Genomic DNA, 57,671 nt, shown 5'->3' on the forward strand with positions numbered 1-57,671 from the left:
GTCGGCACCTTCGATACCAAGGGCAAGGAATTGCGCTTCATGGCCGACCGGCTGAAGGCGCTGGGCCTGCCGGCGCGTACGGTCGACCTGTCGACCTCGGGAAAACCGACCAGCGCCGACGTTCCGGCCATGCAGGTCGCCGGCATGCATGTGCGCGGATCCTCCGCCGTCTTCACCAATGACCGCGGCGGTTCGGTCAGCGCCATGGCGGACGCCTTCGCACGCTGGATCGAGCGCGAGCCGCGCATCGGCGGCGTGATTTCCGCCGGCGGCTCCGGCGGCACAACGCTGGCCACCGCAGGCATGCGCGTGCTGCCCGTCGGCATTCCCAAGCTGATGGTGTCGACGGTGGCGGCCGGCGATGTCGCCAAATATGTCGGCGGCGCCGACATCATGATGTTCCATTCCGTGGCCGATGTGCAGGGGCTGAACTCGATTACCGAACAGGTGCTCTCCAATGCCGCGCACGCCATGGCCGGCATGGTCGCGCAACTGCCCGATGCCGAGGCCTGGGAAGCCAAGCGCAAGCTGGCGCGGCCGGCGGTCGGCATCACCATGTTCGGCGTCACCACGCCTGCCGTGCAGGCGGTGACCAGACGACTCGAAGCCGACTATGACTGCCTCGTCTTCCACGCCACCGGCATAGGCGGGCGGGCGATGGAAAACCTCGGCGATTCCCGGCTGCTGTCAGCCTTCATCGATCTCACCACGACCGAAGTGGCCGACATGATTGTCGGGGGCGTCTTCCCGGCGACGCAGGATCGCTTTGGCGCGGCGATCCGCACCGGACTGCCCTATGTCGGCTCGGCCGGCGCGCTCGACATGGTCAATTTCGGCCCGCGCGACAGCGTGCCGGACAAATTCCGCAGCCGCAAATTCGTCATCCACAATCCCAACGTCACACTGATGCGCACGACGCGTGACGAGAACCGCGCCTTCGGCGAATGGATCGGCGCGCGGCTCAACGCCATGAACGGCCCGGTGCGGTTCCTGCTGCCCGAGGGCGGCGTTTCCATGCTCGGTGCGCCCAGCCAGCCCTTTCATGATCCCGAGGCTGACAACGCTTTGTTCGAAGCGATCGAGAGGACCGTTCGCCAGACGCCGCAGCGCAACGTCGAGCGGGTGCCGGCCAACATCAATGACCCGGCCTTTGTCGACGCGGTGATCTCAGCGTTCCACGCCATCACGCCGAAGCTGCAGAGGCGGGCATGAAGAATTGGACTTCGCCGCCCGACGGGTGGATGTTTGAAAATACTGCCGGTCGCCTCGCGCCGACCGCATTGTCTTGGGGAGGATAGATCATGGACGCGCAGACCTTTGGCGCTTTCCTGTTGTGGCTGATCATTGCGGCGATCGTCGTCGTGATCGCCGTCTACATCTTGCGCTGGCTCTATCGCCGCTCGACCAAGGAGACGGCGTTCGTGCGCACCGGCTTCATGGGCGAGAAGGTGGTGGTGAATGGCGGCGCTTTCGTCATTCCGGTGCTGCATGAGATCACCCCGGTCAACATGAACGTGCTGCGCATCGAGGTGCGCCGCGAGGACGCGCTGGCGCTGATCACCCGCAACCGCATGCGCGTCGACCTGATCGCTGAGTTCTTCGTCCGCGTCGGCGCGCATCGCGAACTGGTGGCCGCCGCCGCGCAGACGCTCGGCCGCCGCACGCTGCAGCCCGACAGCCTGCGCGAATTGCTGGAAGGCAAATTCGCCGGCGCGCTGCGCACCGTCGCCGCCCAGATGACGCTGGAAGAAATGCATGAACTGCGCGGCGACTACGCCGCCAAGGTGCGCCGGTTGGCGGAGGAGTCGCTCGCCGCCAACGGGCTCGAGCTCGAAAGCGTCGCCATCGTCGATCTCGACCAGACCAGTCTTGAATATTTCGACCCGTCCAACGCCTTCGACGCCGAGGGCCTGACGCAACTGACCGAATCGATCGAGACCCGGCGCCGCATGCGCAACGAGATCGAGCAACGCACGCTGGTCGATATCCGCAACCAGAACCTCGACACCCAGCGCAAAGTGCTGGAGATTGACCGCGACACCGAATATGCGCGCCTCGAACAGGAGCGCGAGGTCGAGATCCGCCGCGCCGCGCAGCGTTCCGAACTCGCCATAGAGCGCGCATTGCGCGACCAGGAGTCCGAACAGGCGCAGCTTTCCTCGCGCGAGGCGGTCGAGAAATCGCGCCTCAATCAGGAGCGCAACATCACGCAGGAGCGCATCAACAGCGAGGAAGAGACGCAGCGCCGTGAGATCGCCCGCCGCCGCTCGCTCGACGAGACCGAGATGAAGATGCGCGAGCTGACCGAGCGCGAGCAGATCGCGCTCGAACTGTCGCTGGAGAAAGCCCGCATCGAACGCGAAGGCACGCAGCGCGAACTCGAAATCCAGCGCAAGAAACTGCTCGAAGTGGCCGAACTGGAGCGGCAGATCGCACTCGCCGAAAAGGCGCTCGAGGTGACGAAGGCGGAAGCTGAGAAGCGCCGCGCCGAAATTTCCGAGAACCAGGCGACCGAGACCGCGCGCATCGCGCAGGAGCGTGCGGTCGATGAGGTGCGGATCGCCAGGGAGCGGCATCTCGAAGCGCTTCAGATCGCCAAGCGGCAGGCCTTCGAGGAGGCCGAGATTTCGGCCGGCGAGGAGGTCGAACGGGCCCGCATCACCACCGAGCGCGGCATCGAGGAAGCGCGGCTGATCAAGGAACGCGACATCCGCCAGCTTGGCGTCGACCGCGACCAGAAGATCGAAATCGCCGAAATCCAGAAGGCGATCGACATCGCCAAGAAGACGCAGGAGCGTTCTTCCGCGATCGCGGCGTCCGAAGCCGTGCGCGCCAAGGCCATCCAGGCCGAGGAACAGGCCTTCACTGCCCGCGAACGCGAAATCGCCGAGCGCCGCAAGCTGACCGACCTGATCGGCGCGCAGCGCGAGGCCGAGCGCGAGGCGCTGCGCGTCACATCCGCTGCCGACGCCGAGATGAAGGCGGCCAAGAGTCTGGCGGAAGCGCAGAAGATCGCGGCGCTGGCATCGGCCGAAGCGGAGAAGATCCATGCCCTTGCCGCGGCACAGCGTTACGAAGTCGATGCCGCCGGCAACCGCCAGCTCAACGAGGCCGAGAACCTGTTGTCCAGCGAGGCACGCGCCGGCCGCCTGCGCGGCAAGCTGCTCGACCACATGGAAGGCATCATCCGCGAAAGCGTCAAGCCGATGGAGAAGATCGACGGCATCAAGATCCTGCATGTCGATGGCATCAATGGCGGGCAGGGCGGCAACCGCAACGTCACCGACGAGGTCATCGACTCCGCGCTGCGCTATCGCGTGCAGGCGCCGATGATCGACAATCTGATGAAGGAGATCGGCATCGAGGGCGGCTCGCTCGGCCGCATGACCGACGTGCTGCGCGACGCCAAGGATATTTCCAGCCTGACCCGCGACAAGAAGGGCAAGGGCAAGGCCGCCAAGGACGACGATGACGACCGCGATCATTGACGGGAACGTCTGCGCTGCCCCTCACCTGCCTGCCGGCATCCTCTCCCCGTATAGTGACGGGGAGAGGGGCGCCGTCATCGACGGTTTCGCCAGCAGCCAGCGTTGCAAGGTGGGCGCCGAGGTAGCGGCCAGCCTCTTTCTCCCCGTCACTATACGGGGAGAAATGTCCGGCAGGACAATGAGGGTCGGCGCTGACATCAACAGGGAGGGCACACCCAAGCTCGGCCTCCATCGTTCCACTCTCGGCCAGCAAGCATGACCAAGGTCTATGTCTCTTCGGTCATTCCCGCACCGGCGGCGGAGGTCTGGAAGATCGTGCGCAATTTCAACGGTCTGGCAGGCTGGGCGCCGTTCGTCGCCGAAAGCCGCATCGAACAGAATGCGCAGGCCGACCAGATCGGCTGCATCAGGAATTTCACGCTCAAGGACGGCGGTCGCATCCGTGAAAGGCTGCTGGCGCTGTCGGATTACGACCTGTCCTGCAGCTATGCGATTCTGGAAAGCCCGATGGCGGTGGAGAACTATGTCGCCACGCTATCGTTGACGCCGGTCACCGACGGCAATCTGACGCTCGCCGAATGGCAGGCGGAGTTCGACTGCGCCGACGATCGCGAGGCGGCACTCATGCAACAGATCGGCAATGGCGTGTTCCAGACCGCGTTCACCGCGTTAAAGCACCGGTTCGGGCGCTGACGCCGGCCGATGGTCAGGGTTTGCCAGAGCACGATCATCGATGCACCGATCGACGAGGTCTGGGCGATCCTGCGCGATTTCAACGGCCATGATCGCTGGCACCCGGCGATCGCCTTCAGCGAGATCGAAGGCAGCGAGCCGGTCGATGCCGTCGGCTCGGTGCGCCATTTCAGGCTGAACGACGGCGGCGAATTGCGCGAGCAATTGCTGGCGCTGTCCGACAAGGACCGGCGGCTGAGTTACTGCCTGCTCGAAGCGCCGCTGCCGCTGATGGGCTATGTCGCCTCGCTGCGGCTGAAGCCGGTGACCGACGGCGACGCCACCTTCTGGGAATGGCGCTCCGAGTTCAACCCGCCGGCGCATCGCCGCGACGAGCTGGTAAAGCTGGTCACCGAAGGCATTTATCAGGCCGGCTTCGCCGCCGTGCGCGCTCTTCTGCGGCGGCGCAACGCCGGCGCGCCGGTGGAGGCGCGATCATCGCCAGCGATCGTCGCGCCGACCTCATCCGCAAGCGTGCCGCTCGTTGCTTCAAGGGCTGCCGCCGAAACGACCCACGCGATCGTCGTCGAACGCTACGGCGGACCGGAGGAGTTGCAGCTCAGGGACATCGCCTTGCCTCCGCCCGCGCCGGGCGAGGTGCGGATCCGTCACACGGTGATTGGTGTCAATTTCATCGACGTCTACTGTCGCACCGGTTTCTTCGACCTGCTGCGGCCACCCGGCGTGCCGGGCATGGAAGCCGCCGGCATCATCGAGGCGGTTGGTCCGGCGGTATCGGGTTTCTCAATCGGCGACCGCGTCGCCTATGCCTGTCCGCCGGTCGGCGCTTACAGCGAGCGGCGCAACATGGCGCCCGAACTGCTGGTTCGTCTTTCCGACGATATTTCGGACGAGACCGCCGCCGCCGGCCTGCTCAAGGGCGTCAGCGCGAGCTTCCTTCTGCACGATGTTCATGCCGTGAAGCCGGGCGAAATCGTGCTCATCCATGCGGCGGCCGGCGGCGTCGGTCAGTTGCTGGTGCAGTGGGCGCGTCATCTCGGCGCGACGGTGATCGCTACGGTGTCGAGCGACGACAAGGCCCGCATTGTCGAGCGTCTCGGCGCGCACCATGTGATCGTCTATTCCCGCGAGAACTTCGCCGATGCCGTCATGCGGTTGACGGCGGGCAGGGGTGCCGATGTCGCCTATGACGCGGTCGGCAACGACACCTTCGCCGGCTCCCTCGCCGCCCTTGCGGTGCGCGGCCATCTCGTCAGCTTCGGCCAGGCCTCGGGGCCGGTCGGCAATTGGGATATCGGCCGCTTCGCGTCGAAGTCGCTGACCATTTCGCGGCCCAACTATGCCCATTTTACCGATACGCCGGAGAAACTCGCCTCGCATGTCGTCAGGTTCTTCCAGGCGCTCCGCCAGGGCGTGGTCAGGGTCGACGCGCCGACCCGCTACGACCTTGCCAACGCGGCCGACGCTCATCGCGATCTGGAGGCGCGCCGCACCACCGGGGCGCTGGTCCTCGTGCCGGGACCGTAGCCTGGATCAGCCGGTTGCTCTGGCGTAGACATCGAGAACGTCGGTCACGCCGGCGATCAGGAGCTCCCTGGCTTTTGGCGCCACGGATCCGCTCGCCACCCTGCCGTCGAGGCGGCCGAGATACTGGCTGATCAGCGGGGAGGGAATGTCGCGCTCGCCCAGCGCCTGCATCAGCGCGTTCACGGCCTGCCGCGCCGTCGGCACCGGCCAATAATAGCGGATGCGGTCGCTGTAGGAGAAATGGCGTTCGATGCGCTGTTCGGCCTCCGAGCCGTGATAGTAATTCTTCCAGTGGCCCGGCGCCGCCAGCATGGCGCGCTCCATCGCCGCCGGCAGGCTTTCCCGGGATGGATCGGGTGCAAGAATGTCGGCGATATGGCTCAAACCATAAAGCGCTTCGCGCAACGCGAAGGTCAGCCAGGGCCCGACTTTCAGGATGGCGAAGCCATCGTCGACTAAGGCGCTCAGCGCCGCGATAGGCTGGTAGTCGGTCGAATGCGCCTCGAATACGAATTGCGGCAGGTCCCGCGGCGTGCCGGCCAGCGCCTGGGCGCGTTCGGGCCGGTAGGTGATGACCTCGGCATTGCCGAATTCGACGCCGGGCTGGACGACGACGCCAATCGCCCGCGAGAAGGCATGGTCGAGGCCACGCTGGTGGAAGGCCTGCTGGTGGATGCGCACCGTCTCGCCAGCCGCTTCCGGTGTCGTCACAGCCAGATGGTCCATCGCTTCCAGGGCACCGCCCGGCACCGGCACTTCCGTGCCGATCACATAGACAGGCTTGGCGCCGGCTGTTCGTTCAACCGCGGCCTCCGCCACCTCGGCCAGTTCGGCGGCGCGCGCGGCGATCGTCGCGTCGGGTGGTGCGGCACCTTCGCCGGCACAGCCCATGCTGGCGTCCAGGTGGATCTTGGTGAAGCCGGCCTGGGCATAGGCGTCCACCATGCGCGCTGCCTTTTCCATCGCCTCGGGCGCCGGCAGGTGCTTCCAGGGATTGGGGCCGAGATGGTCGCCACCGAGCACAAGCCTGTCCAGGGGAAACCCGGCCTTGCCGGCGATCGTCTCGACGAAGCGGCGGAAATCGCCCGGCGTCATGCCGGTATAGCCGCCTTCGTGGTTGACCTGGTTGCAGGTGGCCTCGATCAGCACATCGGCGCCGCGCGCCTTGCCGTGGCGCAGCGCCGCTTCGATGACCAACGGATGGGCCGAGCAGATCGAGGCAATGCCGGCGCGCTCGCCGGCCGCACGACGCTTTGCTATGGCGGCCAGCCTGTCGGTCGCCTGGCTCATGCCGGTGCTCCGGTCCTGGCGGTCGCGACGAACGCCTCGACAGTGGCCAGCGAGGCGATGCCTTCCATCGGGCCCTTCTTCGTCACCGCCAGCGCGCCGCAGCCATTGGCGATCTCGAGCGCCCTCCAAGGCGCTTCTCCACGCAGCCAGAAGGAGACGAAGGCCGCCGCAAAACAGTCTCCGGCGCCAGTCGGGTCGATTTCCTCGACGACGAAGCCGGGTGAAGCGATGCGCCCCGACCGGTCGTAGTGAACGGCGCCCTGCGCGCCCTTCTTGACGACCACGGCGGAGATGCCGCGGTCCAGCATTTCGCTCGCCGCGCTCTCCTCGTCGGTTGCCTCGGTGAAGGTGAAGAGTTCCGGCCCGCTCGGCAGGAAGACATCGGTCTTGGACAGCACGAAATGCAAGGCGTCGCGCATGCCCGGCAGATCGAGCATCTCCTTGCGAATGTTGGGGTCGAAGGAGACCGTGCCGCCGCGCGTCTTGACGGCTTCGATCCCGTCGCGGACAACCTCGATCACCTCGGGCGAGAACAGCGATGTTCCCATGACGTGAAAATGGTCGGCGCCAGAGAGCAGCGCGCGCGCTTCCGCACCGATCTCGATCAGTCCGGCGGCACTCTGTTTGATGTTGTAGACGAAGTGCCGGCTGCCATCGGTCTCATAGGTGACGAAGGCGGTTCCGGTCGCGGCACCCCGATGGACGGTGATGGCCGAGATGTCGGCGCCGTCGGCGCGCAAGCGCTCTATGTTCAAATGGCCGAAATCGTCGTCGCCCACTGCCGCGATCAGCCCCGCCGGCTGACCGAGCCGCGCCGCCTGGTCGATGAAGATGGCGGGAGCGCCTGACGGAAACGGGCCGACCAGCGGGCCGGCGGCGCGAAAACTCTGGCCGATCCGCTCGGCCATGATCTCGACCAGGATCTCGCCGGCGCAAACCAGTTTCTTCATGTCCTCACCATCTGCCGGACTCTGGTTGCCGTACGCTCCCCCCATGTCCGTGCGAGTTCAAAACCTAAGTTGTTGTTTTCAGAGCGTCAATAAATAATTTGACGTGCGCAATACTTTTGCGTTGTACTGGAAACGTGGAAATTTGACTGAATAAGTTCGGTCAAGCAATGCTGCCTCATCGCGACGGTCGCAAGGCTGATTCTGGCCGGAGCGCGAAGGGCGGCTTTGAGGTAAAGGGCTAAATATAGATGGCGGAGAAGACCCACCGGACGATGGATGATTTCGCCAGGGCGTCCGGCGTGTCGCGGCCGACCCTGTCGAAGTATTTCGACGATCCGGCCAGCGTGAAGCCGGCGACACGGGCGCGCATCGAGGCCGCACTTCGTTCCTCGGACTATCAGCCGAATGTTTTTGCACGCAATCTCAACCGCAAGCGCACCCGCAATGTCGGCATCGTCGTGCCGACGATCACCGATCCGTTCTACGCCGAGATGGTCAGCCGCATCGAACTGCGCTGCCGCGACGAAGGGTTTTGGCCGATCGTCATTTCCTCGCACGGTTCGCCGAAGCTGGAGGCGGAATCGGTCAGGACGCTGATGTCGCTGAAGGTTGCCGGCGCCATCGTCGCTCCTTTGGGACGGGTCTCCGAACCTGGCGTCTTCGAGCGGATGAGCGAGGACATCCCGATCGTCTATTTCGACACTTACATCGAAGGCGACACGCCGTTCGTCGGCAATGACAACCACCAGAGCACCTCGACGATCGTCGATTATCTCTGCCGGTCCGGCGAACCGCCGGTCTATGTCGACATTCCGCATGTCAACCACAATTCGGGCGAACGTCTGCAGAGCTATGTCGACACGATGCACGCCGCAGGCCTGGAGCCCACCGTTCTCAAGGCGGCGGGCGACTACAGCTGGGACTTCGAGCGCATCGGTCACGAATGGATGGACAGGACGCTCGAGAAAGGCGGCCTGCCGGCCCGCACGCTGCTCTGCGCCAATGACCGTCTCGCCTTCGGCGTCATGTCGGCCGCCTTTTCGCGCGGGCTGAAGATCGGCCGCCGCGCCGATTGCGATTTTCGCGTCGCCGCCCACGATGATCATCCGCTGAGCCGCTACACCTGTCCCGCGCTGACCACCATGGCGCAGGACTTTGCCGCCATGGCCGGCCGCAGCGTCGAGATCCTGCTGGCGTTGCTGGACGAGGCCGATCCGCCCGGCCACGACATGGCGCGCAACGTCAAGCTCGGCGCGACCCTGGTGATGCGTCAGTCGGCCTGAGCACGCGTCTGCAGTTGAAGCCAGGCCGCCGCCTCGCTCACCGCTTGCCGCGCGGCCAGGATGTGGCGGCCCATGGAGACGAAGCCATGGATCTGGCCCGGCCAGTGCCGCAACACCAGCGGCACTCCGTCGGCGCGCAGGCGCTCGGCATAGGCCGTGCCTTCGTCGGCAAGGATGTCCTGGCCGGCGATCGCGACGAAGGCCGACGGTGCGCCGGCAAGGCTGGAGGCCAGAAGCGGCGAAACACACCAGTCCGCGATGTCGTCAGGCGTTCGCACATAGCGGTCGCGGAACCAGGCCATGGTGGCGGCGGTGAGCCCGAAGCCGTCGCCGAAACGCCGGTAGCTGTCCGCCGTCTGGCGGGCATCGGTGTTGGGATAGATCAGAATCTGGGCGGCAAGCGGCGGCGCCAGTCCGTCGCGGGCAAGCAGCGCCAGAACGGCGGCAAGGTTGCCGCCGGCACTGTCGCCGGCGACGGCAATGCGGATTGGATCGATGCCGAGGTCTCCGGCATTCCCAGCCATGAAGCGCAGCGCTGCCGCGCAGTCCTCGAGCCCGGCGGGAAACTTGTGCTCCGGCGCCAGCCGGTAGTCGGGACAGATGACGACCGCGTTGCCGAGATTGGCCAACCAACGGCAGATCTCGTCATGTGAATCGAGATTGCCGATGACCCAGCCGCCGCCATGCAGATAGAGCACGGCGCGCGCCCCCATCCGCGCCGCGCCGATACCGCGATGGATGCGGATCGTCACCGGGCCGTTCGGCCCGTCGATCTGCCGTTGCTCGGTTGCCGCGACCGGCTCGCGGTCGCCCTGCTGGGTTGGGAACGAAGCGATATAGGCGGCCCGCGCCGCCGCCACGCTGCCATTCTCGAACGGCTCGCCGCCGGCGGCCCGGCCGATTTCGAGGGCACGCTGTGCATCCGGATCAAGTGTCATCGTGATCTCCATTGGAGGTCAGGCGAGCAGGTCGCGCGCCTCGTCTTCGCCGAGCAGGGCCGGCTGGACGACGTCACCGGCAATGGCGACCGAGCTTTTCGTCTCGCCCGACCGCAGGATCGCTTCCATGATCTCCAGCACATGCAGCGCCAGATTGCCGGACGCGCGCGGCGCTGCTCCCGTCTGCAGCGAACGTGCGAGATCGGCGACGCCGAGCATGCGGTAATTGGCGCGGTCGGGCGCTGCGTAAGGCCAGTTGCGGGCGCCGTAGAGTTCGCCTTCGCTGGCGAAATCCTTCCACTCCGCGCCGCGTTCGGACAGCGAGACGGTGCCGCCGAACGTGTCCGGGTCGGGCAGGCGCAGCGAGCCTTCCGTGCCGTGCAGTTCGATCGGATGGTTGGAATGCCTGAAGACGTCCCACGATGCGCCGAAGGTGACGGTGGCGCCGGAGCGGAATTCGAGCAGCGACAGCACATTGGTCGGGGTGCCGACCTTGAACGTCGTGTTCTTGAACGGCCCTTCGGCCGATATCAAACGTTCCTCCTGGCCCTTCGTCGCCATCGCCATAACGCGCGCTACCGGACCGAGCAGGTTGACCAGCATGGTCAGGTAGTAGGGCCCCATGTCGAACACCGGGCCGCCGCCAGGCTGGTAGTAGAATTGCGGGTTGGGATGCCAGTGTTCCATGCCGCGTCCCATCATGAAGGCGGTGCCGCAGACCGGGCGGCCGATCGCGCCCTCATCCATCAGACGGCGCGCCCGGCGGCCGGCCGCACCAAGGAAGGTGTCGGGAGCCGAGCCGAGCAGCACGCCGCGCTTCGCCGCCTCCGCCACCAGGCGGCGCCCGTCATTGGCCGACGTCGCCAGCGGCTTTTCGGTGAAGACATGCTTTCCCGCCGACAGGGCTGAAATCGAAATGTCGAAATGCGCCGCCGGAATGGTCAGGTTGAGGACGAGGTCGATCTCGGGATCGGCCAGCAGCGCATCGACGCCAAGGGCACGGATGCCATATTCCTTGGCTCGCAGCGCCGCCATTTCGGCCGAGATGTCGGCGCAGGCACGAAGCTCGACCCCGCCAAACAGCGCGGAGTTGCGCAGATAGGTCATCGATATGTTGCCGCATCCGATGACGCCGATGCCGAGTTTGGCCGGTGAGCTTGCCTGCATTTCCTGTTGTACCTCCCAATGCGGTCACGGTCTGCCCGATCCGTCGCGACGCTGCCGGACCGTTTTCGAAATCGCTATACAACATTTTAAATATTGACGCGCGTAAAATTTTTATAGAACATGCGGAAATGCTGGCGGGGTCGGGAGGCTGCCGGCGCTTGGGAGGAGAAGATGACAGGCAAAAATCGGCCGGGCGCCGACCCGAATCTCGTGGGCCAGACGCGCATTGAATCCCGGCCTCGCGGCCGTGGATCGCGACGGCTTCAGGCATAGATCACCTTGGCCACGGTCCTATCGAGCTGGCTGCGTATCGGACCGGACAGGCCATCGTCGGTGATCACCACATCGACGCCCGACAGCGAAAAAGCCTTGGAGGTTCCGCTGACGCCCCATTTGCTCGAATCCGCAAGCAGAACCACGCGCCGGGCCATGCGCACCAGGTTTCGCTTCGTTCGCGCCATGTCTTCATTCACGTCGACCACATCCAGTGAGGAGTCGATCGCATGCGCTCCGACAAAGACCTGATGCGCCACCAAGCCGCCGAGAGCCGTGTCGGCATCGGTGATCAGCGTGCTCACCGTGTCTGGATAGACCCGGCCGCCGATCATGTGAACGTCGAGCCCGGGTCGATGCATCAGATGCTGCACGATATTCATCGCCGTGGCAGCGACCACGACATTGCTGAGCGGCGGTAACTGCATGGCAACCTGCATCAACGTCGAGCCGCCGTCGAAGATGACCGATTGGTTGTCCTCGAACAGTTCCACCGCCGCCCGGGCGATGCGTTTCTTTGCCTCGATGTTGGTTTGCATGCGCCGCGCGAACGCAGCCGTGGTCGAATCCGTGGTCCGGGTCACCGCGCCTCCACGGGTCTTGGTCAGCAGTCCCTTGCGATCCAGTATCTCGAGGTCGGATCGCACCGTGACTTCCGACACGCCGAAACCGTCCGACAGGTCCTTGATGCGAACCTGTCCGCTGCGTTGTACCTCGCCCAGGATCGATTGGCGTCTCTGCTCTGACAACATTGCCCCGTCCTTGCCTCCACGCGCCAGGCGATCGCCATGGCCTCGGTTCGTCACACCCAAAATACGCAAATTCGAAAGCTTTCGAAAGATTGATTTTGTGATTTCTTTCGCAAACACTGCGTTTGGGATTTTGAAATCAACCGATTGGAGAATTTTGCAGTCATGAGTCTCGGAACCAAGGTGCGCCTTGCGCGCCTCTTCTCGCATCCATCGGGGAACCTTTTTGGCGGCGCGGTCGACCACTTCGTCGGCTATGGCGACGTGCGCAAAGGCGGCCTTGCCGACCTGCCGGGCGCGCTCGCTCGCGTCATGGAAGGTAAGCCCGACTACGTCAGCATCCAGCCCGGCACCGCGCGCCATCTGTGGCCGCAATACGCGGGCAAGGCTTCCCTGGTCATCCAGGCCGGCTGCTTCACCCCGGACGATCGCATCAGCGAACTGATTGCGACGCCCGAGGACGCGGTGCGGGCTGGCGCCGACGCGCTGGCCGTTGCCATTCCGGTGCGCGGCGCGACCGAGGGCAAGTACATTCGCTGGCTGACAGATTCGGTGAACGCGGCGGCCCGTTATGGCATGCCTGTTGTGGCGCATATCTACCCTCGCGATTTCACCGACGGGGCAAAGATCGTCTTCACCCCCGACGAGATCGCCTATGCGGCGCGCATCGGCTACGAGTCCGGCGTCGACGTGATCAAGATCGGTTACACCGGCGATTTCGAGTCGTTTCGAGAGACCGTCCGGACCTGCCCGGTGCCGGTTGTCATCGCCGGCGGCCCGAAGACCGATACGCTGCTCGGCGCCCTTCAGCAGACGGCGGACGCCATCCGTGCCGGCGCGCGCGGCGCCGTGGTCGGCCGCAATCTCTGGGGGCATGGCGATCCTCAGAAGGCGGCGACCGCTTTCCGGGGCGTCATCCATGACGGGCTCTCGGCGCAGGACGCCCTGGCCAAGGCGGGTGCCTGAACCATGCCCACCGTTCCCTCAATCCTCGGCTTCGGAGCGATCTCGATCGACGACATCGTCTATGTCGATCAGCCGTTGTCGGCGGGCAAGGGGAAGGTTCTGCAAAGTGCCCGGGCTTTCGGAGGAAATGTCGCGACGGCCCTTGCCGCCGTCGCGCGGCTCGACGGAAGCGCCGGGTTCATCGGATGGCTTGGCAGTGCCGTGGACGACGCCGTGCTGTGCGATCTCGTTGCGAGCGGCGTTGAAACCGCGTTCGCGCCGCGCCACGCCGATGCGCGCCCGGTGCGCTCACGGATCACGGTCGGTTCGGATGGGGACCGGTTCATCGCCTATGACGACGAAGCGATGCTGGGCACCGCACCGGATTTTCCGGACGAGGTCCTCAGCCGCGCGACCGTCCTGATCGTCGATAGTTACGCGATCGGGTCGCTGGATGTCGTGGCGCGGGCTCAGGGTCTCGGCCTTGCGATCCTCGGCGACGTCGAATGGAACGGCGGTCCAGCCACCGAAAGGCTGATCGCGCTCTGCGACCATCTCATTCTTCCCCTCGGCTTTGCGCGCACCGCCACGGGCCGCCGATCGCCGGCCGAGATACTCGATGCATTGTGGTTGCCGTCGCGGTCCGCCGTGGTTCTGACGGATGGCGGCAGGGGCGTCTACTATCGCGGACGCGACGAAGCCGGGCTGTGGCACCTGCCTCCGCACCGGGTTGAAGTCGTCGACTCGACCGGCGCCGGCGACTGCTTTCATGGCGCCTACGCCCTTGCATTGACGCGCGGCGCCGACACCGCGGGCCGGGTCGCATTCGCGGCCGCTGCTGCGGCTCTTTCGATAACGGGGCGGGGCGGGCGTGAGGCGCTTCCGACCGACGATCAGGTCAAGGCACTCCTGGCATCGACGAACGCGCCGTCGGCAGTCGAACTGAAGCATGCGCGGCTCGATACCGCAACAGAGCCCGAACTATCCGAGGAAATATCTCGCAGGTGAACACAAGCCGAGGATAATCATAAAAATCAGTGGCTTGGACTTGTGGAGGGAGGAAGATGGCAGAAGTCGTTCTTGAGAATATCTGCAAGACCTATGGCAACAATTTTCACGCAATCGACCAGCTGAATCTGTCGGTCGAGGACGGCGAGTTCCTGATACTCGTCGGGCCGTCCGGTTGCGGCAAATCCACCGCGTTGCGGATGATCGCGGGATTGGAGGACGTCACCAGCGGCAGCCTTCGGATCGGCGGTATCGACGTCGTCGACATGCCGTCCAAGGACCGCGACATCGCGATGGTCTTCCAGAGCTACGCGCTCTACCCGCATATGACGGTGTTCGAAAACATCGCCTTTTCGATGCGGCTGGCCGGCAAGCCAAAGGCCGAGCGCAAGAAGCGCGTCGACGAGATCGCCAAAACCCTTCAGCTGACGTCTCTGCTGGACAGCAAACCCGCGAACCTTTCGGGCGGACAGCGTCAACGGGTTGCGATGGGCCGCGCCATGGTGCGCGAGCCGGCCGCCTTTCTCATGGACGAACCGCTTTCCAATCTGGACGCGAAACTGCGCGTGCAAATGCGCGCCGAAATCACCAGCCTGCAAAAGCAGCTCGGCGTAACGACCATATACGTGACCCACGATCAAACCGAAGCGATGACGATGGGGGACAGGGTCGCGGTGTTGAAAGGCGGCGTGCTGCAGCAGGTCGACACCCCCAAGAGGCTCTATGAATCGCCGGTGAACGCTTTCGTTGCGGGCTTCATCGGGTCTCCTTCGATGAACCTTTTCGAGGCGACCCTGACGGGCGACGAACTGACGTCCGGCGCCTTGGCTATCCGTTTGCAGGATGCGGCCTTCGTCCGCAGGCCGGGCTTGAAGTCCTATGCGGGGCGCAAGGTCGTGTTCGGGATCCGACCCGAGGATCTCTATGACAGCAACCTCGAATCGGGCCGCAAATATCAGACGATACCGGCAAAGGTGACCTCGATCGAAGAACTCGGATCCGAACACATCGTCCATCTCAACATCGATGCGGTCCGGGTGGACTCCGGCGACCCGGACGCGGTGCAGGATTTCGGCCTGGCGTCGAACGCGGTGGCGAGATTCGAACCGGCCAGCACGGTCCGCGCCGGCTCGGAAATCCGCTTGGCCCTGGATGACGCCAAGCTCCATTTCTTCGATCCCGAGACGCATCTGGCGATCTGAAGACCCGCGGCAAGGCCCGCAGGTGAGGGTGAGGCGCCTGCGTAAGAAGACTTCTGAATAACCAGACGGTCGTCCGCATTGTGCGGTCGATCCCCAAAGAAGGAGGAGAAAATGACGTTTCGTATTAAACCCGCGGTGCTGAAAATAGCCGCGGCCGCATGGTTGCTCGGCGCAACCGGCGCCCTGGCGGACACGACGCTGGAATTCACCCAATGGTGGGAGCCCGAATTGCCGGCTGGCTCTCTCAGGTCAATCATGGATGAGTTCGAGGCCGCAAACCCCGGCGTAAAGGTGACGCTGGTCAGCGGTCCCTACGCGACCACGCGAGACCAGATCTCGGTTGGTGCTGCGACCGGAACGCTCAGCGACGTCGTCGGTCTCGACGGTGCCTGGGTGAACAATTTGAATGCGCAGAACGCGCTCGCCGACATGAACCCGATGATGGATGCGAGCAAGTTCGACAAGAGCCAGGTCGCCGACATCATCAAGGTCGACGGCAAGGCGGTGATGTTTCCGGTCGCCTCCTTCGTCTATCCGGTCTTCGTCAATTTGGACCTCGCCGCCAAGGCCGGCGTGACCAAGCTGCCGTCGACCCGCGCGGAATTTCTCGACGCCGCCAAGAAGATGACCGACGCCAACAAGAACCAGTATGGCTGGGTGCTGCCGCTGTCGCTGCAGTCTCCCGGCGGAGTCCAGAACGATCTGATGTCGTGGGTCTGGGCTTCGGGCCAGTCGATGATGGCGGACGGCAAGCCCGCCCTCGAGGGCAAGCCGGTGGCCGATATGCTCTCCTTCGTCAAATCGCTCAATGACGCCGGCACCATCTCGCCCGGCATCGCCACCAAGACCGAGCAGGAAAAGGTCGAGGAATTCGTCAACGACCGCGTCGGGATGATGATCGACTCGCTCGCGCATGTGAACCTCATCCGCAAGCGCAATCCGAAGCTGAACTTCGACCTGATCCCGGTCCCGGTCGTGGAAAACTATACCGGCAAGCGCGGCCTTCCCTATGCGTCCTGGGGCATCGGCATCTCCGCCGCCTCGAAACACCAGGAGGAGGCCTGGAAACTCGTCCAGTACTTGATGAGCGAAAAGGTGAACGCCAAGCTGGTCTCGCTTGCAAACGCCTTCCCGGGCAACGTCAACGCCAAACCCGACTTCGTGACGTCCGACAAGGCTTTCGGCAAGGCCTTCGAGATCTTCAAGACCGGCTATCTCGCCAACGAGTTCACGGGCCTGCCGGTGGCCGAAGACCTGATGACCCAGTTCGACGTGCAAGCCCAGAAGATGCTTGCCGGCGAGCAGACACCGGAAGAGGCGGCCGCTGCCGCGCAAAAGGGCTGGATGGCGAAATTCTGATCGGCCTGTTCCCCTTTGCTATCTTCGACCGGGTGGCCCGGCTTCGGGCAGGCCACCCGGCAACAACGGATCGGCAATTTGAGATGGACCTGTTTTTGAAGCTTACCTTCTCTTGAAGGCGTATCCCAAGGTTGGCACATGACCCGGCAAAAGCGCTCCCACCACAAGCTGAAACGAGCGGTCGCACCCTACCTCTATCTGTCGCCCTCGCTGCTCATCATCGGCCTTCTGATGCTGTTGCCGATGGTGACGGTGATTGCCTATTCGTTCCAGAACAGCGCCGTGCTGCGTCGTGACCCATCCTTTGCCGGACTGAAGCACTACCAGGCGATCTTCGACGACCCGGTGTTCTGGGCGTCGCTGTGGCATACGCTTTACTTCACATGCATGAGCGTCATTTTCCATATGACCATCGGCATGATCTTCGCCCTCATGCTGAACAGCGACCGCATCAACCCGACGCTGCGCAATATTCTGCGGGTGCTCTACATACTGCCCTGGCTGTTCACCGCGGTGATCATCGCCGTGATCTGGCGCCTGCTGCTCGAGCCGAATGGCGTGGTGAACAGCATTCTCATGCAGATCGGCATCATCGGTTCCAAAGTCGAGTGGTTTTCCTCGCCGCAGACCGCGCTGCACGCCGTCACCTTCGCCAATATCTGGGCGGGCTATCCGCTGTTCATGGTCAGCCTGCTCGCAGGCCTGCAAGGCATTCCCAAGGATTTCTACGAGGCCGCCGATATCGATGGCGCGAAGGCCTACCAGAAGCTGATCTTCATCACCATCCCGCAGCTGATGCCGATCATCATCAGCATCTCGCTGCTCGATTTCATCTGGACCATGCAGGTCTTCCCGTTGATCTGGATAACCACGGGCGGCGGTCCGATCTACGCGACCGAGGTCCTCAGCACCTACACCTACAAGCTGGCGTTTTCGAGCTACAACCTGTCACAGGCGTCGGCGAGCGCCGTGGTCATCCTGCTGATCTCGCTTGGCCTGACGCTGTTCTATATCCGTTATCAGAAGGCTCGGTAGTCACCATGAGGAAACGAAACTCTGGCAAAGACAAGCTGATCACCGTCGCGCTGCATGTCGCTCTTGCGGCAGGGCTGTTCTTCGCGGCCTTCCCGATCTACTGGATGCTGAGCAGCTCGTTCAAGTCGAACACCGAAATCTTTGCCCTGCCGCCAACCATCCTGCCGAAGGCTTTCACGCTGGAAGCGTATGCCGCCATCCTTGGCGACCCGGTAAAGCTGCGCTTCTTCTTCAACAGCTACTTCGTGGCGGGAGCGGTAACCGTGCTGACGGTGCTGATCGCCTTGCTGGCGGCCTATGGGTTCAGCCGCTTCAACTTCCGCGGCAAGGGCAGCCTGAATACAATCATCATCAGCACGCAGACGATCCCGCCGATCACACTTTTGATTCCTTTCTTCGGGCTTGTCGTCTCGTACGGCATCTTCGACACCTATGTCGCGCTGATCCTGACTTACCTGGTGTTTACGCTGCCCTACGCGATCCTTTTGATGACAGGATATCTGAACACCTTGCCCCGCGATCTCGATGAAGCGGTGGCTGTCGACGGCGGTAGCAGTTGGACCGCACTCTGGCGGGTGATCGTCCCGATCTCGCTGCCCGGTATCGTGGCGACCTCGGTCTACACTTTCCTGCTGTGCTGGAACGAATTTCTCTTTGCGCTCACGCTGACCAAGTCGACCTCGATGCGCACCGTCCCGATCGGCATCCAGCTGTTGATGGGGCAGCACGCCTTCGAATGGAACCAGATGATGGCGATGAGCGTGCTCGGCTCGCTACCGCTCTTGCTCATCTACCTCGTTGCCCAGAGGTATTTCCTCGCCGGCATGACCGCGGGCTCGGTCAAATAAGATGTCGATCCCCAGGAGAACTGACCCGCGTATTGCAATCGATGATTGGACCCTGTCTGCTGGCAGGCGATATCGCCGCGGCCTCGTCCGTCATCACCGTTCCGCTACTCGTGTTGTTCTTCTAGCGCCACATCATCGCGGGGCGGCATCAAGAGTAAGCGGTATCAAGGAATGAAAGGATGAACGTGAAAGACCTCAAAGTCGGCTGCCAGACCTTCACCTGGGAAATGCTGGGAGACCGGTTTACCGGCGGTCCCGACGATCTGTTGAAGGCGATCGCCGATGGCGGCTATGCAGGCATCGAGATCACCGACACCATGATCGGCCGCTATGCCGGCAAGCCGGCCGAGTTCGCCGCTGCCCTGAAGTCGTCCGGGCTGACGCTCGTCTCCTTCGCCTTCGGCTCACGCAGCGGCTTTACGCTCAAGGATCAGATCAGCGCCGACCTCGACACCGCCAGGCGCTGGATCGATTTCGCCGCCGCCTTTCCCGGCGCGCTGGTGTCGATGGGCTCGGCGACCGTGGTGTCCGACGGACCGCGCGCCGACAAATTCGCTATTGCCGCCGAGGTATACAACAAGGCCGGCGAGCTCGGCCGCAAGGCTGGCGTCCAGGTGGCGGTGCATCCCAGTTCGCACCACAACACGCTGCTGTTCGACCGCGCCGACTACGACGCGATTTTTGCCTTGCTCGATCCCGACCTGGTCGGCTGGGTGCCGGACACCGGTCACATCCTGCGCGGCCACAAGGACATGGCCGACACGCTCACCACCTACCGTGACCGCATCCGCTACATCCACCTCAAGGACGTCGACGCCAGCGGCACCTGGGCGATGCTGGGCGAAGGCGTCTGCGACACACCTCAGGTCATCGAAATCGCCGGTACCGCGCCGCACTTCAACGGCTGGCTGGTGCTGGAAGAAGAATCCGACACGGCCGCCGCCGATCCGGCCGCGGCGGTCAAGACCAACCGCCGGACAATGCGCGGCTACGGGGCCTGAGCGATGATCATGAAACAGGACAGACGCCTCAGGATCGGGGTGCTCGGCTGCGGCCCGATCGCGCAGTTCGCGCATCTGGAATCCTGCGTCAAGGCCGGCAATGCCGACCTCTACGCTATCTGCGACGCGGCGCCCGATCTGCTCGCCCGCATGGGCGCCACCTACGAACCGCAGAAGATGTATGCCGACTATGACGCGATGCTCGCCGATCCGGAGCTGGAAGCGGTGATCGTCGCCACGTCGGATGCCTATCACGTGCCAATGTCGATCAAGGCGCTCGATGCCGGCAAGCATGTTCTCTGCGAAAAACCGATCGGCACCTCGGTGGAGGAAGGCGAGGCGCTGGCGGCGGCGGTCAGGCGCTCCGGCAAGGTGCTGCAGGTCGGCCACATGAAGCGCTTCGACCCGGCACTGGAGGCCGCGCGCGACTTCGTCCGCGACGAGATGGGCGAGGTGCTGGCGCTGAAGGCGTGGTATTGCGATTCCACCCACCGCTACACCAACACCGATGCCGTGCAGCCGCTGCCCGTCACCAGCAAGCTGGCGAAAAAGCCGGCGGGAAATCCCAAGGCCGATCTCAGGCAATATTTCATGCTGGCGCACGGATCGCATCTGGTCGACACGGCCCGCTTCCTCTGTGGCGACATCGTCGCCGTGCGCGCCCGCCTCAACGAGCGCTTCGGCGCCTATTGCTGGTTTGTCGAGACTGAATTCGCTAGCGGCGCGCTCGGCCATCTCGATCTGACCGTCGCCGTGCGTATGGATTGGCACGAGGGCTTCCAGCTCTATGGCGAGAATGGCTCGGTCATCGCCAAGACCTTCAACCCCTGGTACTTCCGCGCCAGCGAGGTGGACATCTTCCATGAGAAGGACGCGACCTCGCGCAAACCGCTCGGCGCCGACGGCCATTTCTTCCGCCGCCAGCTCGAAGGCCTTGCCGACACCGTGCTCACTGGCGCGCCGATGCGCGGCGCCAATGTCGAGGACGGCATCGCCTCGATCCGCGCAATGGTGGCCATTGCCCGCTCTGTTGAGACCGGCCAACGGGTTGAGCTCGCCTCGGTTTCGGGTGCCGTCTGATGCGCCTCGGCATCTTCGCCAAGACTTTTCCCGGCATTGACCCGGCCGCCGTGCTGGCCGCGGTGAAGAAGGCTGGATACGAGACGACGCAGTTCAACCTCGCCTGCGCCGGCCTGCCGTCGATGCCGGATACCGTGCCGGCGGATGCCGTCGCTGCCATCCGTGTCGCTGCGCGATCGTCTGCCGTTTCGTTGGCGGCGCTCTCGGGCACCTACAACATGGCGCATCCCGACAGGACGGTCCGCGACGAGGGCTTGAGGCGCTTGGGGGTGGTCATCGACACTGCCGCCGCCCTTGCCATCCGGTTGGTCACGCTCTGCACCGGCTCGCGCAATGCAGCCGACCAGTGGGCATATCATCCCGACAACGCCACACCGGCCGCCTGGTCCGACATGGCCGCCGAGATGGAAAAGGCGCTGGCGCTGGCCGAGACCGCAGGCGTGGATCTCGGCATCGAGCCTGAGCAGGCCAACATAGTCACTTCGGCGAGTGATGCGATGCGCCTGATCGCCGAGATGGGCTCGAAGCACCTGAAGATCGTGCTCGACCCGGCAAACCTGTTCGAGCACGCGACGCCGGACGAGGCGCGCACCATCGTCGCCGCCGCGATCGATGAAGCCGCCGGCCACATCGCCATGGCGCATGCCAAGGACCGGCACGGTGACGGCCGCTTTGCCACCGCAGGGCAAGGCGTTGTCGACTTCCCGGATTTCGTCGCGCGGCTGAAGGGCGTGGGTTTCGATGGCGCGCTCGTCACGCACGGCTTGTCCGCCGACGAGGCTGCCGGCGTCGCCGCCTTCCTGCGAGGGTTGCTCTGATGGGCGCGGCGCCGACGATCATGCTGTGCGACGATGCAGCGCTCCGTGTCTTCGATACGGGGCAGGGCCTTCCCATCGTCTTCCAGCACGGTCTCGGCGGCGATGCCGCGCAGGTGGCTTTGAACTTTCCCGACAGCCCTTCGCGCCGGCGGCTGACCGTCGAATGCCGCGCGCAAGGCGGCGCCAGTGCCGGCAGCAAGCGTCCGTTCTCGATCGCGATGTTCGCCGATGATGTAATGAACGCGGCCGACGCAGCCGGAATGGAGCGTTTCGTCGCGGGCGGCATCTCGATGGGAGCGGCGATTGCGTTGCACCTGGCGGCCCGCCACCCGGATCGCGTCTCTGGTCTCGTGCTGGTGCGCCCCGCCTGGACCTTCGACGTGGCCCCCCAGAATATGCAGCCTTACGTCGAAGTGGCGGAACTCATCCGGCGGCTTCCGTTGGCTGAGGCGCGCGCGGCCTTCGCCTCCTCCGCGACCGCTGCCCACTTTCGCGACGAGGCGCCGGACAATCTCGCCTCGCTGCTCAGCTTCTTCGCGCGCGAAAACGCAACCGTTTTTGCCGAGGTGATGCAGGCGATCGCCAATGATGGACCCGGCGTGACGCGGGCCGAAGCTGCCGGCCTTGCGATGCCCACGCTCGTTATCGGCAGCGGCATCGATCTCGTCCATCCCCTGGCGACCGCCCGCGAACTCGCCCAAACCATCCCGAACGCAGCCTTCGCCGAGGTGAGCCCGAAGGCCACCGACAAGGATCGCCACTTCGCCGAAATCCGTGCCGCCATCGGCGGCTTCCTCGATAGAAATTTCAACAACCAGGACCAGTCATGATCTCGAAACCTTTGTCAGGCCCGGCCGCCATCGCCGCATTGCCGCGTGACCGTCTGGTCGCCGAATTCTCGTCATGGTCGGCCAATCTGGCCAATTTCGAGAGCGACTTGAAGCGCATCGAGCCCTATGTCGATCTGCACCACATCGACGTCGCGGACGGCCATTTCGCTCCGTCCTTCCTGTTTTTCCCCGATCTCGTCGCCCGCATTGCCACGCTGACGGCCAAGCCCATCCATGTCCATCTGATGGTCGATGGGGCAATCGTCGAAGAACAGACGCGTCAGTTCATCGAGGCCGGCGCCGACATGATCAGCGTCCATGCCGAGAACGGCGAGGCGGGCCTGCGCGCGGTGCAGCTGGCGCGCGAACTCGGCGCCGAGGCCGGCGTCGTGCTGAGGCTGGAGACCCCGGTCGAGGCGGTGACGCCTTTCGTATCCGAGGTCGCTTTCGTAACGCTTCTCGGCACCGCGATCGGCGTCAAGGGCCAGGGCCTGTCGGAGAAAGCCTGTGACAGGCTGGGTGAGGCCCGCGCCATCCTGCGAAAGGCCGGCCGCGAGGCGGCGGTGGTGCTCGCCGCCGACGGCGGCATCCGCCACGAAACCGTGCCGTTGCTGCGCGCCGCCGGCGCCGAGACGGTGGTTCTGGGTTCGCTCGCTTTCGGCGACAAGGATCTCGCCGGCCGCATCGGCTGGCTGCATGGTTTGAAGGTCGCGGCATGAACATCGAAGCCGCCCTCGCGATCGATCTTGGCGGCACGGAGCTTCGTGCCGCTTTGGTCGACCGTGACGGCAAGATCCTGGCCTTCGCGGCGGTGCCGACGCAGGCGCAGGCCGGCCCCGACGTGGTGATCGGCCAGATCGAGGCGCTGGCCGCGACCATCCATGCCGAGGCGCCGGCACTGTCGATCCTCGGCGTCGGCGTCGGCGCGCCGGGTCCGCTCGATCCGCTGGCCGGCATCGCGGTCGGACCGCCGACGCTGGCCGGCTGGCAGGACGTGCCGCTGGCCGACATACTCGAGCGCCGGCTCGGCCTGCCGGTACGGCTGGAGAACGACGCCAATGCGGCAGCGCTCGGCGAATGGCGTTTCGGCGCCGGCCACGGCGCTCGCTCGCTGGTCTTCGTCACCGTCTCGACCGGGATCGGCGGCGGTGTCGTTGCCGACGGCCGCATCCTGCACGGCCGCCGCGGCCTTGCCGCCGAGATCGGCCACATGACCATTACCAACGAGGGCGAGCGCTGCGTGTGCGGCGTCATCGGCTGCTTCGAGGCCATCGCCTCGGGCACGGCGCTCGGCCGCCGCGCCAACGCTGCGACGTCGCCCCTGGACGGCTCGACGCTGCGCCGCCTCTCGGCAAACGCCGAGGTCACCGGTCGTCACGTGGTCGAAGCGGCACGGCTGCAGGACGACCTCGCCGTGGCCTTGCTCGAGGAGGAGGCCCGCTGGCTGGGCGTCGGCTTCACCAATCTCTTGCATCTCTATTCGCCCGATGTGCTGGTCGTCGGCGGCGGAATCGCCAATGGCCTCGACCTGATGGCGCCCGTCATCGGGGCGACCATCCGCCAGCGCGCCATGCGCGCCTATCGCGACGTGCCGGTGGTCCAGGCCCAGCTCGGCCGCCACGCCGGACTGGTCGGCGCGGCGAGCCTCGTCCTGTTCAACGATGGCGGAACGTTGACGGCTCCCATGCCTGCCGGCCCAAGCACATATCCGGAGAGGAGGAGGGACTTCAATGGCTGAGGTCAAGCTGCCCGGCCCTGTCTCGCCGCAAGTCGATCCGTCGCGCTGCCATCTTTTCGCTGCCGATGGCAAGGCCCTGGCGCCGCTGGGCAAAGCCGCCTGACAGCGATGACACATGACAATGGCCGCAAGCGGCGTGCTTGCGGCCATTGCCTTGGCATGAAGCCGTGGATCACTCGGCGGGGACGATGTCCGCCGGCAGGCTGTCGTCGGCCGTGCCAGCCAGTGCCCGGGCCAGCTTGGCCTCGTCGAGTTCGCCTTCCCAGCGCGCCACCACCAGCGTCGCCACCGCATTGCCGACGAAGTTGGTCAGCGCCCGGCATTCCGACATGAAGCGGTCGACGCCGAGGATCAGCGCCATGCCGGCGACCGGCACGGAGGGAACCACCGAAAGCGTTGCGGCAAGGGTAATGAAGCCGGCCCCGGTGATGCCGGCGGCACCCTTCGAGGACAGCATCGCCACCAGCAGCAGCAGGATCTGGTCCGATATCGACAGATGGATGTTCGTCGCCTGGGCGATGAACAGGGCGGCCAGCGTCATGTAGATGTTTGTGCCGTCGAGGTTGAAGGAATAGCCGGTCGGGATGACCAGCCCGACCACCGAGCGCTTGGCGCCGGCCTTTTCCATCTTCTCCATCAGCGAGGGCAGGGCGGCTTCCGAGGACGATGTTCCGAGCACCAGCAGCAGCTCTTCCTTGATGTAGCGGATGAGCGACAGGATCGAGAAGCCGTTGTAGCGGCAGACCGCACCCAGCACGACGAAGACGAACAGGAACGAGGTCGCGTAGAAAGTGCCGACCAGCATGGCGAGGTTGATGACCGAGCCGATGCCGTATTTGCCGATGGTGAAGGCCATGGCGCCGAACGCGCCGATCGGGGCTGCCTTCATCAGCACGCTGACCAGCTTGAACATCGGCGCCATCAGTGCCTGCAGGAAGTTGAGCACCGGCGCACCCCGGTCGCCGACCAGCGCCAGCGCGATGCCGAACAGCACCGAGAAGAACAGCACCTGCAGGATGTCGCCATCGGCGAAGGCGCCGACGATGGTGCCGGGGATGATGTTCATCAGGAAGCCGGTGACAGACTGGTCATGTGCCTTGGCGGCGTAGGTGTTGACGGTCGACGCGTCGAGCGTCGCCGGGTCGATGTTGAAGCCGGCGCCCGGCTGCACGACATTGGCCACGACAAGGCCGATGATCAGCGCCAGCGTCGAGAAGGTGAGGAAGTAAAGCATCGCCTTGCCGGCGACGCGGCCGACCTTCTGCAGGTCGCTCATGCCGGCGATGCCGGTTGCGACCGTCAGGAAGATGACCGGCGCGATGATCATCTTGACCAGCTTGATGAAGGCGTCGCCGAGCGGCTTCATGCTCTCCCCGATCGACGGATAGTAGTGGCCAAGCAGGATGCCGACGGTGATCGCCACCAGCACCTGGACGTAAAGCTGGGCATAGAGGGGCTTGCGCTGCGCGGCGGGCGCGGCGGATTGGTCTGCGATATGCATCGAACTCTCCCTGGCCGGAAGGGACGGACATGCGCCGTCCTGCGTGACTTCTCCCATCGCGGCGCTCCGGTTGCCCGCCGCTGGAAGAACTTTTGCAAGCGCCGTGCCAAATCGGAGGAAGGCCGGAATCCCCGGGTTTCGGCCGTTCCTGCCCCCGCTTTCGACGGAGACGTGTGCGGATTTCCGCACACGTCTTGTTTGCCCTGGCGGAATTTCGCATTAGACTGGGGGCCAAAGCCGTGCAGGGAAGGGAGAGGGCCGACGCCGCGACAGCGCATCGATAGCGAAACCCCTGGGTTTGCCGGCCGCGACCTGTTGCGCGAAGCGGTAGCGCGCCTGCGTGATGGCCGTTGGCTGCTTGCGGCAATCGCGCTCGCGGTGCTGGCCGGCGCGGTTGCCATTGCCGGCCGCATCGCCGCGGGCCAGGCGGCCGGCGAGCTGCGCGATGGGGCACTGGCCGCCTTGCCCCTGGCGGCGGGAACCTTGACCGGCGAAATCGAAAAGCAGCGTCTCGTGCCGCTGGTGCTGGCGCGCGACGATGCGGTGCGCGATGCGCTGCGCCGCGCCGGGAAGGTCGAGGAAACGGCTCTCGACGCCAAGCTGAAGGCGATAGCCGGCGATGCATTGGCCTCGGCCATCTATGTCATCGACACTGCGGGCATCGCGATATCGGCCAGCAATGCCGGCCAGCCGGACAGCTTTGTCGGCATCGACTATAATTTTCGCCACTATTTCACCGATGCGATGGCCAAGGGCGCTGCCAGTCAGTACGGCCTCGGCACGATCAGCGGCAAGCCGGGACTCTACCTCGCCGGCCGTGTCGACGATGCCGGCAAACCGCTTGGCGTCGCGGTCCTGAAGGTCGAACTCGGCGGTGTCGAAGCCAATTGGCGCGCAAGCGGCTTTCGCGTTTTCGTCACCGACGAACGCGGAGTCGTTCTGGCCACCAGCCAGCCCGACTGGCGGTTCCATGCGCTGGCGCCGCTCTCCGCCGCGGATGCAGCCGCCGCGCATGCCCAGCTTCAGTTGGACGCAGCCTTCGAACCGCTGCCGATACGGCGTGGCGCCGGTGATGGCCTGGCGACAATCGAGGAGGCTGGAAAATCGCGCCGGTTCGTCGAGGTGGTGCAGGACTTGCCTGGTGCCGTCCCCGGTTGGCGCCTATGGTTGCTGACGCCCGCCGATGCCGCTCTGAACTCCGCCGCCAACACCGCGCGCCTGACGACGCTGCTCGGGCTGTTGTTGACGGGCTTGCTTGCCTATGTGCTCACCCGGCGCCGCCGCACAAGCCGGCTGCGGCAGGAGGCGCTGGCCCGCATGAACATCGAGCTGGAGAGCCGGGTCAGCACAAGGACGGCCGAATTGACGCGATCGAATACGGCGCTTGCCGGCGAAATCGCCGAGCGCGAAAACGCCGAGGCCAAGGTCCGCCGGCTCCGCGACGATCTCGCCCAGGCCAACAGGCTCTCCATCCTCGGCCAGATCGCCGCCGGCGTCGCGCATGAAATCAACCAGCCGGTCGCCGCCATCCGTACCTACGCCGAGAATGCCGGCCGCTTTCTCGACGCCGGCAAGACCGAACCGGCGAGCGGCAATCTGACGTCGATCGTTTCGATGACCGAACGCATCGGCGCCATCACCAGCACCTTGCGCAGTTTCGCCCGCCGGCCCGGCGTCGCGGCATCGCCACTGCCGGTGCGTGAGGCGATCGAAGGTGCGCTGTCGCTCCTGTCCGGCCGCATCCGCGATTCCGGCGTCACCATCGTCAAGCCGCGCGGCACCGCCTCGCCATTGGTGATGGCGAGCCGCATCCGGCTGGAGCAGATCCTCGTCAACCTGTTGCAGAACGCGCTGGACGCCATGAAGGACCGGCCCGATCCCCGCATCGAGATCGACCTCGCCGAACGTGACGACCGGGTGCTGATTTCGGTGCGCGACAATGGTCCCGGCCTTGGGCCGGAAGCCGCCGGAAATCTGTTCATGCCGTTCCAGACCACCAAGGAGAAGGGGCTTGGCCTCGGCCTGGTGATCTCGCAAGAGATCGCCCAGGAATTGGGAGGCACGCTGCGGCTCGACCCCGACACCGCCGCCGGCGCATCCTTCACAATCGACTTGAGGCGGATCGAATGACCGAGGGATCAGGGCTGGTCGCGCTCGTCGACGACGATGCGGACCTGCTGCATGCCACCACGCAACTGCTCGAACTTGCCGGTTTCACGGTCATTGCACTGAAGGCCGCCGAAGCGGCGCTCGGCGTTGTCGACCAGAGTTTCGAAGGCGTGGTGGTCAGCGATATCCGCATGCCCGGCATGAACGGTCTGCAGCTCTTCGACCGCGTCAAGGCAGTTGACGCCGACTTGCCGGTGGTCCTGGTTACCGGGCATGGCGATGTCGATCTTGCGGTCGCCGCGCTCAAGGATGGCGTCTACGATTTCATCCCGAAGCCCTATGCGGCGGAGCGCTTGGTCGAGGCGCTGAAACGGGCATCGGAGAAGCGGCGGCTGGTGATGGAAAACCGGCGGCTGCGCGAAGCCGCGGCACTTGCCGCCGACGGTATGCCGTTGATCGGCGAGGCGCCCGCCATCCGCCGATTGCGCGAGACCTTGCGCCAGATCGCCGACATGGATGTCGACGTGCTGGTGGAAGGCGAGACGGGAACCGGCAAGGAAGTGGTGGCCGACCTCCTGCACAGATGGGGCAGGCGCCGTGCAAAGCCGTTCGTGGCGCTGAACTGCGGCGCCCTGCCGGAGACCGTCATCGAGAGCGAACTGTTCGGTCACGAGGCCGGCGCGTTCACCGGCGCGCAGCGGCGACGCATCGGCCGCGTCGAGCACTCCAGCGGCGGCACGCTGTTTCTCGACGAGATCGAATCCATGCCGCCGGCCCTGCAGGTCAAGCTCTTGCGGGTGCTGGAAACGCGCAGCCTCACCCCGCTCGGCTCGAACGAGACACGGCGCCTTGATCTCAGGGTCGTCGCGGCGACCAAGGTCGATCTCGGCCGGCCGGATCAACGCGGCGATTTCCGCGAGGACCTCTATTTCCGCCTCAACGTGGTGACGCTGCGCATCCCGCCCCTGCGCGAGCGGCGCGGCGATATCCCGATGCTGTTCGGCCATTTCCTCGGCAAGGCCGCGGAACGCTTCGGCCGGCCTGTCGGCAAGGTGAATGCCGCCGTGAGCGATTATCTCCAGTCGCACGACTGGCCGGGCAATGTGCGTGAACTCGCGCATTTCGCCGATCGCGTCGCGCTCGGCCTTGGGCCCGATGACGAGGCCGGCGCGAGCCCCGCGCTGCCGGGGCCTGCCGCCGCGCTGCCCGAAAGGGTTGGGCAGTACGAGGCGCAGCTCATCCGCGACGCGCTACGCGACCATGGCGGCGACGTGCGCGGCGCCATCGACGCGCTCGGCGTGCCGCGCAAGACGTTCTACGACAAGCTCAAGCGCTATGGCATCGCCGCATCCGACTTCCGCCCCTCTTGATGCTTCCAACCCCGCAATCCGGAAAAGCCATGAACACCACGCTCGAAACGACCGCCAATCCCCGCCCGGAAGAACTCGCCTTTCTCGGTGAACGGCTGACGGCGTTCAACGATAGCGATGTCGGCGCTTCCCAGAGGAAGGCACTGGCCGTTTTCGTCCGCGACGAGGCCGGTGCGATCGTCGCCGGGATCTCCGGCTATACCGCCTGGGGCTGGCTCTATGTGCAATGGCTGTGGGTCGATGAAAGGCTGCGCGGCCGGCACATGGCTGGCCAGATGCTCGAGGCGGCCGAACAGGAAGCCGTGGCGCGCAGCTGCCACGGCGCGTTGATCGACACCTTCAACCCGAACGCCGACAAGGTCTACCAACGGCAAGGCTACCAGCCTTTCGGCACGCTTGCCGATTTCCCCGTCGGCCGCAGCCGCATCTTCCTGCAGAAGAAGCTGTCGCCCGCCTAGCCGGCGAGCTTACCGCCGCGCATGGGCTGCGGCGCCCCGGTGGTGCTTGGGAAACTGATCGGCAGACCGCGCAGGACGCGGACCGCGAGAAAAGCAAAACACTCCGCCTCCACTGCGTCGCCACTCCAGCCGAGGCTTTCGGCCAGCACCACCTCGACGCCGGCGCGGCTGGCCAGCATCGCCATCATCGTCGGGTTGTGGCGGCCGCCGCCACTGACCACCAGTTTCCTCGGCCGGCTGGGCAGGAGGTCGAGCGCCTTGCCTACGGCGCCGGCCGTGAAGGCGGTGAGCAGGGCGGCGCCATCCTCGGCATCGAGGCCGTCGGCCATGGCGGCGCCGAAATCGAAACGGTCGAGCGATTTCGGATAGGGCTTGCTCAGATAGGGATGCTGCAACAGCTTGGCGAGCCGGGCTTCGTCCACCTTGCCCGCGCCGCCCAGCGCGCCGTCGCGGTCCATTTCGCCGAGCCCTTTCGACTTGATGAAATCGTTGAGCGGCGCGTTGGCGGGGCCGGTGTCGAAGGCGATGACATTGTCGGCGCCGTCCCACCAGGTGATGTTGGCGACGCCGCCGAGATTGAGCACGGCCACCTCGCCACTGGCGCCGGCGCTGCGCATCAGTGCGGTGTGATACGCGGCTGCCAAGGGCGCGCCCTGTCCGCCGGCGCGCATGTCGGCCGAGCGGAAATCATAGGCAACCTTGGTGCCCAATATCTCATGCATCAGCTCACCATCGCCGAGCTGCCGGGTCTGGCCGAGCCGTCCGACCTGCGGCGCCCGATGCAGCACGGTCTGGCCGTGGAAGCCGACGACGCCAATCTCGGCCATCGTCATGCCGTGGCCCTCGACCAGTTCCTTGACCGCCGCCGACTGGGCGCGCGTCAGCGCCTGTTCGGCCTTGCGGAAGATCGCCGGTTCTGGCCCGGTGAAATTCCAGGCCCTGGCCGCCGTCAGCGTCTCTTCCAGCAAGGAGCGGATCGATTGGGGATAGGGCATCAGCCGGTAGGTACCGAAATCGTCGATCCGCTCGCCGTCGGTCTTGATCAGCGCCACGTCGATATTGCCGTCAAGTACGGTGCCGGTCATCAGGCCGACGGCCCAGATTGGTTCCATGGTCCTAGTCCCTGTTGATGAGATCGCCGACCGCCTGCCGCAGCGAAACGATGCCGCTGTCGAAATGACGTGTCGGATGAATGCGGTTGGTGAGCAAGGTCCATGCCTTGCCTCTGTCGAAGTCGATCCACAGCCCGGTGCCGGTAAAGCCGGTATGGCCGATCGTTCCCGGACCGCACAGCGCACCGCCGGACCACCCCTCATAGGGGCGTTCCCAGCCATGGGTGCGGGTGGCCGAAAAGGGCGTACGCATCAGCGAGATCGAACGCTCAGATGCGCCGGTGCCGTCCAGCAGCCGTTGCGCGAAATCGAGCACCGAAGCGGCCGTTCCGAACAGGCCGGCATGACCCGCACCTTGCAGGGCCGAGCAATTGTCGTCGTGCACCTCGCCCGACAGCACGCGATGGCGCCAGGTGCAGTCCTCGGTCGCGGCGGCGGCATCGGGTTCAGCGAACCAGGCAAAACCCGGCCCGGGCTCCATGTCGCGGATGCTCTTGCCCGACAGCCGCTCCAGCGCGAAGCCGAGCAGGATGAAGTTGATGTCGGAATAGACGGGATCACGGGCGCGCCATTCGCGCTGCAGGATGAAGGCGCGCAGCAGTTCGGGATCGCGTCCATAGGTGTAGATCGGCTCGACGGCAGGGAAGGGCGTCTGGTGGCCCAGGCACTGGCGGAAGGTCACCTTCCGCTCCCAGGCGTTCGCGTCATACTGGCGAAGGTCGGGAAGCAGGGTGATCAGCGGCGCGTCGAGATCGATGGTGCCGTCCTGCGCCAGCGCCAGGATGCGTGGCGTGGTGAAGATCACCTTGGTCAGGGACGCCAGGTCGAACCAGGTGTTTTCCCGCATCGGCCTGACCTTGGGCACGAGCTGTGCCGAGCCAATTGCGCGGACGATGCGTTCGCCACTTTTGTCGGCAATGCCGAGCACGCCGCCGGGGATACACTTGGCCACCACTGCGGTTGCGAGGGGCTGGAACGCGCGATCGAAGAGGTGGGCGAGGTCGGTCAATGCCCGCCTCCTTCGGAGAAGTAGCGTTCTACGGCGCCCCCCTCTGTCCTGCCGGACATCTCCCCCTCTAGGGGGGGGATTGGCAGTTCGTGCGCGGCGCCAGCCCTCAGACGTTGAAGATTGGCGAAGGCCAATGTGACATCCGATCTCCCCCCTAGAGGGGGAGATGCCCGGCAGGGCAGAGGGGGGCGCTGTCCCGCTAACATGTCTAGGTCTCCACCCTCGCCATATGATCCCCGCCGAACCGCTCCCATCTCGCCGGCGCCGGCTCAAATCCCTGCGGCCTGACCAGAGAAGGCACCTGACGCGTGTCGATCTCGAAATGCTCGTGCCGCCGATCGATGGCCGGAACGGCTGATATCAGCTTCTTCGTATAGGAATGCCTCGGCTGCGATAGCACGGACTGCGCGTCGCCGATCTCGACGATCTGGCCGGCATAAATGACGGCGATGCGGTGCGCGATCCGTTCGACCACCGCCATATCGTGCGAGATGAACAGATAAGCCAGCCCAAACTCGCGCTGCAGTTCGACCAGCAGCTCCAGCACCTTCGCCTGCACCGAGACATCGAGCGCCGAAACCGCTTCATCGAGAACGACCACGGACGGGTTGAGCATCAGTGCGCGGGCAATACATAGCCTTTGCCGCTGGCCGCCGGAGAATTCATGCGGATAGCGCTCGAGGCTGTTCTTGGGCAGGCCGACGCGTTCGAGCAGGCTCGCCATCCTGGCCCGTGTTTGGGCATCCACCCGCCCACCGGTGGCGATGACCGGCTCGGCGAGGATGCTCTCGATGGTGAGCCTCGGGTTGAGCGACGCGTAGGGGTTCTGGAACACCATCTGCACGGGCTTGGCACTGCGCTCCGCCGACGCCATTCGGCTGGCGACGGAGAAATTGCCACGCGTCGACCGCACCAGCCCCAACACCGCCTTGGCGGTGGTGGATTTGCCCGAGCCGCTCTCGCCGACGATGGCCAGCGTCTCGCCTTGCATCAGGTCGAAGTCGACGCCGTCGACGGCATGCACCGCGCCGGTCGCGCGACTGAAGAAACTGCTCTTGAGCGGAAACCGCACCACGAGCCCATCGACCTTCAAGGCCGGCTGCGTGTTCGCGCCCTTGTCGCGCAGCCCGTCCGCGCGCGTGGCCCGACCGCTGGCGAAATGCGGCACGTCCTGCAGCAGATGCTGCGTGTAGGGATGCTGGGGGCTATCGAGGATCTGGTTCAGTTCGCCGTGTTCCACGGCCTCTCCGTTCTGCATCACCATCACCTTGTCGGCGATGCCGGCGACCAGGCCGATATCGTGCGTGATGAAGATCATCGACATGCCGCTTTCGCGCTTCAGCTCGGCCAGCAGCGCCATGATCTGTGCCTGCACCGTCACGTCGAGCGCCGTCGTCGGCTCGTCGGCGATCAGCAGGCGCGGATTGCAGGCGAGCGCAATGGCAATCATCACCCTTTGCAGCATGCCGCCGGACAGCTGGTTGGGCGTGTATTTCAGCCGTCGCGCGGCATCGGGAATGCGCACGCGGTCGAGCGCGTCCCTGGCTGCCGCCGTCGCTTGCCGGCCCGTCAGCCCGCGATGCAGCCGGAACGATTCCTCGATCTGCGTGCCGATGGTCAGCACCGGGTTGAGCGACGTCATCGGTTCCTGGAAGATCATGCCGATTTCGGCGCCGCGAATGCCGGTCAGTTGTGGCTCGGTTGCGGTCGCCAACTCGAAGATGGTCCCATCGGCCCGCTTGAGCTTCATCGAGCCGCCGGTGATGCGGCCGCCGCCGAAGTCGACGAGCCGGTTGATCGACAGCGCGGTGACGGATTTGCCCGAGCCGCTCTCGCCGACAATGGCCAGCGTCTCGCCGTCGGCGACATCGAAACTGACGCCGCGCACCACTTCGTTGGCCTGGGGATTGCGGCCGAAGCCGACGCGCAGGTCTAAAACCGAGAGGAGCGGGGTCATGCCAACGCCCTTCGCATCTTCGGGTCGAGAATGTCGCGCAAGGCGTCGCCCAGCAGGTTGAAGCCGAGGATGCTGATCATGATCGCCAGGCCGGGGAAGATCATCAGCCAGGGCGCCGTCTCCATCAAATTGCGGCTGTCGCTCAGCATCAGGCCGAGCGAGGCGGCGGGCGGCTGCGTTCCGAGGCCAAGGAAACTCAAGCCGGCTTCCGTCAGCAGCGCCCAGGCGAGCGCCAGCGTCACCTGCACGGTCAAGGGCGCCACAAGGTTGAGCAGCAGATGCCGCGTCACGATGTAGGACGAACTGCTGCCGAAGGTACGCGCCGCATCGACGAACTCGCGTGTCTTGAGCGACAGCGCGGGGCCGCGAACCACCCGCGTGAAGATCGGCGTGTAGACGATGCCGATGGCCACCACGCTGGTCCAGGTGCCCGGCCCGGCAACGGTAACGATGAGCAGCGCCAGCAGGATCGCCGGGAAGGCCAGCAGCACATCCATGACCCGCATCACCACGCCGTCCCAGCGGCGGCCGAGCCAGGCGGCGGCAAGCCCCAGCACCGTGCCGGCAAGGGTGGCGAAGGCAACCGAGAAGAAGGCGACCGTGAAGGACTGGCCGATGCCCGCCATCAGCCGGCTGGCGACGTCGCGGCCGAACAGGTCCGTGCCCATCCAGTAGCCGGCGCTCGGCGCGTGCAGACGGTCGATGCGGTATTGCGTGATCGGATTGTGCGGCGTCAGCCCGAGCAGGCCAAGGATGGCGAGCAGCAGATAGACGCAGACGATGCCGCCGCCGATGCGGCCGCTGCCATGCCGGAAGACGGCGCGCAGGATGCGCATCACTGTTCCCCAAGCCGGATGCGTGGATCGAGCGCGACATAGGCGAGGTCGACCAGGAGATTGACGATCATGAAGTTGAAGGCGATGAACAGCACGCTGCCCTGCACCAGCGCGTAGTCGCGCTGCAGGATGGCGTCGAGCACCATGCGTCCGAGGCCGGGCAGGGCATAGATCTGCTCGACGATGACGGCGCCGCCGAGGAGGTAGCCGAATTCTATGCCGCTCAGCGTTACCACCGGGATCAGCGCGTTGGGCAAAGCGTGCCGCCAGATGACGCTGCTTGCCGAAGCGCCCTTGCTGCGGGCCGTGCGCACATAGTCGTCGCTCAACACGTCGAGCATCGCCGAGCGCGCTATGCGGGTGACGGACGCCGCGAAGGCGAAGCCAAGCGTGATGGCGGGCAGGATCAGCTGGCTGAGATTGCGCAACGGATCCCGCCAAAGCGGCGCGAATTCGCCCATCGCCGGCAGCACGCCGAAGCCGGCCGACAGCGTGTAGATGATCAGCAGGCCAAGCACGAAGCTCGGCGTCGACTGGCCGATCATGGCGACGATACGCACGCCGAGATCGGACGGCTTCTCATTGTGGGTGGCCGCGTAGATGCCCGCGGGCATGCCGACGGCGAGCGCGATGACCATCGACAGCAGAGCCAGTTCGAGCGTCAGCGGGAAGCGCTCGAGGATAACGTCGAGAACCGGCCTGCCATAGGTGACGGAGATGCCGAAATTACCGTGCAGGATGCCACCGACCCAGCGCCAGTACTGGATGAACCAAGGCTGGTCGATGCCGAAATAGGCGGCGAGCGAATCCCGCTGTGCCGGCGTCAGCAGGCCGGCTTCGGTGCCCAGCATCGCCGTGATCGAATCGCCGGGCACCATCCTGATCGCGACGAAGACCAGGATGGACACGCCAAGCAGGACGAGAGGAAACGTCGCCAGCCGTCGCAAGAGATAGTCCACGCGAAGAAGTCCTCTCGTCCAATGCCTGCGGTGGCTACTGCTGGATGGCAACCTTGCTCAGGCTGAACAGCGTGCCGGTCGGCGTCGGCACGAACCCGGCGATGTTCTTCTGCTGGGCCGTATAGCTGTAGGATGTGTAGAGCCAGATCCAGGGCGACATCTCGGCGAGATGCTTCTCGAACGCGGCGAAGATCGCCTTGCGTTTGGCCGGGTCGGTCTCGGCGCGGCCCTGCTGCATCTGGCTGTCGAGCGTGTCGTCGATGTAGTTCGCCACCTTTTGCAGATTGCCAGCCTTGGTCCAGTAGCGGTTGTACATGGTGTAGGGGTCGGCACGGCCGCCATTGAGCGCGATCGCCATGTCGAAATCGCCCTTCAGCCAGGCGTCGACATAGACGTTGAGCTCCATCATCTTGATGTCGAGCTTGACGCCGATTTCAGCGAGCTGCGACTGGATGACCTGGGCTTCCGCCGCCGCCGTCGGCGGCTCGCCGGTGGCGCCGATCACGGTCGCCGAAAAGCCGTCGGCAAAGCCGGCCTCGGCCATCAGCTTCTTGGCCTTCTCGACATCGCGCTTGTAGCAGAACAACTGGGTCGGATCGGTGGCGAGCGCCGGGATGGTCAGCGGCCCGGTGACTTTGCCTTCGCCGAGCGAAGCGGTGTCCAGCACCTCCTGCCGGTCGATGGCGCATGAGATCGCCTGGCGCACCTTGATCTCGGTCATCGGCTTGCGCGACGGATTGAGCTGCAGCACGTGATAGGCCAGCACCGGCACGCGGTTGAGCTGCAGGGTGGGTTCTTTCGGCACCAGCGTGGCGACGAGCGGATCGTTGAGCAGAGCGAAATCGATTTGCTTGGTACGCATGGCGGCGAGGATCGCCGCTTCGTCCGGCAGTACGCTGATCTCGATGCCGTCGACGCCGGTAGCACCCCCGGCCCAGTCCTTGTTGGCGCTCAGAACTTCCTTGGCGTTGGGGTCCCATTTGTCGAGCTTGAATGGGCCGGAACCGACCGCCTTGGTGCCGATCGAACCGGCCTTGATCTCGGTCGCCGGAACGATGGCCGCGTTGACGTCGCTCATCGCCGTCAGGATCGGCACGTCGGGCTGCGAGAGATGGAACACTACCGTCGCCGCATCCGGCGTGTCGATGCTCGCGATAGACAGGAAGTTGGCGCGGGCGGCGGCACCCGTCTTCTCGTCGAGGATGCGCTCGAAGGAGGCCTTGACGTCGGCGGAGGTCACGGCCGTGCCGTCCTGGAATTTCGCCTTGGGATCGAGCTTGAAGGTCAGCTCCTTGCCGTCCTTGGAGAACTCCCAGGAGCTGGCGATGGCGGGGATGATCTGCAGGCTGGCATCGACCCGCACCAGCGGCTCGTAGATCAGCTCCAAAAGCCGCAGCGACGAGAACGCCGTCTGCTTGTGCGGGTCAAGCCCGGTGGCGTCCTGCGACCATGCCATGTGCAGCGTCGCCGCCTGTGTCGAAACCGTCGCGATGCCCAGCATCGCGGCAAGGGTAATGCCCGAAAGCAGCCTTCTTGTAAGATGAACCATTCTCGTCTCCCATTATTGAACTCGATGCCTTGCAGTTTCCGTCGGCCGCTTCCAAGGCACACATGCTTTGGAGTATCGGCCCAGTCTATGCGGCTTGACGCCGTCTTGTCCCATGCGGCTTCTTGCCGTCATGTCTAAAGCGGCTTCAGCCGTTTTGTCCGGGCTTAGGCCGCTTCGTCGCTGATCGCCTTTCGCAGGAACCCTCCGGCCTTGAACAGCGCGGCCCGCGCCACTTCGACGTCGAGGCCGGTAATCGTCACCAGGATCGCCAGCTTGACGTCATTGCCGGTCCGGTCGAGCGCCTGTCGCGCCTGCGGAGGGGTGCAGCCGGTCGTCTGCATGACGATCCTGATCGCCCGGGCGACCAGTTTCCGGTTCGACGGGTTCAGGTCGACCATCAGATTCTGGTAGCTCTTGCCGATGCGGATCATCGAGGCCGTGGTCAGCATGTTGAGCACCAGCTTCTGCGCGGTGCCCGATTTCAGACGCGTCGAGCCGGTGAGAACCTCCGGGCCGACGACAGGCGAGATGGCGATGTCGGCGATGCCGGTAATGGTCGATGCCGGATTGCAGGACAGCGCGACCGTCGCCGCGCCCAACTGCTTGGCATAGGTCAGGCCGCCGATCACATAGGGCGTGCGCCCGCTGACCGCGATGCCGACCACCACGTCATCGGGTGTGAGCCCGATGTCCTGCAAGGCCTTGGCGCCCATCTTCGGGTCATCTTCGGCGCCTTCCAGCGAGCGCACCAGCGCGTCGGATCCACCGGCGATCAGGCCGACGACCATGCCTTCGGGTACGCCGAAGGTCGGCGGGCATTCCGAAGCGTCGAGCACGCCAAGCCGGCCGCTGGTGCCGGCGCCGATGTAGATCAGCCGCGCGCCTTTCTGGAAGGCGAGCACGATGCGATCCACCGCGGCGGCGATTTCCGGCATGACCTTTTCGACGGCCGCCGGGACAAGCCTGTCCTCGTCATTGATCCTGCGCAGGACGTCGATGGTCGGCAACAGGTCGATGTCGACGGTCCTTGGGTTCCGGCCTTCGGAAACCAGCCGGTCCAGCTCAGACATCAACCCTTGCTCGGTCATTCCAGCGCTTTCAAAATCATGCTGCACGGCGTCCGGCACCGCTCGACGGGCGGAGCGCGTCCGGATCCTGGGTCCGTCATCGCAGTTTTCTTTGTTAACTTTTTAGAATTCAATATTCACATCGTCAATCGAATTTTGGAATATTTTATTCCTATCTTGTCGACCTAGCCTCCGCCAACCGACCTCTTGGCAAGAATGATCGCGCCGGACACGGCGTCGCCGTCGGCGGGCTTCAGGCGTCGGCGCACGTCAGGGGAAAGCCAGGGTTCGAGTGGGCTGGCGAGGCCACCGAGCAAGGTCACGCGCGGCGCGCCTTTTTCGAACAGCACCCGCACCAGTGTGTCGATCTGTTCGGCGGCGCTTTGCACGATGCGGCGTCCGACAGGGTCGCCCTGGTCGGCATGGCGCATCACCATGGGTGCAAGCGCGGCATAGTCCGTCGCGCTGGCGCGGTCCATCCAGGTGACGGCCTCCATCGGGTCGCCGGCGAAGCGCTGCATGACCTCCGCCAGCAACGCGGTCCGTTCGTGCCGGCCGTCATGGGCGCGCAATGCCAATTGCACGGCTTTCAGTCCGAGGTCGGCGCCGCTGCCCTCGTCGGAGATCGGAAATCCATAGCCGCCGGCGCGCAGGTCGCGGCCCTCGACAAAGCCAAGGCCGATCGAGCCTGTCCCGGCAATGACGATGGCGCCGTCCTTGCCGGAGTGCGCGCCAAGGCAGGCGCCGACGCCGTCGCTGACGAAATCGGTGCTGGCAAAGGGATGCGCGATTGCCCGCAGCGCCTCCAGCGCGCCCTTGCGGCCGATACCGGCAAGGCCGATGCCGGCATGGATCCGCGCGGTCTCGGCTGGCGCGAAACCTGCTTCCTCGATCGCCGCGCCGAAGGCTTTCGCGATCGAGGCCCAGGCTGCCTCGATGCCGAGCCGCGTCGTCGCCGGGCCGGACAGGCCCTGTCCCAGCACCACGCCTTGCGGGTCCTCGAGGCGGGCGCGGCAACCAGTGCCGCCACCATCGACGCCGAGGAAATAATGCGCCTCGGTATTCATGCGCCCAGCCGCTCGATGTCGGCGCCGCAAAGGCGCAGCTTGCGGTCCAGTTGCTCATAGCCGCGGTCGAGGTGATAGACGCGGTTGATTGTTGTCTCGCCTTCACTGACCAGCGCCGCCAGCACCAGCGACACCGAAGCGCGCAGGTCGGTGGCCATCACTTGCGCGCCATGGAGCTTCGCGCCGCCGCGCACCAGCGCCATGGTGCCTTGCAGCTTGATGTTGGCGCCGAGCCGCATCAGTTCGGGCACATGCATGAAGCGGTTCTCGAAGATGGTTTCGCGCAGCAGCGACGCACCCTCCGCGCAGCACATCAGCGCCATGAACTGCGCCTGCAGGTCGGTCGGAAAACCGGGATAGGGTTCGGTCGTCAGGTCGGCGGCCTTGAGCGGCCGGTCGCGCGACACGATCAGGCCGCGATCGCCCGGCCAGACGCTGACCCCCGTCGCCTCCAGCAATTGCACCACCGAGGCCATGTGTTCGAGCCGGGCATGGGTGAGTTCGAGCTGGCCGCCGGTGATCGCCGCGGCGATCGCATAGGTGCCGGCCTCGATGCGGTCGGGGATGATGTCGTGCCTGGCGGCCTGCCAGCTGGTGTCGCCCGCAATCAGGATGCGGTGCGTGCCGGCGCCCTCGATGCGCGCACCCATGGCGTTGAGGCAAGCCGCGAGATCGGCCACTTCGGGTTCGCGCGCGGCGTTGAGGACTTCGGTTTCGCCCTTGGCCGTGGTCGCCGCCATCATGGCGGTTTCCGTCGCTCCGACCGATGGCGAGGGGAGCACGATGCGGGTGCCGGTCAATCCGTTCGGCGCCGAGGCAACGATCAGGCCGTTCTCGATGGCGATCCTGGCGCCGAGTGCGGCGAGTGCGGCGACATGCATGTCGACCGGCCGCGCGCCGATCGCGCAGCCGCCCGGCAGCGAAACCCGCGCATGGCCGAACCGCGCCAGCAACGGCGCCAGGACGAGCACCGTCGCCCGCATCTTCCGCACCGTGTCGTAGGACGTCTCCTTGGAGACGGCGGCACTGGTGTCGATGGTCGCGGCATGGGCGGACCGCGTCACGTCGGCGCCGTGAAGCCGTACCACACCGAGCATGTTTTCGACGTCGGTCACATCGGGCAGGTTGGTCAGTTCGAGCGGGTAGGGGCTGAGCAGCGAAGCCGCGATCTGCGGCAAAGCGGCATTCTTGGCGCCCGATATGGTGACCGCGCCTTGCAGTCTCTGTCCGCCGACGATCCGCAATCTGTCCATGACTGAAACCTTGATGATGAGGGCCACGCCCGGGATCTGCCTGGGAAAGCCTGCTCCGAATCCCGGATATTGATCCGGGTCGAGTTGAGAATTAATTCTGCGTTCTTGGCTGTCAATCGAGATTGGAATAATTTATTCCTCGTCTTGCAAGTCTGAACAGCGAGGAATTCCCGTGTCCGTCCTAAGCAGGATCAATGCGAAGCTCGACGGCATGGCGCCCGGCGATCGCGAGATCGGCCGGTACATCGTCGACAATCCCGACCAGATGCTGCGCCTGTCGACGGCGGCGCTCGCGGCCGAGATCGGCCGCAGCCAGTCGAGTGTCGTCAAGTTCAGCCAGAAGCTCGGTTATGCCAGCTACCAGGAGCTCAAGCTCGCCGTCAGCGAGGCCAAGGCGCAGGACTGGCAGGTGCCGGCCGGTGTCATCCATGGTTCGATCGAGGTCGGCGACAACTTTCCGGTCATCCTGAAGAAGCTGATCGGCAGCAAGCTGCTGTCGATGCAGCAGACCGTCGCCGCCAACAGCGAGCGCATCATCTCCCGGACGCTGGAACTGCTGGATGGCGCGCGCCGCATCCATCTGGTCGGCGTCGGCGCCTCCTCGCTGGTGGCGCGCGACTTCTCCTACAAGCTGATGAAGCTCGGCCGCAATGTGCTGCACGACAGCGACAGCCACATCCAGATGGCCAATGCCGCGACGCTCGGGCCTGGCGACGTGCTGTTCGCGATCTCCTATTCCGGCGCCAGCATCGAAACCTTGCGCATCGCCGAACTTGCAGCCAAGCGCGGAACAATGGTGATCGCCGTCACCGGCCTGCACGACAATCCGCTGAGCCGGGTCGCCGACATCCGCCTCTACACCATCGCCGACGAGGAGCGAGCGCGCTCCTCCTCCATCACCGCGCGCGACGCGCAGCTCACACTAACCGACCTGTTGTTCATCCTGTTGGTGCAGAGGCAGCCCGACGCCAACGACTATGTCCACAACAGCGAGGCGGCGGTCTCGGTGCTGAAGGCCGGATGATCGCCGTAAACACTCAGACGCTTTCGAGATAGGTCTCGATCTCGAAGTCGCTGACGTTGAGGGCAAAGGTGTTCAACTCCTGGCGTTTGCAGGCGACAAAAGAGTCGCGCAGGATCGCCGGGAAGATCTCCGCCACATGCGTTCCACCTTCGAAAGTGGCGATCGCGGAGGCCCAGTCCGGCGGTAGCTTGGCTGGCGCCGCGCCTTGGCCATCGCTCCCGGTAGGCTCGCCCGGCGACATCTGTCTTTCGATGCCGATCAGGGCTGCTCCCAATATGGCGGCAAGCACCAGATAGGGATTGGCATCCGCCCCCGACACGCGATGCTCGATGCGGCGCGCCCCGGTCGGGCCGCCGGGAATGCGGATCGCGACCATGCGGTTCTCGTAACCCCAGGCGACCGCGGTCGGTGCATAGGAGCGCGGGCGAAGGCGGCGATACGAATTGAAGTGCGGTGCGAAGACCAGCGTGCTCTCGGCCATCGCCGCCAGCAGCCCGCCGACCGCGTTGCGCATGGTTTCGGAGCCCTGATCAGTGCCGTCGTCGAACACGTTGCGACCGTCGGCGTCGACCAGGCTGAAATGGACGTGAAACCCGTTGCCGGCCCGGTCGCCATAGGGCTTGGCCATGAAGCAGGCGGCAAAGCCATGCTTGCGGGCAATGCCCTTCACCGTGCGTTTGAACAACACCGCATCGTCGGCGGCCCGCAGGGCGTCCGCGACATGGTTGAGGTTGATCTCGAACTGGCCGACGCCGTTTTCGGCAATCGCCGTGTCGACGGGAATGCCTTGCGCCCGGCAGGCCTCGTAGACGTCGTGGATGAAGGCCTCGAAATCGTCGATCTCGTCGATCGACAATGCCGCGTCGGAATCGAGACGCCGCCCGGTGACCGGCGAGACAGGTCCGACCGGCCGCTGCGACTGCGGATCAACCAGGTAGAATTCAAGTTCTGTCGCCGCGACCGGGGTCAGGCCGAGCGCCTTGTAACGGTCGAGGATACGGGCAAGCGCGCGCCGGGGATCGCCGAGATAGGGCGCTCCGCTCTCGTCGGCCAGCCAGAGCGGGACAAGCGCGGTCGGATGCGCGGTCCAGTCCACCGGCAGGATGCCGCGTCCCGTCCATTGGCAAAGGCCGTCGGCATCGCCGGTGGAGAAAACCAGCGTGTTGCCTTCGATATCCTCGCCCCAGATGTCGAGCCCGATCAGCGAGTAGGGCATGCGCAGCTTGCCTTCGAGCGCCTTGCGGGCCTGCTCTACCGGGATGCGTTTTCCCCGCATGACGCCGTTGAGGTCGCACACCGCCGCCCTCAGGCTCTGGATGTCGTTTCTGCTTTCAAGCCAGCTCAGAACGTCCGCAATTGCATCGCTCAATTTCCGTTACCTCTGGTTCCCTGCGGTGCCGCGCCTGAGGCGGCCACCCTATTTAACGACAAGACAGCTGATGAGTTCATGAAGGCATCTCCGACATCAGTCGGAAGAATTTCCTTCATTTTTTCAGATCATTAGCCGGGATGTCAGGAGGCATTTCAGGAACCAATTGCGCGATTTGCGATCGCAACATAGCGGCAAGGCAAGGGAAAGCCAAGTGGCATCTGGTGACGGGTCCAGGAGACCCTGGTCTAGCTCCTCGCTTCCGGAAACCTGGCCTGCCGCAGGATATGCGCGGCGCCCTCGTCGATGTCGCGAACGATGGCCGCGCGCGCCCGCGCGCCGTCCTGTGCCTCGATCGCCGCGACGACTTCCTCGTGATAGTCGATGTCCAGAATGGAGGAGAGGTCGTCCTCGAACCCCATGGCGAGGTTTCTGAGAAACGGGCCGACCTGCATCCACACCGTCTCGATCAGGAAGACCATCTGCTCGTTGCCGCAATGACGGTAGATCGAGAATTTGAAATCGTGGTTCTTCCTGAGATAGTCGCCGATGTCGCCCTTGCGGGCGGCCAGGGTCAATTCCGCGCAATGGCGTCGGATCGCCCGCAGATTGTTGCCGTTGATCAGTTTTGTCGCAAGCTCGGTCGCCGGGCCTTCGAGGATCGTGCGCACGGCGGTCAACTGCGAGAACCTTTCGGCCGAGATCACCGGCACCTCGACGCTGCCGTTCGGCATCGGACTCAGCGCCCGCAAGGCCTGCAACCGCATGAAGGCACTGCGCACCGGCATGTCGCTGGTGCCCAGTTCCCTGGCGAGCTTGCGCGAGGTCAGCTTCTGGCCGGGCAGGAATTGCCCTGACATCAAAGCCCGCACGAGCTCCAGATAGACCTTCTCGTGCAAGGGCACAGTGTCGACGGCGGTCAAACCGAAATGTGTTCTGTCGGCCATTGGCGGGGGCGTTGCTTCATGCGTTCTGAAATTGACCTGACGACACGCGCCGCGGACAAACCTTGAGCCGGGCACGGCGGGAACACCCAAGCCGCCGATTGATCATGCATGATAGACGCTTCGGTCGTTGCGCGGCAAGCCAACTGCCCCAACCGGCGCGGTGCGGTGGGTTGCCTTCCTTTCCGGGCTATCGATCCCCGGCCTGCCGGCTCTTTTCCGCCGCCAGATGCGTCAGCAAATTCTTGGTGATCCGGCCGACGTCGTTCATGGCATCGCCCGCCGGCAGGGCGCCGCACCAGGCGACCGAACTCGCGCAGAAGATCAGGCCGCCCGAAGACAGATGGCGCAGCGTCATCTCCGCGCAGCGGCGGCCGTCGCGCGCGCTGCTACCTCCCTCGTACCAACGGGTGGCATCATGGACGAAGCTGTCCGGGAAGCCGGTCGCGCGGGCAATGACCATGGTGTCGGGGGACGTGCCCAGATGCGCATCGGTGGCATCGACTTCGTAGCCGGCCGCGCCGCCAAGCACGATGCCCTCGTCACCGAAGGTCTCGCTGGTGACGCCGTCGAACAACCACGCGGCCGAGGGTTGATGGCTTTCCGGCGTGCGTGTGAAGGGTCGCGCGCCGTCAAAACCCATCAGCGAGATGGCGACGCCGGTCAGCGAGAATTCACCGCGCCCACTGGCGCGCAGATAGCCGCCCGGCTGGTTGGTGATCGACAGTGACTGTTCGGCAATGGGGCCGTCCCAGGTCCGGCCCGCCTCGAGCGGCGAGCGGCGCAGTTCCATCAGATCGTCCTTGAATGCGACCTTGCCGGCAAAGCCATTGCCGCCGAGATAGGCGATGCCGCCGCCCGCCGCCGCGAACTGGCGCAGCGCATGCTCCATCTCGACCGACATATATTCGGGATGGCTGCCGGTGATGACAGCCTGATAATCCTGCAGGCCGGCAAGGCCCCGCTCATGCAGATCGCGGTCGGTGATGAGATCGAAGGCAATGCCGTTGCTGTGGCAGAAGCGCAGAAAGTGCAGGTCGACCGGCAGATTGTGCGGGCAGCCGCACAGCGGATAATTGTAGTCGTCGCGCAGCGTCGCCTTCGGCTTCCTGGTGGAACAGATAGACACGCCGCTGAGATCGCTGTGGTAGTCGTAGAGCGACTTCAGATTGTTGTCGATCGCGAAGCGATGGCCGCGATCCTCGCACATCCATTCGTAGAGATGCGCTGGCAGGAATTCATCGGCATAGGCGAGATAGGTGGCCGTCGGCACCAGGAACAACAGCGGCGCCCGGCGCACCGACGAAGTGATGAAGAAGACGACGCGCTCCGATCCTTCATCGTGACCGACCTCGAAGGCATAGACTCCGGCCGGCGCCTCGGCGGGAACCTGTAACTGGTAGGAGGCGGGCCACTGCAACGCGCCCATGTCGTCGTCGTGGCAATGCACGGCGTCGTAATGCGCCGGCACCAGGCGGGGGTCGAAACTCGACCCGTCCCAGCGCCGCGAGGTCATGCAGAAAGCGGGCTGGTTGATCGTTTCCAGCAAGAGGACGCGATCGGCGCCTGTCGAAGAGAGCGGGCCGCTCGGCAGCAGGGTGGGAAACGCCCAGGCGATGCGACCGGCCGCGGTTCGCAGCGCGATTGCCGAGAACTTGGCGTTGAGCGACCTCAGGTCGTTTGCCGCGCTGGTCCCGAAGACCATGTCTCCGGACAGGGGCCGCCAGGGCAGGTCGAATTGACGATGCAGGCGAAACGGCGACAGGAGATCGTCCGAGCCGATGCGCAACACGGTCACGCCGTCGTTTGACGAAATCTCGACCATGAGCCAGGTGTTTGCCGGCAAGGCCACGTGGGTTTCGAGCGGCTTGCCGTCGTGGCCTGACGTCAGCCGCCCGTCCTGCAAGCCGAGGCGCAGGTTTCCGCTCTCGAACAGCACGCGGGCGCCATCGTTGCGCGTCAAATACACTTCGAAGGCGACGCCTTCGATCTCGGTGGCCTTGCCCAGTTCCGCCGCCGCGATCTTCAGGAAGGATCCGTGATCGAAATCGCGGTGGGACACGGCATTTCCCGTCGGCTCGACGCGCCAGCCCATCGGCTCGGCCGCGGGAGTATCGAGCCGCACGACGTGCACGTCGCGTAGCTGCCGCGACGACGAGACATGAAGGGCGACCGGTGTTCCGGCCGCTGTATGCCAGGGAACGGTGTAGCCTGAGACGGCCATGGCGCCGTGATCGACGGGGCGTTTCATCGCCGCGAAAGTCCGCGCCGCCATCCCGGCTGACGCAATCTCATGGCTGGCAAACTGGACAACTCTTTCATGCCTTTTTGGGTTCTGGAAGGGAGATATACCCCTCCAGCTTTGATTGATGTCGAACTCCGCGGAGATCTCGTCCTGGCCATTGAGACGATCGGCAAAGGCGGGCTCCGCCCGGCCATCGCCAGGCATCCGTCGTGGCGCCTGATCCGCGACGACAGTATCGCGATCACCCGGGACCGGACAATCGCGTTCTCGCAGGTCGGCCTCTTCATCACAAAACTTGACCCTCACACACTTGCACGTGCGGCCGCTCTCTGGCTCTTTGGGGTACCCATCCGAACGGACTGATTCGCGTCATGCCGCTCGATTGCAATGTCCTACGGGCAGTCTGCTTGTGGGTCGTGAAGCGCACGCAATTGGCGAAGGAGAAGCAGGCATGGCCGAGTTCAAGAAGCCGGAAATCTCCGAGATGAGACCCAAGATCACCGTTATCGGCGTCGGCGGCGGTGGCGGCAACGCGATCAACAACATGATCGTGGAACAGCTTCAGGGAACCGAGTTCATTGCCGCCAACACCGATGCCCAGGCGCTGACCATGTCGAAGGCGACACGGCTGATCCAGCTTGGCGCGCACGTCACGGAAGGCCTCGGCGCCGGCTCGTTGCCCGAGATTGGGCGTGCCGCGGCCGAGGAATCGCTTGACGAGATCATGGATCATCTGGCCGGCACCCATATGTGTTTCGTCACCGCCGGCATGGGCGGCGGCACCGGAACCGGTGCTGCTCCTATCATCGCCCAGGCGGCGCGCAAGGCCGGCATCCTCACGGTCGGCGTCGTCACCAAGCCGTTCACCTTCGAGGGCAGGCGCCGCATGCAGATGGCCGAAGAGGGCATCGAGCGGCTGCGCGAGGCCGCCGACACGGTGATCGTGATTCCCAACCAGAACCTGTTCCGCATCGCCGATGCCAAGACCACCTTCGCCGACGCTTTCGTGATCGCCGACCGGGTGCTTTATTCCGGCGTCAGCTGCATCACCGACCTCATCGTCAAGGAAGGCCTGATCAACCTCGACTTCGCCGACGTCAAATCGGTGATGCGCGGCATGGGCCGCGCCATGATGGGAACCGGCGAGGCGTCCGGCGACGGCCGTGCGATGAAGGCGGCGGAAGCCGCGATCGCCAACCCGCTGCTCGACGAAATGTCCATGAAGGGCGCCAAGGGCGTCCTGGTGTCGATATCGGGCGGCAGGGACATGACCCTGTTCGAGGTCGACGAGGCGGCCACGCGCATCCGCGAGGAAGTCTACGAGGACGCCGACATCATCGTCGGTGCCATCTTCGACAAGAGCATGGAAGGCCGGTTCAGGGTCTCAGTGGTGGCGACGGGGCTCGATCGTTCGCTGGCCGAGGGGGAGGTCCATGCCGATATGGCGCGTGACCATCCAGGCCACGCGCCGACACGAATCCTCCAATAGAATTTATTGGCGGGTCTCGCCAATATCGCCTTTTTGCGTGCGCAGCGGGCTGGTAGAGACAATCGGCACGCAGCGCCTGTATTGATCTCCAGTCCGCCGCTGCTACAAGAATCCGTCACAGACGGCCATCTATACTGGCAACTGGCATTCGTTCTGGCGACCAGAGGCGCGGCTTGGAATTTGACTTGAAAACGATCGAGGCGCTTGCCCCTGACCAGGCATCGCTGAGCGCCGCTTCCAAGCTGACCAAACGATCGAACTGGCCACGCCTCGAAAAGAACGAAGCGCTGGCCCTTATGTGGGGCGAGTGTCAGGGATCCGGTTCCAATCCCTATCGTGTGGTCGTCGACACCGGCGATCATGGCTATAAATGCACGTGCCCGTCGCGGAAATTCCCCTGCAAGCACAGCCTGGCCTTGATGTGGATCGCCGCCACGGTGCCGACCAGTTTTACCCCCGCCGATTCGACGCCGGAGTGGGTGAATGATTGGCTCGGCCGCCGCAGGAAGACCACGCCGCCGAGCACGCAACAGGCCTCGGGTGCCGGCGGCAAGAGCATCGGTGAAGCCGCGCGGACCGACGAGAGCACCGAGGTGGAAGACACGGCGGCCGTGGAACGCCGCGAAGCGGCACAGCGCAAGCGGGCCGAGGAGACACGATCTTCGGTCTCGGCGGCGCTGGACGAGATGGACCAGTGGATATCGGATCAGTTACGGCTTGGTCTTGCCGGATTTGTCGACAACAGCGGCGACCGTTGCCGCCGGATTGCCGCGCGGCTGGTCGACATGAAGGCGACGGCCCTTGCCGGCCGTCTCGATGAGATTCCGTCGCGGTTGATGTCGCTTCGCAGCGAAGAACGGCCCGATGCGGCGATCCGCGAACTTGGCAAGCTGGTGCTGCTGGCCAAGGCCTGGCGTGCCGCGCCCGACGATCCCGAAATGAAGCGGTTGGTGTCGACTTCCGAAACGCGCGAGCAGGTTCTGGCCAGCCCCCACGCGGTCCAGGTCGAAAGTGCATGGGAGGTTCTCGGCGAGAAGATCGAGACCCGCCGCGACGGTCTCGTCAGCCATTCGACCTGGCTGCTCGATATCAGGAGTGCCGCTCCGCAATTCGCGCTTCTGCTCGATTATTTCCCGGCTTCGGCCGGCCGCCGGTCCAACGCCTTCACACCAGGCGACCGCTTCGACGCGCGGCTGATCTTCTATCCGTCACGCCAGCCGCTGCGTGCCCTGGTGATGGACCGCAAGGGTAAGGTTTCGTCGGGCGAGTGGCCTGCTGTTGCGTCGAGCGAAACGGATCCGCTCGCCACGCATCTTTTCTGTCAGGACGCGGCGCCGTGGCTCACCGATTGTCCTGTCATGCTGCCGCCAGGCGCGATCCTGCTCGACGACCGGGGCGCGCCCTGGTGGCAGGCGGCTGGCGACCCGAACGGCATCGCTCTGCCGATCAACGAGGCTGTCAGTCCAACCCTTCTCGGTATCGATCTCGCGGCAACGGTCGCGCTTTGGAATGGCAGCCGGCTCGACCTCCTGGCGGCGCGGAGCAGTTTCGGGAGGCTCGACCTGTCGTGAACGAGCTTGAGCAGATCGGCCTGGCGGCGATGCGTGACTGCTGGATCACCGGCGGAACGAGCTTCGACCTGGCCCCGGTGGCGTGGCAACAAATCGCCGGCGGTTCGGACCCCGACGAGAAGGAGCGCCGGCTGCTGGTGATCGCCGCGCAGGCGCTTGAAATCGCCTTGCGGCCCGCCGCGCCATCGACGCTGAAACGCCGCCCCCCGTTACCAGCACTCGCTTTGCCGATGTTGCCCGCCCAACTGCGGCCGCTTGTCAGAGCCGCACTCAAACAGGCGGCCGACACAAGGGGCAAGGTACGGGTGGTGGCGCTTGTCGCCAGCCATGGCCTGGTGCTGCATCCGATGGACTGGATGCCGGCCGCCTCCGATCAGGACAGTCCTGATGTTTATGCCCCCTGGGTCGACTGGCAGGCGGGCGTCGAAGGGCAAAGCCATATCAGCCAAGACAGGCTGACGGCGCAAAACTGGCATGATTTCTACCCCGCGGCGCGGCGTACGGCACTGGCCGAGATGCGCCGCCGCGAACCGGCTTCGGCCCGGCTGCTGATCGAGACCAAGGGATCCGGCGAGCCTGCGGAGATCAGGCTTGCCCTTATCCAACTCATGCATTTCGGGCTGGGGCCGGATGACGTGCCGTTTCTGAAGGGCCTCTCCGCCGATCGCTCAGGCAAGGTGCGCGAACTCGCCGGCCGGCTGTTGGCAAGGTTGGGTCAGCACGGCCTTCCAGGTGAGGGCGGAGGCGAAGATCCGGTCACCGAACTTGCTGCCTTCGTCAGCGCGGGCAAATCCGGGTTCATCCGCCGTCGCACGACCTACACGCCGGTGAAACCAAAATCCCCGGCGCAGGACCAGCGCCGCGCCGAATTGTTCGGCACCTGCAATCTCGTTGATCTCGCCACACGCTTTGGCGTTGGCGAAACCGAATTCATCGCCGGTTGGCAGTTCGGCGCCGACAACAATGCCGATATCTTTTTCGCGCGAATGGTGGCCGCCTCGGGCAGCGATGGCGCGGTGGCGCAGATGGCCGACACGCTTGTCGCGGAAGGCGGCAAGCCGGCGCTTTTCGTGCTCCAGTTGATGCCGCGCCTGGATACCGGAAGAAAACAGGCCCTCATCCGGCTGATCTTGAAAGACGCGGCATATCTCGCCTCGCTCAGCCTGCTTGAAGCCGCCGAGGCGGGCTGGGTGGAGTGGGGCGACCTTGGGCAGGTCCTGCAGGCGCTGCGTCCGGCCGTTGGCGGAAGCGATGACGCCGCCAGGCGGACCGCCGACAACGTCCTCGAAATGCTTGGCTTTCTTGCCACGTCAGCCACGGCAAAGCGGCTGATCGACGAGATGGTAACAGCCGGCATGCCGCCGGCAGCCCCTTCGCTCGGCTTGCTGCGCCTCAACGCGGCGCTGGCCGAATATCAGTCCGAATCTCGAAAATGATCAAATCCGGAGAACAGCAAATGAACGCAGTCATCCGTCTTCCGGTCGAGCAGGCCTATGCCGGCGAGTTGCAGGCGCTGGCGCGTAACGACGATCGGCAAAAGCCCGCCGGCTGGAGCCTGTCGCCAAAGGCGGTGCTGACCTATCTCCTCGGCGGAAAAGCCGACGACGGCACGCCGATTACGCCGAAATATGTCGGCCGTCGCCGATTGATGGAAACCGCGGTGGCGACGCTCGCAACCGACCGCGCCCTGCTGCTGCTTGGTGTTCCCGGTACCGCCAAATCCTGGGTGTCGGAGCATCTCGCCGCCGCCATCATGGGCGACTCGACGCTGATCGTGCAGTGCACCGCCGGCACCGACGAAAACCAGATCCGCTATGGCTGGAACTACGCACAGCTTCTCGCCAAGGGCCCGAGCGAGGAGGCGCTGGTGCCGACACCGCTTTATCGCGCCATGCAAGGCGGCAAGCTCTGCCGCCTCGAGGAACTGACGCGCATGGGTTCGGACGTGCAGGATACGCTGATCACCGTGCTGTCCGAAAAGATGATGCCGATCCCCGAGCTCAACACCTCGATCTACGCGCAACGCGGCTTCAACATCATCGCCACCGCCAACAACCGCGACAAGGGCGTCAACGAATTGTCCTCGGCACTGAAGCGCCGCTTCAACGTCGTCGTGCTGCCCTTGCCCGAAGACATGGCGGAGGAGGTGGCGATCGTCTCCAAGCGAGTCGGCGAGATGGCCGGCGGTCTCGACCTGCCGGTACCGAAGAATGTCGGCGACGAGATCGCTCGCGTGCTGACCATTTTCCGCGAGCTTCGCTCGGGCGCGACATCGGACGGCAAGGTGACGTTGAAGACGCCATCCGGGTCGCTGTCCACGGCCGAGGCGATCGCGACCATGGTCGGCGGGCTCAGCCAGGCGGCATGGTTCGATGGCGGCAAGCTCGGCGCCGAAGGCCTGGCCGCCAGCCTCGTCGGTGCGATCGTGAAAGATCCGGTGCAGGACAAGCTCGTGCTGGAGGAATATCTGGAGACGGTGCTGAAGAAGCGGCCCGACTATGCCGGTTATTACGCGGCCTTGAACGCAGCGATCTGACGCCATGGCGCAGGGCGAGGTTTCCTATTTCGGCATACGCCATCACGGGCCCGGCTCCGCCGACAGTCTGGTGCAGGCATTGCAGGACTTGAAACCGGTCGCCGTGCTGATCGAGGGGCCCGCGGATGCTTCCGCGCTGCTGCCGTTGCTCGCCCGCCCCGAAATGCAGCCGCCGGTGGCGCTGCTGTGCTATCCCGAAGACGATCCGGCTTCGACAAGCTTCTGGCCGTTCGCCGAGTTCTCGCCGGAATACCAGGCGGCCCTGTGGGCCGTTGGCAACAACGCGGCATTGCGCTTCATCGACCTGCCGTCATCAGCCCGGGTAGCACCGCTTGAAGATGCGCAAGACGCTGCCGCCGACGAAACGGGAGCCGAGGTCGAGACTGAAACGGCGCCGCATCTGCGTGACCCGATCGGCGCGCTGGCACAAGCCGCCGGCTACGAGGATGGCGAAAGCTGGTGGGCAGACATCATCGAGCAGAACCCGGAGCCGGGGCCGATCTTCGCGGCCATAGCCGATGCGATGACGACACTGCGCGAAGGCGAAGGTCCGCTTGCCGAATTCGAGGCCAAACGCGAAGCGCATATGCGGCTTGAGATCGCCGCCGCGCGCGAGGAATTCGACGGGCCGATCGCTGTCGTCTGCGGCGCCTTCCATGTGCCGGCACTGCAGGCGACACGTCCGCAAAAAGAGGATCAGGCCCTCCTGAAAGGGCTAGCCCGGCGCAAGAGCACGATGACCTGGGCGCCTTGGACCGGACCGCGTCTGGCGCTTGGCTTCGGCTATGGCGCCGGCGTCGTCGCCCCCGGCTGGTGCAAGCATCTGTGGCGCACCCGCGGCCGACATGACGCGGCGACCTTGTGGCTGGCCATGATCGCCGCGGTGCTGAGGGCTAAGGGGCATATGGTCTCTACCGCCTCGCTGATCGAAGCCGAAAGGCTGGCCCGCGCGCTGGCTGTAATCCGCGAACGGCCAAAGCCCGGCTTCGAGGAATTGCGCGACGCCGCGATCGCCGCCTTGTTCAACGGCGAAGCCATCCTGTGGGCGCTGGTCGAGGCCGAACTGCTGTTGGGTGCGGATGTCGGCGAAATTCCGCCCGATACCCCGTTGGCGCCGCTGATCGAGGATCTGCAGCGCAACCAGAAGGCGGCGCGGCTGAAGCCCGAGGCGCTGGAGCGCGAATTGTCGGTCGACCTGCGCAGTGAAAGCGGGCTGTTTCGGTCGACCTTGCTGCACCGGCTGAATGTGCTTGGCGTGCATTGGGGCAAGCTGACCGACGCAGGCCGCAGCCGCGGCACCTTCCGCGAGCGCTGGACCCTGTCATGGGAGCCGGAATATGCCGTTCGCCTGGTCGAGAACCTGGTCCATGGCCCGACCATCGAAAAAGCTGCCAACGGCCGGCTGATCCAGATGATTTCCGCGGCAGCATCCCTCGATGCCTTGGCGGCACTCGTACAAGGCGCCATCACGGCAAACCTGTCGGAAGCCTCGACCGTCGGTCTCGCGACGCTGGAGGAACGCGCGGCGCACAGCAGCGAATGCCTGGAAGTCCTGGCATCGGTTCCGCCGCTCGCCGACATCATCCGCTACGGCGAAGCCCGCAAGACCGAAACCGCCCGCCTGTCCGGTCTTCTGGCGCGACTGATTGTCGAAGGCGGGATCGCACTCCCTTATGCCGCCCGTGATCTCGATGCGCAGGCTTCTTCCGCCCTGGTCGGCGCCATGCGCAAGGCCGACGAGGCGATCAAGCTGGTCGAACCGGAACAGGACGTCCTGGATGCCTGGCGCAACGGACTGGCTGCCGTGCTCGACGGATCGCGCTCGACGGCGCTGGTGGCGGGATGTGCCGCGCATCTGCTCTACGAGGCCGGCCATCTATCGGCTGAAGCAGCGGCGGGCCTGATCGCGCGGCGCCTGTCGCCGGGCACGGCGGTCACCGAGGCCGCGGGGTTCTTCGAGGGCTTCTTCAGCACCGCCGGCCAGCGGCTCATTTACGATGAAGGTTTGCGCGGAGCGGTGGACGCCTGGCTCAAATCGCTCGACGAGGAGGCATTCGTCGCGCATTTGCCGCTGTTGCGCCGGGTCTTTTCGCACCTCGACTCGATGGAGCGGCGGCGGCTGATCGAAGCGGTGCTCGGCCGCGCCAGACGCCTGCCGGCCGGGCTGACACCAACGCCTGACGGCGGCGAGGCGTGGCGCCGGCATCTCGATCGGCTCGCGCCGTTGCTCAGGGGCGAGAATGACCATGGATGACGGGATCAAAATGAGCGAATCCGGCCAGGCGGGCGACGAGCGCGAGCGCCGCTGGCGCCTGGCGATCGGCGCCGATGATCCGTCATCGGCAGCGCTTTCCGAGACCGACAAGCGGCTTTCGGCGGCACTCGATGCGCTCTATGGCGACGGCGCCGGCGATGCTGGTGCCGATCCGCGCAAGCGGCGCGGCGGGCTGGGGCGATCGGCGCCGAAAGTCGCGCAATGGATGGGCGATATCAGGTCGTTCTTTCCGGCGCAGGTGGTGCAGATCGTCCAGAAGGATGCCTTCGAACGGCTCAATTTGAAGCAAATGCTGATGGAGCCGGAATTCCTCAAGGCGATCGAGGCGGATGTCAATCTGGTCGCCGATCTGATCTCGCTGCGTTCGGTCATGCCGGCCAAGACCAAGGACGTCGCCCGCACGATCATCGCCGACATCGTCGCCAAGCTGATGCAACGGCTGGAGCAGAAGACCGCCGAGGCGATACGCGGTGCGCTCGACCGCTCGCGCCGCACCAACCGCCCGCGCCAGCGCGACATAGATTGGCCGCGCACCATTTCGGCCAACCTTCGCCACTATCAGCCCGAGCACAAGACCATCGTGCCGGAAAGATTGATCGGCTTCATGCGCCAGCAACGTCGGATGGTCGACCTGGACGAGGTTGTGCTGTGCGTCGACCAGTCCGGGTCGATGGCCAGTTCGGTGATCTATGCCTCGATATTCGCCGCCGTGATGGCCTCCTTGCCGGTGGTGCGGGCCAAGCTGGTCTGCTTCGACACGGCGATCGTCGACCTGACCGAGGAGCTCAGCGATCCGGTCGAGGTGCTGTTCGGCGTGCAACTTGGTGGCGGCACCGACATCAACCAGGCGGTCGCCTATTGCGCCGACCGCATCGAACGGCCGACCAAGTCGCATATGGTGCTGATCACCGACCTCTATGAAGGCGGCAATGGCCAGGAATTGCTGCAGCGGCTGGCGGCACTCGTTCGCTCGGGCGTCAATGTGGTCGTGCTCCTGGCGCTGACCGATCAGGGCAGGCCGGGTTATGACCCCAAAATGGCCGGGTCGGTTGCGGCACTCGGCATTCCCGTCTTTGCCTGCACGCCGGATCTGTTTCCCGACATGATGGCCGCGGCACTGCGTCGCGAGGATATCGGCGCCTGGGCTGCCGGGGCCGATATCAAGCTGGTCCGCGCCGAGGCCGATGATACCATGGCTGACGCCTGAGGCGCGACTATCTTCCCCGCCGGAAGCCCGCTTGGCATCGCCAGAGCGGCAACCCAAAAGCAACTTTGAAAGGCCCGCGGTGCTGACAGGCCCCGCGGAAGAGCCGCTTCGCATCACCACGCGCTGACATCGCCAAAGGGCCGGCCGACGCCCGCCCTGGCCATCATGTCGTGAATTGCGCGCAGCGGTCGCTTGACTCTGATCGAGCCATGTGAAAAATTTTGCAGCAACTGATAAAAATATCACCGGGACGGAAACGTGGTTGGTTTTGGAAACGGCCTCTTGCGCGACGATGACGCCAGCATGGCGGCGCGCGCCGCATGGCTTCACTACGCCGGCGGCCTGACCCAGTCAGAGGTTGCCAAGCGGCTGGGGCTGACCAGCCTCAAGGCCCACCGCCTCATCACCAAGGCCAACCAGGAAGGGCTGGTGAAGGTCTATATCGACGGTGAAGTGTCGGAATGCGTCGAGCTCGAGGACGAATTGTCCCGCCGCTACGGCCTCGACTATTGCGAGGTGGTTCCGGATTTCGATTCCGAGGACCTGCCGCTCAAGGCGCTCGGCATTGCCGGCGCGCAGTTCCTCAAGCGCGAGATCGAGCGCGGCGAGCAGGCGCTGATCGGCGTCGGCCACGGCCGCACGCTCGCCGCCTGCGTCGAATATCTGCCGCGCACCACCACCGACCGGATCCGCTTCGTTTCGCTGCTCGGCGGCCTGACGCGGAAATTCTCGGCCAATCCGCATGACGTCATCCATCGTCTCGCCGAACGCACCGGCGCCGAAGCCTATGTGATGCCGGTTCCGATGTTCGCCAACACGGCGGAGGACCGCATCGTGCTGCTGGGCCAGAAGGGCATCAACGAGGTCTTCGATCTCGCGCGGTCCGCCGATCTGTTGTTCGCCGGCATCGGTACCGCCGAACGCGAGGCGTCGCTGGTCGCCACCGGCATGATCGAGAAGGGCGAGATGGAAGAGATCCGCCGCAATGGCGGCGTCGGCGAATTGCTTGGCCATTTCTTCGACGAGGCCGGCAAGGCGGTGGCGGCGACCGTCTCCAACCGGGCGCTGGCGCTGGCGCGCGAGGATATCGCCAGCCGCCGGATCGTCGCCGTCGCCGGCGGCAGGATCAAGGTTCGTGCCATCAAGTCGGTGCTGGAGGGGCGCTATCTCAAGGGCCTGATAACGGACGAGCGGACGGCGCGATCGCTCGTGGAAGAGACGCCGGTCGGGTAGCCGGCAACAGTTCAGTTGAAACTACCCTGTGGAGGAGAAGACGAAATGCATGAGAAAGAGAAAGACCTCATAGACGCCTTCCTGCGCGGACAAGTCGACCGTCGCGGACTGATCAAGGGCCTGGGTGCGATGGGCCTCGCCGCCGGCACCGCCGGCACGCTGCTCAACCTGGGCCAGACCCGCGCGCTTGCCGCGGACTTTGACTGGCAGGCGCACAAGGGCAAGACCATCAAGCTCCTGCTCAACAAGCATCCCTATGCCGACGCCATGATCGCAGACCTCGAGAACTTCAAGAAGCTGACCGGCATGAACGTCGTCTATGACGTCTTCCCCGAAGACGTCTATTTCGACAAGGTGACGGCGGCACTGTCGGCGAGCTCGCCCGAATACGACGCCTTCATGACCGGCGCCTACATGACCTGGACCTACGGCCCAGCCGGCTGGATCACCGACCTCAACGAATGGATCAAGGATCCGGCCAAGACCAACCCGAACTATGCCTGGGACGACTTCCTGCCCGGCGTCAAGAATTCCTGCGCCTGGAATGGCAAGCCGGGCGGCGCGTTGGGTTCGGATGATGCCAAGCAGTGGTGCATTCCGTGGGGGTTCGAGCAGAACAACATCACCTACAACAAGGCCATGTTCGACAAGGCGGGCGTCAAGATCCCCGGCAACATGGACGAGATGGTGGCCGCGGCCGCCAAGCTCACCAAGGATGTCGGTGGTGGCGTCTATGGTATCGGCGTGCGCGGTTCGCGCTCCTGGGCGACCATCCATCCCGGCTTCCTGTCGGCCTACGCCAATTTCGATCAGAAGGACCTGAATGTCTCGGCCGATGGCAAATTGTCGGCCGCGATGAACACCGCCCAGTCCAAGGCTTTCCACAAGCAATGGGTTCAGATGATCCAGGAGAGCGGCCCCAAGGACTGGTCGACCTATACCTGGTATCAGGTCGGCACCGATCTCGGCGCCGGCGCCTCGGCCATGATCTTCGACGCCGACATCCTCGGTTACTTCATGAATGGCGGCGACAACAAGATGGCCGGCAAGCTCGCTTTTGCTAGCTTCAAGGCCAACCCGGCAGCCAAGGCGGCGACACCGAACATCTGGATCTGGTCGCTGGCGATGTCCAACTTCTCGAAAGACAAGGACGCCACCTGGTACTTCATGCAATGGGCCTCCGGGCCGGAGCATGGGCTGTTCGGCGCTACCAAGATGGACTTCGTCAATCCGGTCCGCCAATCGGTGTGGAAGGACGAGATGTTCCGTGAGAAGCTGAACAAGAGCTATCCCGGCTATGTCGAGATGT

48 protein-coding genes (2 of these 48 cut by a window edge) are annotated in these 57,671 nt (G+C 64.9%); 30 read left to right on the plus strand and 18 right to left on the minus strand.

From position 1 onward, the window contains the following. The 4 genes from EN808_RS14380 to EN808_RS14400 form a co-directional block, all read left to right on the plus strand. Positions 1–1,212: the 3' portion of an ABC transporter permease gene (locus EN808_RS14380; RefSeq protein WP_127277811.1), read on the plus strand. Its footprint begins 1,005 nt before the window's first position; 1,212 of the gene's 2,217 nt are visible here — the last part of the coding sequence; its start codon lies off the left edge, out of view; the stop codon is at positions 1,210–1,212. 89 nt (positions 1,213–1,301) lie between these two features. Next, the gene (locus EN808_RS14385) at positions 1,302–3,488 is read left to right on the plus strand and encodes a flotillin family protein (RefSeq protein WP_135916183.1); all 2,187 of its coding nucleotides are present in this window, start codon (positions 1,302–1,304) and stop codon (positions 3,486–3,488) included. Positions 3,489–3,743: 255 nt separating this feature from the next. Then, positions 3,744–4,181, plus strand: coding sequence for an SRPBCC family protein (locus EN808_RS14395; protein ID WP_135916184.1), 438 nt, complete (start codon positions 3,744–3,746; stop codon positions 4,179–4,181). Positions 4,182–4,190: 9 nt separating this feature from the next. Further along, on the plus strand, positions 4,191–5,708 hold the full coding sequence (locus EN808_RS14400) for a zinc-binding dehydrogenase (protein ID WP_135916185.1): 1,518 nt from the start codon (positions 4,191–4,193) through the stop codon (positions 5,706–5,708). Between the two features lie 6 nt (positions 5,709–5,714). Here the strand turns inward: EN808_RS14400 and EN808_RS14405 are convergent, their stop codons facing one another. After that, positions 5,715–6,998, minus strand: coding sequence for a D-tagatose-bisphosphate aldolase, class II, non-catalytic subunit (locus EN808_RS14405; RefSeq protein WP_135916186.1), 1,284 nt, complete (start codon positions 6,996–6,998; stop codon positions 5,715–5,717). Then, positions 6,995–7,948: a sugar kinase gene (locus tag EN808_RS14410; RefSeq protein WP_135916187.1), complete on the minus strand. Its 954-nt coding sequence runs from the start codon at positions 7,946–7,948 to the stop codon at positions 6,995–6,997. Before EN808_RS14410 ends, EN808_RS14405 begins: the two co-directional genes overlap by 4 nt. Positions 7,949–8,196: 248 nt before the next feature. Between EN808_RS14410 and EN808_RS14415 the strand changes: the two genes are divergently transcribed. Beyond that, a complete protein-coding gene (locus EN808_RS14415) occupies positions 8,197–9,231 on the plus strand; it encodes a LacI family DNA-binding transcriptional regulator (protein WP_127870590.1) in 1,035 nt (344 codons plus the stop codon). On the opposite strand, the gene EN808_RS14420 is transcribed toward EN808_RS14415, so the two are convergent. The 3 genes from EN808_RS14420 to EN808_RS14430 all read right to left on the minus strand — a co-directional run bounded on the left by EN808_RS14420 (position 9,219) and on the right by EN808_RS14430 (position 12,361). Further along, positions 9,219–10,169, minus strand: a complete 951-nt coding sequence (locus EN808_RS14420) for an alpha/beta hydrolase (RefSeq protein ID WP_135916188.1) — start codon at positions 10,167–10,169, stop codon at positions 9,219–9,221. The two genes, EN808_RS14415 and EN808_RS14420, sit on opposite strands and share 13 nt — an antisense overlap. Before the next feature lie 18 nt (positions 10,170–10,187). After that, positions 10,188–11,336: a Gfo/Idh/MocA family oxidoreductase gene (locus EN808_RS14425; RefSeq protein ID WP_135916189.1), complete on the minus strand. Its 1,149-nt coding sequence runs from the start codon at positions 11,334–11,336 to the stop codon at positions 10,188–10,190. Positions 11,337–11,599: 263 nt separating this feature from the next. After that, positions 11,600–12,361 (minus strand): DeoR/GlpR family DNA-binding transcription regulator, encoded by a 762-nt coding sequence (locus EN808_RS14430; protein ID WP_135916316.1) that lies wholly within the window; start codon positions 12,359–12,361, stop codon positions 11,600–11,602. Positions 12,362–12,523: 162 nt separating this feature from the next. Between EN808_RS14430 and EN808_RS14435 the strand changes: the two genes are divergently transcribed. From EN808_RS14435 to EN808_RS14490, 12 genes are all read left to right on the plus strand, one after another. Then, positions 12,524–13,324 carry a class I fructose-bisphosphate aldolase gene (locus EN808_RS14435; protein ID WP_127870593.1) on the plus strand — a complete coding sequence of 267 codons (801 nt, stop codon included), beginning with the start codon at positions 12,524–12,526 and terminating at the stop codon, positions 13,322–13,324. 3 nt (positions 13,325–13,327) lie between these two features. Next, entirely contained in the window at positions 13,328–14,311 is a 984-nt protein-coding gene (locus tag EN808_RS14440) for a PfkB family carbohydrate kinase (RefSeq protein ID WP_135916190.1), read from the plus strand. A gap of 56 nt (positions 14,312–14,367) precedes the next feature. Beyond that, on the plus strand, positions 14,368–15,513 hold the full coding sequence (locus EN808_RS14445) for an ABC transporter ATP-binding protein (RefSeq protein WP_127275940.1): 1,146 nt from the start codon (positions 14,368–14,370) through the stop codon (positions 15,511–15,513). A 111-nt stretch (positions 15,514–15,624) separates the two neighbouring features. After that, positions 15,625–16,872 carry a sugar ABC transporter substrate-binding protein gene (locus EN808_RS14450; RefSeq protein WP_135916191.1) on the plus strand — a complete coding sequence of 416 codons (1,248 nt, stop codon included), beginning with the start codon at positions 15,625–15,627 and terminating at the stop codon, positions 16,870–16,872. A 138-nt stretch (positions 16,873–17,010) separates the two neighbouring features. Further along, the gene (locus EN808_RS14455) at positions 17,011–17,907 is read left to right on the plus strand and encodes a sugar ABC transporter permease (protein WP_135865165.1); all 897 of its coding nucleotides are present in this window, start codon (positions 17,011–17,013) and stop codon (positions 17,905–17,907) included. 5 nt (positions 17,908–17,912) lie between these two features. Beyond that, entirely contained in the window at positions 17,913–18,755 is an 843-nt protein-coding gene (locus EN808_RS14460) for a carbohydrate ABC transporter permease (protein WP_127870598.1), read from the plus strand. A gap of 179 nt (positions 18,756–18,934) precedes the next feature. Continuing rightward, a complete protein-coding gene (locus EN808_RS14465) occupies positions 18,935–19,756 on the plus strand; it encodes a sugar phosphate isomerase/epimerase (RefSeq protein ID WP_135916192.1) in 822 nt (273 codons plus the stop codon). Positions 19,757–19,759: 3 nt separating this feature from the next. Next, positions 19,760–20,836, plus strand: a complete 1,077-nt coding sequence (locus EN808_RS14470; protein ID WP_135916193.1) for a Gfo/Idh/MocA family oxidoreductase — start codon at positions 19,760–19,762, stop codon at positions 20,834–20,836. After that, entirely contained in the window at positions 20,836–21,654 is an 819-nt protein-coding gene (locus EN808_RS14475; RefSeq protein ID WP_135916194.1) for a sugar phosphate isomerase/epimerase, read from the plus strand. Before EN808_RS14470 ends, EN808_RS14475 begins: the two co-directional genes overlap by 1 nt. Further along, on the plus strand, positions 21,654–22,484 hold the full coding sequence (locus EN808_RS14480) for an alpha/beta hydrolase (protein ID WP_127870602.1): 831 nt from the start codon (positions 21,654–21,656) through the stop codon (positions 22,482–22,484). The genes EN808_RS14475 and EN808_RS14480 overlap by 1 nt, the downstream gene beginning before the upstream one ends. Beyond that, on the plus strand, positions 22,481–23,203 hold the full coding sequence (locus tag EN808_RS14485) for a ribulose-phosphate 3-epimerase (RefSeq protein ID WP_135916195.1): 723 nt from the start codon (positions 22,481–22,483) through the stop codon (positions 23,201–23,203). The genes EN808_RS14480 and EN808_RS14485 overlap by 4 nt, the downstream gene beginning before the upstream one ends. Beyond that, positions 23,200–24,222, plus strand: a complete 1,023-nt coding sequence (locus EN808_RS14490; RefSeq protein ID WP_135916196.1) for an ROK family protein — start codon at positions 23,200–23,202, stop codon at positions 24,220–24,222. The genes EN808_RS14485 and EN808_RS14490 overlap by 4 nt, the downstream gene beginning before the upstream one ends. 172 nt (positions 24,223–24,394) lie before the next feature. Here the strand turns inward: EN808_RS14490 and EN808_RS14495 are convergent, their stop codons facing one another. Further along, entirely contained in the window at positions 24,395–25,723 is a 1,329-nt protein-coding gene (locus tag EN808_RS14495; protein WP_127280707.1) for a dicarboxylate/amino acid:cation symporter, read from the minus strand. Between the two features lie 312 nt (positions 25,724–26,035). Between EN808_RS14495 and EN808_RS14500 the strand changes: the two genes are divergently transcribed. From EN808_RS14500 to EN808_RS14510, 3 genes are read left to right on the plus strand one after another with little or no spacing between them, the layout of a single operon-like run. After that, on the plus strand, positions 26,036–27,853 hold the full coding sequence (locus tag EN808_RS14500) for a sensor histidine kinase (RefSeq protein ID WP_135881807.1): 1,818 nt from the start codon (positions 26,036–26,038) through the stop codon (positions 27,851–27,853). Beyond that, positions 27,850–29,202, plus strand: coding sequence for a sigma-54 dependent transcriptional regulator (locus EN808_RS14505; protein ID WP_135916197.1), 1,353 nt, complete (start codon positions 27,850–27,852; stop codon positions 29,200–29,202). The genes EN808_RS14500 and EN808_RS14505 overlap by 4 nt, the downstream gene beginning before the upstream one ends. 29 nt (positions 29,203–29,231) lie before the next feature. After that, complete coding sequence (locus EN808_RS14510; protein WP_135916198.1) at positions 29,232–29,660, plus strand: GNAT family N-acetyltransferase; 429 nt, start codon at positions 29,232–29,234, stop codon at positions 29,658–29,660. On the opposite strand, the gene EN808_RS14515 is transcribed toward EN808_RS14510, so the two are convergent. The 9 genes from EN808_RS14515 to murA all read right to left on the minus strand — a co-directional run bounded on the left by EN808_RS14515 (position 29,657) and on the right by murA (position 40,469). Continuing rightward, positions 29,657–30,772: an anhydro-N-acetylmuramic acid kinase gene (locus tag EN808_RS14515; protein WP_135916199.1), complete on the minus strand. Its 1,116-nt coding sequence runs from the start codon at positions 30,770–30,772 to the stop codon at positions 29,657–29,659. The two genes, EN808_RS14510 and EN808_RS14515, sit on opposite strands and share 4 nt — an antisense overlap. A 4-nt stretch (positions 30,773–30,776) precedes the next feature. Then, the gene (locus EN808_RS14520) at positions 30,777–31,781 is read right to left on the minus strand and encodes a serine hydrolase (RefSeq protein WP_135916200.1); all 1,005 of its coding nucleotides are present in this window, start codon (positions 31,779–31,781) and stop codon (positions 30,777–30,779) included. A gap of 208 nt (positions 31,782–31,989) precedes the next feature. Beyond that, on the minus strand, positions 31,990–33,738 hold the full coding sequence (locus tag EN808_RS14530; RefSeq protein ID WP_135916202.1) for an ABC transporter ATP-binding protein: 1,749 nt from the start codon (positions 33,736–33,738) through the stop codon (positions 31,990–31,992). Then, the gene (locus EN808_RS14535; RefSeq protein ID WP_127870608.1) at positions 33,735–34,574 is read right to left on the minus strand and encodes an ABC transporter permease; all 840 of its coding nucleotides are present in this window, start codon (positions 34,572–34,574) and stop codon (positions 33,735–33,737) included. The genes EN808_RS14530 and EN808_RS14535 overlap by 4 nt, the downstream gene beginning before the upstream one ends. Continuing rightward, complete coding sequence (locus tag EN808_RS14540; protein WP_135916203.1) at positions 34,574–35,533, minus strand: ABC transporter permease; 960 nt, start codon at positions 35,531–35,533, stop codon at positions 34,574–34,576. Before EN808_RS14540 ends, EN808_RS14535 begins: the two co-directional genes overlap by 1 nt. A 34-nt stretch (positions 35,534–35,567) precedes the next feature. Further along, a complete protein-coding gene (locus EN808_RS14545; RefSeq protein WP_135916204.1) occupies positions 35,568–37,082 on the minus strand; it encodes an ABC transporter substrate-binding protein in 1,515 nt (504 codons plus the stop codon). A gap of 164 nt (positions 37,083–37,246) precedes the next feature. Then, positions 37,247–38,170 carry an N-acetylmuramic acid 6-phosphate etherase gene (murQ, locus tag EN808_RS14550; protein ID WP_135916205.1) on the minus strand — a complete coding sequence of 308 codons (924 nt, stop codon included), beginning with the start codon at positions 38,168–38,170 and terminating at the stop codon, positions 37,247–37,249. A 164-nt stretch (positions 38,171–38,334) separates the two neighbouring features. Then, the gene (locus EN808_RS14555) at positions 38,335–39,216 is read right to left on the minus strand and encodes an N-acetylglucosamine kinase (RefSeq protein WP_135916206.1); all 882 of its coding nucleotides are present in this window, start codon (positions 39,214–39,216) and stop codon (positions 38,335–38,337) included. After that, positions 39,213–40,469 carry a UDP-N-acetylglucosamine 1-carboxyvinyltransferase gene (gene murA / locus EN808_RS14560; protein WP_135916207.1) on the minus strand — a complete coding sequence of 419 codons (1,257 nt, stop codon included), beginning with the start codon at positions 40,467–40,469 and terminating at the stop codon, positions 39,213–39,215. Before murA ends, EN808_RS14555 begins: the two co-directional genes overlap by 4 nt. 172 nt (positions 40,470–40,641) lie before the next feature. Between murA and EN808_RS14565 the strand changes: the two genes are divergently transcribed. Further along, positions 40,642–41,493 carry a MurR/RpiR family transcriptional regulator gene (locus EN808_RS14565; protein ID WP_135916208.1) on the plus strand — a complete coding sequence of 284 codons (852 nt, stop codon included), beginning with the start codon at positions 40,642–40,644 and terminating at the stop codon, positions 41,491–41,493. A gap of 13 nt (positions 41,494–41,506) precedes the next feature. On the opposite strand, the gene EN808_RS14570 is transcribed toward EN808_RS14565, so the two are convergent. From EN808_RS14570 to EN808_RS14580, 3 genes are all read right to left on the minus strand, one after another. Beyond that, a complete protein-coding gene (locus tag EN808_RS14570; RefSeq protein ID WP_127870613.1) occupies positions 41,507–42,862 on the minus strand; it encodes a glutamine synthetase family protein in 1,356 nt (451 codons plus the stop codon). Positions 42,863–43,110: 248 nt separating this feature from the next. Continuing rightward, on the minus strand, positions 43,111–43,809 hold the full coding sequence (locus tag EN808_RS14575; protein WP_127870614.1) for a GntR family transcriptional regulator: 699 nt from the start codon (positions 43,807–43,809) through the stop codon (positions 43,111–43,113). Between the two features lie 187 nt (positions 43,810–43,996). Further along, entirely contained in the window at positions 43,997–46,057 is a 2,061-nt protein-coding gene (locus EN808_RS14580) for a N,N-dimethylformamidase beta subunit family domain-containing protein (protein ID WP_135916209.1), read from the minus strand. Positions 46,058–46,099: 42 nt separating this feature from the next. Here EN808_RS14580 and EN808_RS14585 point away from each other — a divergent pair, with 42 nt between their 5' ends. The 9 genes from EN808_RS14585 to EN808_RS14625 form a co-directional block, all read left to right on the plus strand. Further along, a complete protein-coding gene (locus EN808_RS14585) occupies positions 46,100–46,414 on the plus strand; it encodes a hypothetical protein (RefSeq protein ID WP_135916210.1) in 315 nt (104 codons plus the stop codon). Positions 46,415–46,502: 88 nt separating this feature from the next. Beyond that, entirely contained in the window at positions 46,503–47,540 is a 1,038-nt protein-coding gene (gene ftsZ / locus EN808_RS14590; protein WP_135881619.1) for a cell division protein FtsZ, read from the plus strand. A gap of 185 nt (positions 47,541–47,725) precedes the next feature. Beyond that, on the plus strand, positions 47,726–49,111 hold the full coding sequence (locus EN808_RS14595) for an SWIM zinc finger family protein (RefSeq protein WP_245512072.1): 1,386 nt from the start codon (positions 47,726–47,728) through the stop codon (positions 49,109–49,111). Continuing rightward, positions 49,108–50,547, plus strand: a complete 1,440-nt coding sequence (locus EN808_RS14600; protein ID WP_135916211.1) for a DUF5691 domain-containing protein — start codon at positions 49,108–49,110, stop codon at positions 50,545–50,547. The genes EN808_RS14595 and EN808_RS14600 overlap by 4 nt, the downstream gene beginning before the upstream one ends. 20 nt (positions 50,548–50,567) lie before the next feature. Further along, a complete protein-coding gene (locus EN808_RS14605; protein ID WP_135865188.1) occupies positions 50,568–51,647 on the plus strand; it encodes an AAA family ATPase in 1,080 nt (359 codons plus the stop codon). Between the two features lie 4 nt (positions 51,648–51,651). After that, positions 51,652–53,901: a DUF5682 family protein gene (locus EN808_RS14610; RefSeq protein ID WP_135916212.1), complete on the plus strand. Its 2,250-nt coding sequence runs from the start codon at positions 51,652–51,654 to the stop codon at positions 53,899–53,901. Between the two features lie 10 nt (positions 53,902–53,911). After that, the gene (locus EN808_RS14615) at positions 53,912–55,129 is read left to right on the plus strand and encodes a VWA domain-containing protein (RefSeq protein ID WP_245525075.1); all 1,218 of its coding nucleotides are present in this window, start codon (positions 53,912–53,914) and stop codon (positions 55,127–55,129) included. Positions 55,130–55,387: 258 nt separating this feature from the next. Next, positions 55,388–56,362 (plus strand): sugar-binding transcriptional regulator, encoded by a 975-nt coding sequence (locus EN808_RS14620; protein WP_189522188.1) that lies wholly within the window; start codon positions 55,388–55,390, stop codon positions 56,360–56,362. 45 nt (positions 56,363–56,407) lie between these two features. Beyond that, on the plus strand, positions 56,408–57,671 hold the 5' portion of the coding sequence (locus tag EN808_RS14625; RefSeq protein WP_127276374.1) for an extracellular solute-binding protein. 182 nt of this gene lie beyond the right edge of the window; only the first 1,264 of its 1,446 coding nucleotides appear in the window; its start codon is at positions 56,408–56,410; its stop codon lies beyond the right edge, outside the window.

The sequence above is a fragment of the Mesorhizobium sp. M8A.F.Ca.ET.165.01.1.1 genome (assembly GCF_004792065.1).
Lineage (GTDB): Bacteria > Pseudomonadota > Alphaproteobacteria > Rhizobiales > Rhizobiaceae > Mesorhizobium.

What these genes read in the sequence shown, in the direction of transcription:
- EN808_RS14410 (WP_135916187.1), bottom strand. Translation starts at nt 7,948, where the DNA reads ATGAAGAAACTGGTTTGCGCCGGCGAGATCCTGGTCGAGATCATGGCC.
- EN808_RS14530 (WP_135916202.1), bottom strand. Translation starts at nt 33,738, where the DNA reads ATGACCCCGCTCCTCTCGGTTTTAGACCTGCGCGTCGGCTTCGGCCGC.
- murQ (WP_135916205.1), bottom strand. Translation starts at nt 38,170, where the DNA reads ATGACCGAGCAAGGGTTGATGTCTGAGCTGGACCGGCTGGTTTCCGAA.
- EN808_RS14490 (WP_135916196.1), top strand. Translation starts at nt 23,200, where the DNA reads ATGAACATCGAAGCCGCCCTCGCGATCGATCTTGGCGGCACGGAGCTT.
- EN808_RS14480 (WP_127870602.1), top strand. Translation starts at nt 21,654, where the DNA reads ATGGGCGCGGCGCCGACGATCATGCTGTGCGACGATGCAGCGCTCCGT.
- EN808_RS14485 (WP_135916195.1), top strand. Translation starts at nt 22,481, where the DNA reads ATGATCTCGAAACCTTTGTCAGGCCCGGCCGCCATCGCCGCATTGCCG.
- EN808_RS14425 (WP_135916189.1), bottom strand. Translation starts at nt 11,336, where the DNA reads ATGCAGGCAAGCTCACCGGCCAAACTCGGCATCGGCGTCATCGGATGC.
- EN808_RS14455 (WP_135865165.1), top strand. Translation starts at nt 17,011, where the DNA reads ATGACCCGGCAAAAGCGCTCCCACCACAAGCTGAAACGAGCGGTCGCA.
- EN808_RS14580 (WP_135916209.1), bottom strand. Translation starts at nt 46,057, where the DNA reads ATGAAACGCCCCGTCGATCACGGCGCCATGGCCGTCTCAGGCTACACC.
- EN808_RS14535 (WP_127870608.1), bottom strand. Translation starts at nt 34,574, where the DNA reads ATGCGCATCCTGCGCGCCGTCTTCCGGCATGGCAGCGGCCGCATCGGC.
- EN808_RS14450 (WP_135916191.1), top strand. Translation starts at nt 15,625, where the DNA reads ATGACGTTTCGTATTAAACCCGCGGTGCTGAAAATAGCCGCGGCCGCA.
- EN808_RS14460 (WP_127870598.1), top strand. Translation starts at nt 17,913, where the DNA reads ATGAGGAAACGAAACTCTGGCAAAGACAAGCTGATCACCGTCGCGCTG.
- EN808_RS14515 (WP_135916199.1), bottom strand. Translation starts at nt 30,772, where the DNA reads ATGGAACCAATCTGGGCCGTCGGCCTGATGACCGGCACCGTACTTGAC.
- EN808_RS14545 (WP_135916204.1), bottom strand. Translation starts at nt 37,082, where the DNA reads ATGGTTCATCTTACAAGAAGGCTGCTTTCGGGCATTACCCTTGCCGCG.
- EN808_RS14610 (WP_135916212.1), top strand. Translation starts at nt 51,652, where the DNA reads ATGGCGCAGGGCGAGGTTTCCTATTTCGGCATACGCCATCACGGGCCC.
- EN808_RS14400 (WP_135916185.1), top strand. Translation starts at nt 4,191, where the DNA reads ATGGTCAGGGTTTGCCAGAGCACGATCATCGATGCACCGATCGACGAG.
- EN808_RS14475 (WP_135916194.1), top strand. Translation starts at nt 20,836, where the DNA reads ATGCGCCTCGGCATCTTCGCCAAGACTTTTCCCGGCATTGACCCGGCC.
- EN808_RS14405 (WP_135916186.1), bottom strand. Translation starts at nt 6,998, where the DNA reads ATGAGCCAGGCGACCGACAGGCTGGCCGCCATAGCAAAGCGTCGTGCG.
- EN808_RS14465 (WP_135916192.1), top strand. Translation starts at nt 18,935, where the DNA reads ATGAACGTGAAAGACCTCAAAGTCGGCTGCCAGACCTTCACCTGGGAA.
- EN808_RS14605 (WP_135865188.1), top strand. Translation starts at nt 50,568, where the DNA reads ATGAACGCAGTCATCCGTCTTCCGGTCGAGCAGGCCTATGCCGGCGAG.
- EN808_RS14555 (WP_135916206.1), bottom strand. Translation starts at nt 39,216, where the DNA reads ATGAATACCGAGGCGCATTATTTCCTCGGCGTCGATGGTGGCGGCACT.
- EN808_RS14575 (WP_127870614.1), bottom strand. Translation starts at nt 43,809, where the DNA reads ATGGCCGACAGAACACATTTCGGTTTGACCGCCGTCGACACTGTGCCC.
- EN808_RS14510 (WP_135916198.1), top strand. Translation starts at nt 29,232, where the DNA reads ATGAACACCACGCTCGAAACGACCGCCAATCCCCGCCCGGAAGAACTC.
- EN808_RS14430 (WP_135916316.1), bottom strand. Translation starts at nt 12,361, where the DNA reads ATGTTGTCAGAGCAGAGACGCCAATCGATCCTGGGCGAGGTACAACGC.
- EN808_RS14415 (WP_127870590.1), top strand. Translation starts at nt 8,197, where the DNA reads ATGGCGGAGAAGACCCACCGGACGATGGATGATTTCGCCAGGGCGTCC.
- EN808_RS14440 (WP_135916190.1), top strand. Translation starts at nt 13,328, where the DNA reads ATGCCCACCGTTCCCTCAATCCTCGGCTTCGGAGCGATCTCGATCGAC.
- EN808_RS14385 (WP_135916183.1), top strand. Translation starts at nt 1,302, where the DNA reads ATGGACGCGCAGACCTTTGGCGCTTTCCTGTTGTGGCTGATCATTGCG.
- ftsZ (WP_135881619.1), top strand. Translation starts at nt 46,503, where the DNA reads ATGGCCGAGTTCAAGAAGCCGGAAATCTCCGAGATGAGACCCAAGATC.
- EN808_RS14585 (WP_135916210.1), top strand. Translation starts at nt 46,100, where the DNA reads ATGGCTGGCAAACTGGACAACTCTTTCATGCCTTTTTGGGTTCTGGAA.
- EN808_RS14445 (WP_127275940.1), top strand. Translation starts at nt 14,368, where the DNA reads ATGGCAGAAGTCGTTCTTGAGAATATCTGCAAGACCTATGGCAACAAT.
- EN808_RS14505 (WP_135916197.1), top strand. Translation starts at nt 27,850, where the DNA reads ATGACCGAGGGATCAGGGCTGGTCGCGCTCGTCGACGACGATGCGGAC.
- EN808_RS14615 (WP_245525075.1), top strand. Translation starts at nt 53,912, where the DNA reads ATGAGCGAATCCGGCCAGGCGGGCGACGAGCGCGAGCGCCGCTGGCGC.
- EN808_RS14470 (WP_135916193.1), top strand. Translation starts at nt 19,760, where the DNA reads ATGATCATGAAACAGGACAGACGCCTCAGGATCGGGGTGCTCGGCTGC.
- EN808_RS14435 (WP_127870593.1), top strand. Translation starts at nt 12,524, where the DNA reads ATGAGTCTCGGAACCAAGGTGCGCCTTGCGCGCCTCTTCTCGCATCCA.
- EN808_RS14420 (WP_135916188.1), bottom strand. Translation starts at nt 10,169, where the DNA reads ATGACACTTGATCCGGATGCACAGCGTGCCCTCGAAATCGGCCGGGCC.
- EN808_RS14495 (WP_127280707.1), bottom strand. Translation starts at nt 25,723, where the DNA reads ATGCATATCGCAGACCAATCCGCCGCGCCCGCCGCGCAGCGCAAGCCC.
- murA (WP_135916207.1), bottom strand. Translation starts at nt 40,469, where the DNA reads ATGGACAGATTGCGGATCGTCGGCGGACAGAGACTGCAAGGCGCGGTC.
- EN808_RS14395 (WP_135916184.1), top strand. Translation starts at nt 3,744, where the DNA reads ATGACCAAGGTCTATGTCTCTTCGGTCATTCCCGCACCGGCGGCGGAG.